We start from the raw sequence: 57671 nt of genomic DNA, 5'->3' as shown, positions 1-57671 counted from the left end.
ATATACTTCCTGGTCAATTATTACCTTTTCAGAGGAACCATCAGGTTTCCAGCCGGGGATGCCGCCATTCTCATCTATCTCAAATCCGCCGTTGACGAGAGGGCCAGTCTGTAATTCCTCTGCAACCGCGCTTTTTATTGGGATCTGTGGCGCAAGCAGCATCAGCATGAAAACAATCAACATGCCTCTGAAAAACTTCCGAGATCTATTCATGAAACTCCTCCTCCTATCACTTATTGACCAAGCAAGATTTGTATAACATGACCGTTTAGGAGACTGCTAGTTAACTGGCTGGCCGATACACACAACAGCTTCTGCCCGGTACGCAACAAAATAGAGGAGTCCCGTTGAAACTCCTCTATTTTTTATATGTCTTAAACGGTCAGAGAGACTTAGCTTATTTCCATTGTTGTTCTTTATATCCTTTTTCTTTGATTCCTTCATTCGTTTCCTTGATGATGGCTTCGCCGCCGCGCTTGAGATACTCATCCACAAGTTTATCCCAATCGGAAATCGGTCTTTGGCCGGCGATCATTTTCGCTTGCTCATTCATCAGGAACTGAATTAAGTCTGTGCCTTTTTCCTGATCCGTCTTGGAAACGACTCCGTGGATCGGGTTGACGTACAGTTTATTGGATTCAAACATATCCTGTAGCGAGTTGACCAGATTCTTCATTGGCTCCAATGTATAATCATCTGCATAACGAACCTTTTGTCCTTCCGGCAAATGCCCGCGGTTATCCAGGAAGTACGTGGAAGGCGCCAAACCGTCCGTAGAAAACTCAGGTACCCTGACAGGAGCCCCATCTTCCATGTTATAGCCGGCTCCCTCTTTGCCCCAGAAGAAATCAAAGTCTTCATTTTCCGGTGTCATCTCTTCTCTTGTATAGAATTTCTTGCCGAAATCAACCAGTTCAAGTGCACGGTAGATTTCTCCTTCATTCCCTTCCAATTTTGCGTTCAGTGCCATAATTCCCGAATTACCTGATCCCATTGTAAATCCGATTGATCCATCAGGCGCTTTGAACGGAGGAATGGCAACCAATTCAGCTTCCGGATCAATATCAAGCAAACCTTGCAAATAAGGCTCGGACATCCCGGCTACACCGCCGATGAATATTCCTGCCTTGCCGGAATAAAATTCAGCGTTAGTGTCCTGCCAGTTAAGAACGGCAAAGTCTTTTGTCATAGCTCCCTTTGAGTACAAGTCTGAGAAGAAGCCAATCAATTCTTTTCTGCCTTCCGAAATAATTCCCGGAATGAAATCCCCATCTTCGTTCTGGTGATACCAGGCACTGAAGTCCCAATAGGTTCCCATATTGAAGTTCGGGTTAATGTTTTCTCCGATGGCGAGTCCATACGTATCTTTCTTGCCGTTTTTATCCGGATCATCATTCGTGAATGCAATCGCCACTTCCTTCAATTCTTCGTAGCTCGTCGGAATTTCCAGACCCAAGTTATCAAGCCAGTCTTTACGAATGATAGGAGTTACAGGGTACTCTTGTGAATATCTTGGAATTCCATAAATCTTTCCGTTCACTTTGAAGGCGTCGTAAATATGCTCCGGAATGTTGCCCAGCGTATCATAATGCTTTAAATAATCATCCAAAGGGAGGAATGCTCCCTCTGCTGCCCATTGATAGAACCTTGCATCGTTCGGTTCAAATCCGATCAAATCGGGCATGGATCCTGAAGCGACAATCGCAGAGGATTTCTCCACATAATCCCCTTGTGGAATAATTTCGGGTTTATAGTCTACATTAAATCTTTCGTTGATCATATCCAGACCAGGGCTTTTGGCCGGAGGCGGATCACCGAAGCGGAAGGTCATTCCGGTAATTTCATATTTTTCAGAGTGATCGAACGGGTCGACTTGCTTTTTATTCTCTTTCCCTTCACTACTCGTTTCTTTCTTTTCAGATGAACAAGCTGCAAGAAGCAGTGATAAAACCAACATCATCATCAGCGTAATCTTAGCCTTTTTCAAGATTATCCCCCCAATATTGGTATTGCGTCTTTTTAAGCGCTTTCACTAAAGTTGATTCTTTCTCAGCCTTTTACTGAGCCGAGCATCACCCCTTTTGCAAAATGTTTTTGCAGAAACGGATACACAACCAAAATCGGCAGTGTCGCCAGCAGGATGGCGGCCATCTGAATTGTGACAGGCGGCGGCAGGGTCTCCAGCATCATTTCGTTTGCCCCCAAGGCTGCGTTAGGCTCGTTTACAATAACGATTTGCCTCAAGATGACTTGGATTGGCCACTTCGCAGGATCGCTTATGTATAGCACTCCTGTAAAATAGCTGTTCCAATGGCTTACAGCGTAAAAAAGTCCGAATGCTGCGAGAGATGGTTTTGACAGCGGCAGGATGATCCTGTTGAAAATCTGGATTTCATTTGCCCCATCAATGATCGCAGCCTCTTTCAATTCATCCGGAATGCTCAGGAAGAACTGTCTCATGATGATCAGGTTGAATGGGCTGATAGCTACTGGAATAATAAGTGACCATATGCTGTTGATCAGTCCGGTTGCTTTCACAATCATGTATGTTGGAATCATCCCGGCAGAGAACAACAGTGTAAAAATGACCATAAGCAGGATGGCCCGCTGTCCAATGACTGACCTTGTCAGTGCATATGCCATCGTCGCTGTAAAGAAAAGATTGACAGCAGTGCCGACAACCGTAATAAAGATCGTTACGCCAAGGGACCGGATAAACCGGTCAGAGCTCAAAATATATTCATACGCATCCGTAACCCATTCCTTTGGCCACAAGAGGAAGTCATTTTCCAGAAAGTCGCTTACCGATGAAAACGAAACCGAAAATACGTAGAAAAATGGGAAGATCATCGTGACGGCGATTATAATCAAGAGCAGTATGTTCATAGAATCGAATACTTTTGAACCGAGCGTATTTCTATACATGGAATTTCCTCCTTCCCCTATTAGTACAGACCCTCTTCACCAAACTTCTTGGCCATGCGGTTTGCCAACACAACGAGGATCAGTCCAACCAATCCTTTAAACAATCCAACGGCTGTCGCAAAACTGTAATTGGCCTGCTGGATCCCTTTGAAATACACGAACGTATCCAACACATTCCCGGCATCCATATTAAATGGATTCAGCATGAGGAAAATCTGTTCAAAGCCAGTCTCCATCACATTCCCCAGACGGAGAATAAGGAGAATGATAATCGTGCTCTTTATTGCCGGAAGGGTGATGTGCCAAATCTGTCTCCAGCGGTTCGCCCCATCCATCGCTGCAGCTTCATACAGCGCCGGATTAACTCCCGCAAGTGCCGCCAGGAAAATGATTGTGCCCCAGCCGGATTCCTTCCAGATGACCTGCAGGATGACAACCGGCTTGAACAATTCCGGATTTGTCAAAAAACCGATCGGATCCATCCCGAACTTAGTGGTCAAGAAGGTATTGAGCAGCCCCTCGCTCCGGAGGAAAATAACCGTAATACCAATGACAACTACCCAAGATAGAAAGTGAGGGAGATAGACAACAGACTGGATCAGGCGTTTAAACGTCTGGTTTTTTACCTCATTCAGCATCAGGGCTAAAATAATCGAAATCGGAAAAGCAAAGGCAATTTGCAAAAAAGAGATTTGCAGCGTATTCCATATGACCCTAATTACCTCTGCATCTTGGAAAATCAGTTTGAAATATTTCAATCCCACCAGGGGCTATCCATCAATCCTCTGAAAGCGCTGTAATCTTTGAACGCAATTACAATACCGAGCATGGGTGTAAGCCGGTAAATGAGGAAATACAAAATCCCAGGCAAAAGCAGGAGAATGAGATACTTATCTTTTACCAGTCTTTTACCGAGCCGGCTCATTCTGTTGCTTTCAGGTGTAACAAGGAAAGGCTGATCGATATTTACATGTGCGTCTACCTTTTTCAATTCCATCACCTGTCTCCTTTCAGAAGAACTACGTTCAATTAACTACATGTATGTAACAGGTATGTGAATTAAGAATAATACATACTGAACGAGTTTTCAATAACATTTTTAATATTTTTCCTATTGTTTATTATTCAAATTCTCGAATAACTTTAGTGATATGAATAATAAACAGAACGAAATCAAACTGCCGCTATAAAAGGGTAATAACCCCGGAAATTTAAATACTGCATAATACGGCAGGCCGAAAGCGATAACCAGAACAATAGCAAAAACAGGATTTGATACGGTCAGCAGAATGGAGTTTTTCACCGCCTGGACAACCCGCTGCTCGTAGTGGACATAAACAGGAAAGGCAATCAGTAATGCACAAACGTACACAACCCCTAGAATGAAGGTAATATAGGTGAAGATCAGGCTTGCCAGGTTGGAAAAACCGCGAAAGAACGTAAGGTCAAAATAAAGCACCAGGCCAATCGCCAGCCAAATATAGCCAAATCCATTTCCTTTCAGCCATTCACTTTTATATGTTTTCCAGAAATACGCTCCGGCCTTTACATCCTCTTCCTTCAACATCCATTTTCGGATGACGGCAAACATCGCGATCGTGGAAGGGAAAAATCCCCCTGCGACCAAACCAAGCACGATACCGCCCAGCCACAATATATTTACATAGGCGAGCCTCATCACCCATTCCAAAACACGTTGCAATTTCCCCTTCCACCCTGTCAGTTCCATACGTCGACGCGCTCCTTTATGACTTCCTGCTAATCAAGCTGCTTTACTGTAATAACATGCTTTCCTGCCTCGAGCGGCAGTTCTGCCTTTTCAATTTCTTTCCGTTCGATCTTTTGCCCGTTCACCATGACAGTTGAATGCTGGCATGGAAATTGTATCTTTGTGTCACTCTCCGCTTCAATATCATACTGCACAATTGGCCCGTCCAATGTAATGGATGCGTGGATCTTTTTCTCTGATTGTATGAATGTGTTGCCTCGAAAGGATATGTGATGCCCATTAAGCAACTGGAGTTTAACCGGCCGACCAAGCTGTTCGTTCACACAGGCCCATGCCTTTTCGCCGCTTGCCGAAAAGCCTCCCTGTTTAGAGATCATCTCAATCGTCTGATTTTTGCTGAAAAGGATATAATCTGTCATCCGGCCATCAAGCCGATTTACCTGTAAACTGACCATTTCATCATCGGGGTGGACATGGTAGACGCAATTTTGTCCCTTCAGCAGCTTTGCAGCATGAGGCACTATTAGCGTAACGACAGTGTCACTTTGCGGGCCTGGATTCGGCTCAACCGTTACATATGTTCCGTATTCTTCCGCACCCGGAAATTGATCCAATTTCATCTCTGCAGCTTCTGGATAGCAGAGGCACAGGGAAACACTGGCCTGTTCACCTCCGAACTCCACTTGTCCGCCTTCAATCGCATCCTTCACGTTCAGCTCTCTGCCTTTTGCAATCACCTTTGAAGTTGTATGGTATAAAAACGACAGTTGGTCCTCTGCCCTGATTTTTTCCACTTCATCGATTAAAATAAAGTACGATTGGTCTATGTGAAGAATATGCCGCAGCCACCGCTTTACCGTGCCGTTGTAAGCCCCTGTTGCGTCCCCCTTGCAATAATCGAAGGACGGCGAAAGATACCACTCGTCGATTCTGCCGTTGCCCAATACTTGCTGCCCTTTTCCGTTTACCAGCATGGCGTTATGGCCAATCGTCCCCAGCGTATATTCATTCCTTGGCCCTTCCACATAATCCTGATATCCAGGGTTTGTGATCAGCCATTCATCATGGATGTGAAGGACAAAGTTATTTTGATCGAAGTGATTATGGTTTTTGGCCGAACCGCTTGACGCAAAGGCAAGCAAATGACTTTTTCTCTCCCACCCGCTGCGCAAGGCTGCCCAGCCTATGGCAGGAAAAACCTTTGAGTACTTACCCTCAAAATAGTCGCCTGGAGCGACAGGATCAGGCATGCCGTCCTGATCCAGCAAGATTGGCTTGCTGTCGATTTCCGCTTTTCTAAAAAACCAGCTTGCTGCCGGGTGCTGATTTCTGTGAGCAATCATTCCCATCAGAAAACGGATATCCAGCTTATAAAAGGAATCGGAAAAATTCACAAATGTTTGCTTCTCTTCATTTCCCATCATATATAAAAATAGCTCAGGCAGAAAGGTGCCAAAGTACGGATGCCGGACAAGCGTTGCATCTCCTGTAGCCCGGTATAGCGCATCTGCCGCCATCCATATATGACGTACAGCCACACTTGTATACAGGAGTCCCTCGATCTCGGGGCTGGACGCTCTGTCCTCCAAGTAGGCAAACAAGTACTCATACGCGTTGGAAAGATAGTTGGCAACCTCTTTTTCACCAAGGATGGACAAAGCCCCGATCATCATTGCCACCCGTTTGGAGGCGATAATGTTATGACTGTCTTGATTGTCAAAGTCTATTTCAAAGGGCTTCAGTCCCTTTTCCAACATAGCGAGCCGAACCGTCTCCCTTTCTACCTCGTTCAGCAAGGAATAGACGGAATCATAACCAATGGCCACAGCCAGCGTAAAATGAGCATTGCTTAGGTTCCCTTCCGCTCCTCTATGGGGAAATTCATACCACCTCGGGAACTCAGCCAATGCCAGTAGATAGGCTTTGACCTTTTCTCCAAACTTCTTCTGATGCGTCAGCGCATAAGCGGTGGAAAGAACCGTTATCCGCTCCTCAATAGCGCGGGAATACATCGTCCAATAAGGGAAATCAACGTACCCCTCAGCCTCCGGCAATGGATCAAGGGCCACCAAAGGAAGATCAACAGTGAGTTCAAATTGAATCATCGGGTAGGATACAGTAAATTGCTGTTCATCCGCGTACCGATCTGCCAATGACATGAGATCTTTTTCTATCCCTTTGCGAAAGGTGTTTAATTCTTGCTTGGAAAATAAAATCCGCGGATGGCTTTCGATCGAGAAAAACTCCTTTGGATATGTCATGTTTATCTCCCTTACTTTAAGAATATCTCTCTCACTCTTTCGTTATTGTTTCATTTAATAGATTCTCAATCCGCTTACAGGCATCTGCAGGCTTTTCCATATTAGCCCATAAGAATTGCAATTCGTTTTCGAGCAGTTCAATATCGGGATGGGTTAAGTGCAAATCCCTCGTAGTGAACGCATACGGCATAACCTCTTTAAATGCATTGTAGTTCTCCGGGTGGATTCCAGGCTGAAGCAAATAATTATCTTCCGCTACAATCCTCAGCATAGGAATGGTGCAGCCGTTCCTTTTTAGTGTAGTCTGAGCCTCTGTACTCACCATGTAATTGATGAGCGCTTTGGCGGATTCCTTTACATCACTTTGCTTATTGATTCCGAGAGATCCTGCCAGCAGTAACGTCGCATTATGCTTGTTCTTAGGAACAGGCATGACATCCCATTTGATTTTATGATCCCTGAATTCGTTCATAAAGAAATATGTCGTCAGAATCATCGCTGCCCCTTCACGCATAAAGAGACTTTCAGCCATGTGATTGCTGCCGTGAGAAAAAATGGGAGAAACCTTTTCTTCATACATTAAATCCACACAAAATGTCAGCGCTTCAATATTTTCTCTGCTGTTCAGGACTGAACGGCTCCGCTCCTCATCAAAAAATCTACCGCCGTTTTGCAGCATAAAGACGGGAAATCGGTTCGATGAAGCTGAAAAACAAAACCCGTATTGCTGGACAAGTTCCTCGTTTTCTTCGTCCTTTGTGCATCGTTTCGCTGTCTCTAGCAGGTCATCCCAGCTTTCCAATTTATACTGATTAGGAATCCGAGCCTCTGAAAACATTCTTTTATTGAAACAAATAATGACGGGAGAAAATAAGAAAGGGGTAGTGATTGTTTCTTCATCTACCGAAAACATGTCAAATAACTTTGGGTAACTGTCTTTATCTGGCTGTAAGTGTTCCGGTACATATGGGTCAATGATATCCAGCCGATTGGCAGCGGCCAATTGCCTGAAATGCAAGTCCGACACCATAAATACATCCGGCCCTTGGCCATTTTCAATCAATTGGGTTAACGCGTACACATAATCTGTAGCAGGGAATAGCTGAAGGTTCACCTTGACATAGGGATTCAATTGTTCGAATCGGGAAATGATCTCCTGTATGATCTCAATTTCATACGAATCAGAATACCAGCCCAACGTAATGGTTTGCTTTGACGTTTCTTCCGGCAGGGAAACCCGGTTGCCTTTTCCAGGTATTTTCTCAATCAACCCTTCCTCTACAAGCTCGGCAAGGGCCTTCCGGATGGAAACCCTGCTCAATTCATACTCCTTGCTTAACGTGTTTTCAGGAAGGATAAATTCCCCAGGCTTTAACCTCCCGGTGATGATTTCACCTTTTAATTCGGATAGAAATCTCTGGTATTTGATTTCAAAATCGCTTCGTCTTTTCAGCACCGCATACCGCTCCTATACATCTTGATGGTTTAATATTAATTGAGAGAGAAAGGTTTTGCAAAAACCATTTTCAAATTTTCCCACAATTGTCTGAAGAAGCCTGCAGTCTTACGTCTAAAAAATCATACGCCAGTTTCCGGATATAAAGCGGAAAGTCATGGCCTTCATTCCCGATTAATGAAGTAAATTGGTGTTCCGCACCCAATAAAGCATATAGACGGTCTATTTGATGGATGGCTGCAGCTGCCGGCTCCCAATGTGGAAAGATCTTGTCTTTTTGTCCCATCCAAAGAAAGAAAGGGGTTGGAGCAGCCAATGCAGCAATTTCATGAAATTCAAATGGTACTTCATCATTTGCCAAGTACTCACTCACCTTCGGGATATGGGAAAACCAGCTTCTCGTTCCCCAGCGCTCTCTTTCCGAATCGTTTGCAAAGACGGCAAATCCGCAGCTGCAAACGACCGCCTTCACACGTGCGTCAATACCGGCTAAAAAGAAGGCATTATAACCTCCAAGTGAATGCCCGATGGCGCCGATATCCGCCACCCCCGGCATACTCGCCAGAAACGAAACACCTTGCCTATGATCGGCCAGCATTTTGGCCACAGCTGACCAATCCCGGTTTTCTTCGTAAAAAGATGCGGTTTGATAAGGCTCCTCACCAGGCTTTACCCGTTCTCCTGCCGTGATGATGTCGGGTGCCAGTACAATATAGCCTCTTTTGACGAGTTCTAGGCCGTATTGGCGGTTTTCCCTGCCGCTTGCAAGCGCTACATCATCCTTCCCTTCCGGAGAAGTCGGATGGAGGGCGAGAACGGCCGGCCTTTTACTGGGGGTGCTTTCAGGCGAAAATAACGATTCCTCCAGATTGGCTAAGGTCAGACGGCTCCCTTCCTCACCCGGGACCAATAAGTAGGCCGTAACCCAATCCCCGAAGGAAGATTCATATTGTAAATGAATGCGAACATGATCGCTCTCTTTTTCTATGGAAAAGAAGCTTGCTCGGACCGGAACGGTCTCAGGGATTCCTCCGATTGCATCGAGCCACCGATCCATGATAGCTTGCCGCTTTTTTTCCCAATCATCAACCGTTTCGATTCCCTTCAATAAAGGGGGAATCCCATCTTCTCTCAATTGCTTTAAAGAATAGGCCATCCTGCAATCACTCCCTATCCACTTTTATACTCATCAGCCGGCTTCCTGAGCCATAGTATAGGTCGCCGTTATGTAAAACCACACCGCTAGTGGCATTTTCTTTAAGATGTGCAATAAGACGCGGCTCCACCACCCGTTCTCTGCTTATGTCTATTTTGAGGACCGCCTTACTTACTAAACAATAGAGGGCTGAACGATCTTCACTTAGCACAAAGGAGTTTCGTACGGGAGACCCAAACTCCGATACATCCTTTTTGTACAACACTTCTTTTTTATATGGATCAAAAACAAAGTAGATCCCTTCTGCCGTCACCCCATAAGCCGTGTTGTGCGGATCAATGAATAGCTGGGAAATCTCCCTGCTGCCTTGTACCGGACTTATGATGAAGGCTACTTCTTTCTTTGCCCAATCAAACAGATACAGTTTCCCTTCCCTTTCGCTGGAACTGGCACCTCCAGGCGTTTCAACGCTCGTTCCTCCCAAAATATCCCCCGAATTTAGTATACCAAGGGCAACGGTGCTTTGATTGGTAACAACCGAGGTGTGGGGAATGACAATATTTGTCCTTCCCTCGACATCATAGATGCCCAGTCCCCCGCCGGCCAGCCCATATCCTGGAACCCCCCCCCAGATGATATGGTCTCCATCCGAATGGGAAACGGCACACCTTGGACGATGAAGATGTTCTTTCTCCTCCAAGATGAGTTTTGGATTTCGGCTGCTTTCCGCAATGTGGATCTCCTGTTCGAGATCAAATTCGTATACTTTCCCGCCGGCATAAGCGAATCCTATCAGCTTACTGCCCTGTGTGGCGTAGGCGGCAATATTCCCCCCTCCACCTCTCTCAATCACTCTTCCGCCGAAGGTTTCGGTTATTTTTGAACAAAGGTTAAATCGAAAAAGATGAAGCGGATGCATAGATGTTCCGTATATATGTTCATTTTGAACTTTCACTAATATGGATAAAGCCGCTCCTTCAGATTCATATCGGAGCGTGAACCTTTTGGGCTTTTCCGACTGTTTTTCAATAACGATGCTGCCTTCCGGAAGATTGAGCTCCAGCACACGATAATTTCCCTGACCATTTCTGTGAACACGTTTAAAACTTTGTCCTGTATATAGGGAGGGAGAAGGCTCGGCTGCTTGTGCACATTTTCCATCCAAGAATAATTTCCATGCAGATGATTCATGGGCATCCTTCAGATCCTCTGCTTCCCATGATCCGTAAACAGAACCATCGACACCGTTGTAGACGTACCCCGCTCCTCTTGTCCTTTCATTTAATGGAACAAGCGATATTTTATCGCGTGATTCAGGATGAAAGGCAATCACATTCTTGCTTTCAGTTCCAACACCGATGTATATCCAATCTTCCTCATCAATGGCGAGGCTTGCCGGATATTTTTCTGTATCACTCATAGATCCATGATCGACAATCGCTTTCGTTTGCGGGCAATAGTGGAAGAGATGGCAGCCTGGATAAGAGGTGAAATAGATGTTTCCTTTGGCATCTTCGGCAAAACTAAAACCGACGATTTCTTCTCCGTTGTCAATCCATTGATAATCAAGGATCACTTCATGAAATGGATCAATGACCATCAGCATATTTCCAGCTCCGGTGTAAAATATCCCTGCCTTGCTGCTGAAAGAAGCAAAGGGATATTCTTTGTGCTGCTCAGGAAAGAACAGCTGGTTCGTCTCCTCCGTGTCAGGATTGATGATAAGTACAAACCCCTTGGCGGCGATGACAATCCGCTCTCCCCCATCCTTGTTTATACAGATCCCTGCAGTTCTGGATTCGGCCGCATTGACAAGGATCCCATGGTCAACTACCTCCCTGTTTACCGTCATGATCATCCCCCTTTGCCCATTACAAATTAGGAATACGAGTTGGCCACTTTTTCTATTGCGGTTATCATATCCTCAATATCTTTCAGATCGTAAAACTCACTCATATTAATCCTGATGGCGGTATCCAAAATCTCTTCTGCTACCGGGCAATTCCCTTTTTCATAGCTTTCCGTCGACAGATCAAAAGGGAAATGGCTGTTCCTGTATGCCTGTTTCTGCTGGAACAATGGCTGTTCGTAGATGACTTTTGGAATATAGCCTGCCTGGTTAGGAATCCCTTCCCCAGCCAGGGCCTCAGAAAATTGTTCACTGGAACAGGTGATGATTTTTCGATCCAGTCTGAACATATAGAACCAATAGGTGCAATAATCTTCTTCTGAAACAGCCATCGGATGCAGCCCTTTGATTTTAGCGACGGCTTTATTCAGCATCTCGCCGTATTGATTTCTCGTTTCACAAATCCAATGGAGTTTTTTCAATTGGGCAATTCCAACCGCTCCCTGAAGTTCCGTCATCCGGTAGTTCGGCGCTACGTAATGAATGTCTCGTGAAATTTTATCATCCAGCCGCTGATAGTTTTTATCGGCGAAGGCATGCGTCCGTTGATAATCGGCTTCATCTCCCGAATTAACGGTAATAATGCCGCCGTCCCCAGTCGAAATATGCTTGAAATCATTCGTGCTGAAGCATCCATAGTCTCCAATCGTGCCGACCAGCCTTCCTTTATACCGGGTTAAGTAGCTCTGGGCGCAATCCTCAATTACTTTCAAGTGATGCCTCTTGGCAATCTCCATAATTGGGTCCATGTCGCACGGATTGCCGGCTAAGTGAACGACCAGGATTGCTTTGGTCCTTGGCGTAATCTTCTTTTCAATGGAAGCCGGGTCCAAGTTATACGTATGGGGGTCCAAATCGGCAAACACCGGGATGGCATTTTGATAAAGGATGCCGACGACCGTTCCCTGATCGGTGATAGGACTCGTAATGACTTCATCCCCCACCGTGACCCCCGCTGCACCGATGGCCACATGCAAGGCGGCCGTACCCGAAGAGGCGGCTACACTATATTTTACTCCATACATCTCATTGAAGTCGGATAAGAACTGTTTCACTTTATTTCCGAAGTGGTAAAAAAGTGTGTTTTGATTAAGAGCTTCAACAAGCTCCCTCACTTCTTCTTCTCCAAAACGGTTCCCCGTTCCAAAAGGAGTCATCTTTGTTTTCGGTCCTCCATGAATAGCAAGCTGATCCATTGCCATTTCACACACTCCTTATAATTCAACCGTATTGGTCTGAACCTTCATTACTCGTCTCTTACCGGCCAATCCAAATTTATAGACATATTCTTCGTCATTCCGGACCTCGCCGGAAGGCATCCAAACGGCCAGATCAGGCATCTCCATGCGGCTGTATATATGGAACCCTCCGTCAACAGACAGGTTTACACTTCTCCGTGCACGTTCCCATTCATTAATTTGCCTGGATGTCCAAAATGTGAAACCTTGTGCTTTGGCCTCCCGGATAAAATACGTGATAGCGTCTTTCACCTCAGGAATATTGAGAATATGATACTGATGAAACAGAAAATGCCCGACTCCATTGACGCGTTTAACTTTTTCCAAAAAAGGATGGATAATCGTTGTATCCGCCAAAGCCGGATGGTTCATGTCCTGTGTCAGAAAGCCGATTTCCAATACGTCATAGAAGCGATTGCGTTCATCCGCCAGGGAGATAGGGAAATAAGGCTGGCATGTGCCAAAAAGAAAGCCGACGTTGCCTTTTTTGCTTGGCCCCCTCGTTTGATCGACTTCTATGCCATTTTGCTCGCACCATTGGAAAAGCTCTCCCCAGCCTTCAAAACGGGTGTAATGATTTTTATTGGACTTGATACCGTTTTCATTTGTTGCCGTTCTCAGCCAATCGAGTTGTTCTGAAAAAGCCTGCTTGGACCAGACACCATCTTCCATTTCAAGCGCGTTATAATGAAACGCAAGTTCATGACCGTCCTCTTTCACCTTTTCATACACCTCTTCACTGAAGCCCGGAGCAATGATGCACCACGTCGTTTGGACATCCTCATCCTTTAGCAGCTCCAGTGTCACTTCCGCAGACTCATGTATATTCATATCACTATCAAATGAAATCATGGCAACATGATTGACATCTGCTGGCCAATGCTCAATCACAGGCAGGAGCAAGCCCTTTTCCAGTGAACTTCGGACTAAATGCCCAACCATGACCTCTCTCCATAAATCGGCGTGCGGAACGGAAAAATAAGGCATACCTGTTTTCGTAAACTCGCGATCTTCCGTCCAGTCGAATTTAAATCCATCATCCGCTTTCAGAATGCCTTCATCAAGATTGGCCGATCCATCTGGTGCGGGTGCACCATCTATTGTTATTGGTGCTGTTCCCTGCTGAAGATTAACGATTGTTTTTGGGATGTTGACGGCCCATCTTTCAATCGATCCCAATCCGACCGGAATGTGAAGGAGCGCTGGCGGAGACTGCTCGTCGTTACCCAGTTTCCCCACCCCGTATACAGTATCGGAGCTTGGCGCTTCCCATGGCTTTGCCTCCAAATAACGCAGAGGTGCACCTTCAGCATAGTCCTGCGCCAGATCTGCATATCCGGTTCCCATCGCCTGCTGCACCTTACATCCAAGATCACTGCTCAGGAATTCCAGGCCTGCATAACTGATAATTGTGCCTCCCGAAGAGGCGTACTGAATCAATGCGGCTTTGATATGGGGGCCTTCATCAGCAATACCGACAATTAAAACATCCACTTTATGAAAATCTGAAATATCATCTATTACTTGAAAAGGAACACGTGCATGCTCCAATACTTCAATTGCATATTTTTCGAAAACATTTTCTTGTTTTGACCAGCGATCCTTTTCCGCCTGTCCATCAAAAAACAGCCCAATCCTGGCTATCTCCATCCCTGTCACCAACCTTTTATATGTGTAGGATATCGTTTATACACTTATGAATACATGTCTTTAACCTGTATGCAAAAATCATAAACGATTTCAAAATAAAGCGCAACCATTATTTTGAATATTGTCAAATTTGTTCGTGTGTTGGGTTGACCAGATGAATTTGAATTTGCTGGGGAGTAGCTTTATTTGGGGTTATACAGCTAGAATTGTTAGGAACAAGGCCAGCTCAAATAGGATTGTCGAACTGCCTAACGGGGTCATATATGCATATTATGAGGAAGGCTGGCTGAGTTTTGAATAAAAGCAAGAAAGTGAGAGGAACCCCCTCTTACTTTCCACTGTGTCATGCTTTTTTCATGACAACCTGCCTTCCCCTCACACTTCTAAATCAGCTTCAGAACGTCCTTTGGCTCCGTTAAGATGTAATCCGCTTCTTCAAAACCTTCTTGCGTTTTGCTTCCCCACAAAGCGAGTGCAAAGGGAACCCCAGCACTTTTGGCGCATTCCAAATCATATATCGAATCACCGATGTAAATAGCGGTTTTTTTATTGACAGCTAAGTTTTCCAAACAGGTTAAGAGGGGTTCTGGATGCGGTTTATGGTTTTCAGTATGTGAGGCTGTTATCGCTTCGGAAAAATAATGATTTAAACCATAACAGTCGAATTCATCTTTCATTTCTTGATCTGTTTTGGAAGTAACGATTCCAAGCTTGATTTGTTTAGATGCCAATTGTTCAAAGACGTCTTCCATTTGTTCAAATACTTTAATGTCTTCCATAAAGGAAAGCATCACATTAGACCATATGGATAGAATTCGCTCACTGTCCCTCACATTCAGTCTTTCCAATGCATCTTTTCCTGGAATGCCCAAAGCAAACGTCAATTCTTCTTTTTCGTATACAAGGTTTGCCTCTCGTTTAAGCGTTTGTTGCAATGACTTTAAAATCGCTTCTTCCGTATCAAGAATGGTTCCATCCACATCGAATATCAGCGTAGTATACATCAACGATTCCTCCTCATGTTCTGCATTTTTTGGAGCATCAGACAGAATCCCGCTCCACAATGCGGTATGGGATTTTCACTTTTTCTCTCGATTTCCCGATCACCAGGCTGCAAGCTTGTTCACCGATTTTCGTCAGCTGGTGATCCACTGTCGACAGTCCCAACCCGAGGCCGACTGGTTGATTTTCCTGGCCAATTATCGCTAAATCAGCTGGAATATTCATTTGCAGCGACTTTGCATATAAATAGATGCCTCCCGCCACTTCATCTCCATTCGCATAAATGGCTGTCGGTTTTTCCGGAAGCTCCAGGAATTGCTTTGCGGCCTCGTATCCATCTTCAAAGCAATGGCAATCGGATATATGGTAGCCAGGAGGCAGATCACCAAAAATCTCCTGATACGCAGCGATCGTTTGTTTCGTACTCCTGCTTTTTAGCCTCGCGGTTGTGAAAGCTGCGGCACGATGCCCTTTGTTTTTTAATAACTGAAAGGCATCGAGAAAAGAGGAATACCGGTCTACATAGGCACAGCCAATTTCTATATGTTCGGTATATTCACAGGAGATGATTGGACCATATTCGCTGTATGGAGTGATGACCTCCCAATCATTCGCTCTTGAGGTAATGATAATACCGTCAAACAGCTTGCTCTTTAATTTTTGCAGGTATTCCAGTTCTTTTTCTTTCTTGTATGTTGATGGAAGAACCGTTACCAAATAATTATTTTCCAATGCCTTATTGAGAATCCCGTTTAATATTTGATCGAATGCCGGGTTGTTGTTGTAGGGAAGAATCACCCCGATTGTTTTCGTTTCTCCCCGAACTAAATCAATCGCATTTTTGTTCGGCGTATAATTCATCTCTTCAATCGCTTTTAAGACCGCTTCTCTTTTGTCTTCAGCAACATACTTATAATGATTGAGAACTCTGGAAACAGTCGAGACAGAAACACCTGCTACTCTCGCTATATCTTTAATATTCGTCATACCAGCACTCCTGCTTAGTTTGTAAATCAATGACAGCTATGCACTTACACACAATTTATGAAATGCCTTCTTAAAGGCAGGAAGGTTTCCTTTGTACGTCCATCTTATCGTAATTCTGTGTTCTCCCACAATGAAGGTGGCGTGCTCAGCTCCGCTCATTTCTCCTTCAAACCACCAAGATTCCTCGAGATTGATCAGTTTATCGCTGACTATATATAATCTTTTATTCGTTAAATACAAATCACCAAAGAAGAAATTCTGTGTTCCATTAAAGCTTTCAATTAATCCAGTGAGAGTGGATAACGCTTTTTCATCTTGTTGAAGCATCAATTTTGCGTTCATATTTTCTCCTCCCCTTTGTTGAAAATCGGCTCATCATCACTGTAAATTGTGAAATGCATTTCAAGTCAAGGGGGAAAATGAAACAATTTTTTTAAAACCAGCAGCATATTGGCCACACTTCTGCACCTGCTATTTCGATATACACTTTTTATCATCTATTGATGGATGCTCCGATTGATTTGATGAAAACTGCATACCCTTTCGTAGAACTAATTGTAAAAATCAATAACCGATCTGGCTAACGATACTACTTTATCTGGAACATCTCTTGGTGAAATCACTTTTATTTTGTTTGCGAATCCCAATATAAACTCAATAGCCTCTTGCTTGTCATTAAATTCTAAAGTTGCTGGGATCCACTGGTTTCCATTTGGATTATCAGTTTTTATCACTTTGACGAACTTACCGGAAAAATGAATTCTTTTCATAATGTCTGGATGTATTTCTACCTGGACCTCATACTTCGGTAAGTTCTGTACAAACTCTACTTTTGATTGTTCCCAATATGCCGCCAAATTGAAATGAGGCGGTCTTCGAAAAGTGTCGTTTTCAAGCTCTGCCTTGAGTATACGTGATACTCGATAATTCCGAAGCTCTCCATTTCTTGCGACCACAAGATACCACTTATTCCCTTTTGCCACCAAGCCCAATGGTTCAACTAGCCTTTCCTTTTGCTCGCCGTCTGCCTGTTCATAGTGGATTGTCAGCTTTTTATTTTCCTGAACTGCTTGTTGTACAATTTTAAGAGCACTCGTTTTTTCTTTGGATGGTCTCCATGTGCCAGAATCTATATGGATTCTCTCCCAGATCGCTTGTGCTTCTTCCCGATAAATAGTTGGGATTGCTGCAAGTAACTTTTGCCTCGTATCAAGCGGCTGGTTTTTCAAACCTAAATCCTCCAGTAATTCTCCAGAGGGGAAAAGAAATAAAGATTTCATGTCGTCTATATGTAATCCACTTAATTTACTCCGAAAATTATCTAGTAGACGCCACCCGCCTTCCTTCCCCCTTTCAGATATTACGGGAATCCCTGCATTCGTTAATGCATCCATATCTCTAAGAATCGTTCTATCCGATACTTCCAGTTCACTTGCTAATTCTTTTGCCGTCATTTTACCTCTGTTCTGCAACAAGATCATTATATTCATCAATCGATCCGCTCTCATACGATCAACCCCCCTGGTGAAAATAGCAATGAAATTTATTAACATGACAAAAGGTGTCATGTTTTAACCTTATAATTTTTTTTAAGCGAAGGAAAGGAGATAAATCAATCATGAGTCAAGATCGAAATGTCGTATTGTTTATTGCGGCGAGTTTAGACGGATACATTGCTGCAAAAGATGAGTCTCTTGAATGGTTATTTGAAGTCGAGGGTGAAGGAGATAATGGATTTTCGGAGTTTTATGATACCGTTGATACTGTTTTAATGGGTAAAAAAACGTACGATTGGATAATGAAACAAGAACATGAGGAGTTCCCGTATAAAAATAAGGAATGCTATGTGTTTACAAGATCATCTTATAAGGATACAGAGAACGTGAAATTTGTTAATCCTGATATGAGCAGTTTTGTTAATCAACTAAAAAACAAAGCCGGTACGAACATTTGGCTAGTCGGTGGAGGTGAATTGTTACACTCATTTATTCAAGAGGATTTGATTGATGAGTATATCATAACCCTTGCACCAACGATAATCGGTAGCGGAATCCCTTTATTTAAAGAAGGAAATCACCAATTAAAGCTTTCCTTGAAAGGGACGAAGAGATTTAATCAATTTATTGAATTGCATTATAAAATACAAAGGTAAAAAGGCGAGCTGTTTTTCGTTCGCATCCAATTCATCCACTGAGGGAATGAGAAAAGAGCGTCCCCTTAATCGTTAAAGGATCAGGAGCCGCTCTTGCCATTTTTTCAGATACCTTTTCTGCTGGTATCCTGCCTTATGTTTCTGCCGGCTGATCAAGAGAGACTGTCACAACGACTCCATCAATATTGTTGCCTGATAAATCATAATGAAGATCGGCCGGCACTTGGATTTCCGTATTTTCGGCAATGGGGTAATAATAGATTTCATATTGGTTTCCGCCTACACGGGCAGAAATAGATTTTTCTTCTCTTATGTAATCAGTGTATTCTTCAAGCGCCAAGTTTTTTTCCTTCATAATAGCACTGTGGGGCAAGCCAACATAGCGGATATGCCACGGCTCATACTGGATTCCCGTGATCTCCGTTTTGTCCTTTGGATAGCGCAAAATAAAGCCATACTTCCACGCATTCTGCTGCAGCCACTTTCCTTCAGGCGCGTCGGCCATCCTCGTTTGAGTGGAACCGACATCAAGCGATAAACCCGTATTATGCTCACTATACCCTGCAGGCAAAGCAAAATCCGACCCCATTTCTTCATAAAGCTCACTTTGTTGATCAAAATCCCGGAATCCGCTCGTAATGGAGAAATTATTAACACCATCTTTTGAAGCGGCCGTCATCATTTCTGAAAATCGATGGGCTATTTCCTCCGATAAATAAACATTCTCACCGAATACCCCATATCCATTGATCAATTTACCATTCGCAGAAAGATTTACGATATCCTTTTTGATGCTTTCTTCCTGAACAGGGTATGTACTATTGATCAAAAGCAGATCTCCTTGATAAGCTTGGTTTTCTGCAATTTCAATCTGCTTGGATGCTCTCTCCCCATGTGCCTTGCCTATATGTTGATTATGGTTTTGTATCTTCACTTTTGGTTCCGAAAAAGGTTTCGTCATTATGAATATGATTCCGATGCAAACAACAATTAAAAATAAGCCCCACTTCTTCACTTTTCCGTTTCCCCCTTCCTCTTCTCTACTAAGAGTGTAGAGGAAACTGTTTAAATAAAGAGTGGGGTAAATATTAAATATTTCTTAAATTAGATCATTATTCTGCTGATTTTCCGGGAAACGAACCTCAAAAACGGTACGGATGATACTGCTGTCAACAGTAATCGTACCTTCATGCTGCTCGACAAGATTTTTGGCAATGAACAAGCCGATTCCTGTTCCTCCTTCTTGATGTGTTCGTGCTTTATCACCCATATAAAACATCTCAAACAAATGAGGAAGTTCATTCTGAGGGATAGGATCGCCATAATTGACAACCTGCACAACCACTTTTCCAGAATCGATAAAGCCGTTAATATCTACAAATTTTCCATCGTATCCATATCGGTTCGCATTCGTAAGGAGATTTTCAAACACCCGTGCCAGCAACTCTCCGTCACCCATTATCGGTAACTGGGAAGCTACATTCGTTCTAGCGATTAAACCATTTTTCTCGAAGACAGGATACAATTCTTCCTTCAATTGATGAAGAAGATCACTTAGATTAATAGGCGTTTTTTTAATCGGCAGGCTGCCATAATTCATTCGTGTGACCTCGAATAACTCATCAATCAGTCTGTCCAAACGTTGTGATTTGCTGAAAGCGATCATTAAGTAATTTCGGACCTGTTCTTCCGATAAATTCTCATCTTTAAGAATGAGATCCAAGTAGCCTAAAACGGAGGTTAGCGGTGTACGGAGATCATGTGCCAAATTCACGACCAACTGATTTTTGCTGCTTTCAGAAAGGGTTTCTCTCTCAATCGCTTGCTGCAGCTTTTCGGATGCAAGATTAATATCCAACGCAATATCTCTAAATTCATCATTGGAACGGAGATCAACCCGATGGGTAAACTCACCGCGAGCAAGAAAATGGATTCCGTTTGAAATTTCTTTGAAATAGGTCGTATAACGTTGAGTGAACAAATAAAAGAACAAAATGGAAAGAGGAATAAATAAAATCAAAAAGAAATTAATGTCACCGATATCGCGGATGAAGCTGCGCAATCGAGCCAAAGAATCCCCATAAAGTGCATTTGTGCGATAATACCATTGAAGACCTTTAAAGATTAGATAGGTGATGGCACCAGACAGCAGCATACTCAAACCGAAAAATAAAATCATCTTGGAACGGAAACTTCGCAGCATCTTACCCATTGAATGTATACCCTATGCCCCATACCGTTTTGATGAATTTATTTTTCCGTGTATCTTCCTTGAGCTTTTTTCGTAATGTCCGAATATGGACCATAACAGTATTTCCGCTTTCAAAGTATGCATCGTCCCACACTTGCTGGAAAATATGCTCCACACTGTATACCTTCTTTGGATGCCTGGCCAGTAAATACAAAATATCAAATTCTTTAGGCGTGAGCTCGATATTTTCCCCATACAGGGTAACGGATCGCTCATCAGGAGAAATCCTCAGTTCTCCACATTCAATGAACGGTTTATGTTCACTGATAGGCTGATTCAACTTGATAAACCGCCGCAATTGAGCATTTACCCTAGCAACCAATTCAATCGGGGTGAATGGTTTCGTAATATAATCATCTGCCCCGATCACAAGGCCATGTACTTTATCAAAATCAGATGTCTTGGCACTTAGAAAAATGATCGGCATATTGTATTGTTCGCGAATTTGACGGGTGACTTCATATCCATCTATAACCGGCATCATGATGTCCAAAATCAGCAAATCAATCGTTTGAGCCCGGATTGCCTGAATGGCTTCTTGTCCATTCGACGCTTTAATAACATGATATCCTTCTTTTTCCAGATGGATGGCAACCAGATCCGCTATCTCTTCTTCATCATCCGCTATTAAAATCGAAAGCTGTTTCATCTATGTCACTTCCTGTAACGTTATCAATCACATATCCAATTCTGTCCTTCAGCACAGTCTAAAAAGGCAGAGTGCTCCCCTTATGATCGTACCATCCATGGCAATGAATTGGTAGAATGTAAAAAAATCTTGCAGAACATACCCAATCCAAAATACGAATATACGTTCTTGAACTCCCCTTTTTGTTTCGGTATGATGAAATGAATAATATGTTTTTGGAGGGATGAACTTGAACAAAGATTCGATTGCTCAGTTGGAAAATACAATCGAGGACATTATCATGCTAAAAAACGATCCTGATTCCGTACTTCTTGAGCCTATTTCCACTGGGAAGTGGTCGATACGGGAAATCGTCGGCCATTTATTGTATTGGGATATATTCAACTTGGAAACGATGGTTCCTTTTATGTCTAACGGAGCTGTTCTGCCCCCATTCCCCGACCATGATGCACATAATAAAGAGGCGGTATGCTACATAGAAACCTTTGATTCAGTGGCATCGCTGATCGATGCTTTTGCGGAATCACGAAAACAATTCATTGAGAGCATAGCAAAAATCGACGATAGCATCAGGTTTACGATTGAAAATGAACCTGATGAATTTTCTACAGAAAGCTTTGTCAGGATTTTTATTGAACATGACTCTCATCATCTCCAGCAAATCCAACTTCAGCTAGATAAAGGTGAATAAATGAATCATAAATATACGCAGTTGATACATGAGCTGGCAAACGAACATGCGAATAAAAGTGAAGCCTTAAAAATGAAAAAGTATATGCGCAACCAATTTGAGTTTCTTGGGCTAAGAGCACCTGTCAGAAAGGAACTGGTGAAATCTTTAATCAAAGTCCATGGCCTCCCTCCTGAGGAAAGCTTTCATGATATTATCTATGAGCTTTGGGACCTTCCAGAAAGGGATTATCAAGGCATTGCCTTGGAATTGCTGGACCGCAAAATAAAAAGGTTCAACGAGGGTGACATTGAACTCCTCGAACATCTCGTCCTTCAGAAACCTTGGTGGGACACCGTAGATTGGATTGCCTCCAAGCACGCAGGTCATTATTTTCAACAATATCCGGAAAACAAAAAATCCATTACGGGCAAATGGATGGAGTCAAAAAACATATGGCTGCAAAGAACCGCTATTCTATTTCAATTAAAATATAAGGGACGGACGGATGAAGAACTGCTCTATGATTACATTACCCAATGTATTGAATCAGATGAGTTTTTCATCCAGAAAGCGATAGGATGGGCGCTTAGAGAGTATGCTAAGACAAATGCGCAATCTGTACTGGATTTTGTTGACAGAACTCCGTTGCCTTCACTTAGCAAAAGGGAAGCGTTAAAAAGGATGTCTTAATCCCTTGAAGCTACCGGAGAACTTGATGTAAGGGTGAATCGATAGGATTAGACACCAAAACTGCCGGGACAATGAATATCGTACATAAACCAGAGCGATCCATCTGCCATCACTTATGCCCCAAAAGTGAGAGTCAGCTTTTGGGGCGTTCTTCATGGCGACAGTTTTTAGTCTAACAACCGTATCAAATATCTTGCAAAAGAAGCATACAATGTAGGAAAGGATTAGGAATAATCCCAAAATTACCTTTTTATTCCTCATTCTTATTGTATAATGGACATTACTATCCATATCGAGGGGGGATCTTTTGAACGGTATGCATGTTTTCCTTATTGCTGGATTGATCTCACTCGTCATCTTTTCTTTTTTATCCTACATGTTGCAAAAAAATGAGGTTGCACAAATAAAGTATTTTACTCCTGCAATAGTCGTTATAGTGGTTTTGGGGGTACTTACGCCATTACAGATCTTTTTCATACGAGATGGTTGGGTTATTATGGGGAATGCTTTTTTTGCAATCGCGATCGCATCAGGTGCAGTTACAGGGACATTTCTTATTAATATATCTCCTTTTTCCCCTTCAAAAAAATAGAGGAGGATCAAATGAGTAAAGCCTATCAGTGGATAAGTTGCCTATTTTTTATCGTCAGTGTTTTACTCTCACTGTCTATTGTCTGTTTTTGCATTTTGCTGACAAGGTCTCCATTACTTGATCCTATTTTTAAAATAACTCTGCTCCTGGTACCCATTTCATTAATCCTCGGTATGTTAGAAGTGTTCAACAAAGAAAGAGGAAGGTTTTCCACTATCTCATTCATACTGACAATCCTTAGTTTGTCTTTTCTTGCATTGCTCTTTTGGTTTGAAGCAATTTTTTGGTAAGGAGAAATAAAGATCAAAGACCTTTTACTGTGGGAAATCCCTTTATCAATATAGAGAGATTTCCCATTTGTGCAGAAACAGCATAAGGCCTTTTCAAATTCCTGTGGAGGTTTGAAGTCTCATGCCAATACAATAAATAAAGGTTCCTTCCAATAAATTTATCATCCTATCAAGGAAAAATATAATAAGGGATCAACCATTTTTTTCTATTAGGGGTATTATGCATAGGTTTATATCGTATACAAAAAACCCTATCGGCAGATCGTGTCCACCGATAGGGCAATGGAGTTAATAAGAACAGTCTCTATCTGACAAGGTTGGATGAATCATATCTGTTACCGCCTCATACAAATTTTCTGGGTTCTCAGCGATGCGGTGACATAAATACAAGTACCATTCTTGCCCGTATGTCAGATATACTTTGGTATTGAAACCTTTGGCTTTTAACTCCTTTATCAAATCTGGACGCACCCCGTAAAGCATTTCGATTTCCACCTGAGAATGGCTATGAAGCTGCCGGTGGTCCATTTCTTGTATAAGGGTTTCATCATGTGTGGCTATGGATACAGGGTGGTTCGCCTTTATTGCTCGTTCCACAAGAGTGAGGTACCGGTTGTTTAATTCACTGGACCTGGGCATGGCAATCTCTTCAGCTTCTTGATAAGCACCTTTGACAATCCGGATTCGCCCAGGATAATTGAGGAGTTCCTGAAGATCCTTGCCTGATCGGTGTAAGTGGGCCTGTAGCGTAATGCCTACGTTTGGGTACTGCTTCGTAACATTTTTATATAGGTCAAGAATGGCATCCGTTTTTGATGACTCTTCCATACTGACCATCACGGTGATTCCGTGCTGCTTTGCTTTCTTCGCTATCTCAAGCAAATGGCGATTGGCGGTTTCCAAATCTACAGCCAATCCGATATGGGAAAGGTCCAGCGAAACAGTTTGATTCATGGATCTCGCTGCCATATCTTCGATGAGCAGCAAAAACTCGTCTTTGGCATTTTTGCATTCCTCTATGCTGGCTGTATTTTCTCCGATGTATTCAAGGGAAATATCATATCCTTTTGCAAGGAGTCCGGTTGCAATCTCAATTCCATCCTGTCTCTTATCCCCCGCAACAAATCGTTTCGCTGCCTTTAACAGTAATGGGTAGAGTTCTTTGGATTGTTGGATATAGGATTTAATTTGCTGATTACGCGAAATCGATTTTAGTGCCTGAGCGACTTGAATTTCAGCTTTCTTCACGGTTTTCATCTCCCCTTTTCTCTTTAAACCCACTTTATCATGGTAAAATAGTTTCAATCAGTACCACTTATTATGAAAATTGAGGGTACCACTTGTTAAAGGAGAAGATGAAACGATGCTTTGGATTCCCATTGACCGATCGAAAGACCTGCCTTTAATCAAACAAGTCTATCAGCAAATCCGGGAGCAAATATTGAATGGCCAGTTAAAATCGAACGAAAAACTCCCATCCACCCGTGCACTCTCCTCTGAATTGAAAGTGTCCAGGAATGTCATTTTAGAAGCTTATGATCAACTTATGGCTGAAGGTTTTCTAGTTTCTCAAAGAGGGGCCGGGACATTTGTGGCTGCAGGGGCTTTTTTGGAACAACATAAAATGGGGCCTTCTTCCCCTTTGGACTGGGATGTAAAAAGTGAAAAAGATAATAGTTTCATCAGCTTTCGCTCGGGTATCCCAGCTTTGGACTTGTTCCCGCGTAAGACCTGGGCCAGGCTAGCTTCTGCCGTTTGGAATGACACGTCTTCCTCAACATTCGGCTACGACCATCCCGAAGGCCGTCCGGAATTACGGCAGATTTTATCACAATATTTGTTTAAAACACGAGGCGTTGAGTGTCATCCTGATCAAATCGTCATCACTTCCGGCGCCACTCAGGCAATGGTCCTTGTTTCTAAACTGCTTCTGCACCCAGGTGATACGGTGATTATGGAAGATCCCATTACCCTGGATATTCAAACGATTTTCAAAGCAACTGGTGCACAGATTACCCCTGTACCCGTTGATGAGTTGGGGATGAAAACGTCTTTGCTGCCATTGGATGAAAAACCGAAGTTCGTCTTTGTTACACCCTCCCACCAGTTTCCGATAGGAGGGATTCTGCCGATCCAACGGCGGATCGAACTAATTCATTACTCAAGGCATGCAGACTGTTATGTCGTTGAAGATGATTATGACAGTGAGTTCCGCTATGAAGGGCCACCAGTAAGTTCATTACAGGGCTTGGAGCCGGAACGGGTGCTTTACATCGGTTCATTCAGCAAAATTCTTTCACCTGCACTCAGAATGGGATATGTAGTCCTTCCTTTTCATCTTATTGAAAAATGCCGGAATCTAAAGTGGTTTACCGATCTTCATACCCCTTCGTTGGATCAGCTTGTCCTTGCAAACTTTATTAAAGAAGGCCATTTGGAACGGCATATAGCGAAAATGAAGAAGATTTATAAAAGCCGCAGAGATTACCTTACCCAGTGCCTAGAATCCACATTTTCAAATAAGGTGAACATCTCCGGTAATTCGACTGGGCTCCATCTGATCATTGAATTCGAGGACCTTCATTTTACAAAAGAGACAATGAACCAAATTGAGCAATCTGGAGTTAGGATTTATCCAGTAGAAAATCATACGATTGAAAAAGGAAAACACCCTAACCAGTTGATTTTAGGATATGGGCATTTAACGAATGAAGAGATCAAAGAGGGCATCCACATGCTGCACGAAGCAATTTACTCCCTTTGATGAAAGGAGGTTACTTAATCTAAAAACAATAACTATTATTAGAGTCGGGCTGAGGATATCGCGGTCCCGCATGATATATCTCGCTCTCACAGAATATATCGCCGTCCAGCGGAATACATCTCATTCCCACAAAATATATCGCTGTCCTGCAGGATATATCTCACTCTCACAGAATATATCGCCGTCTTGCAGAGTATATCTCACTCTCACAAACTATATCGCTGTCCTGCGGGCGACACTATTGGCACTTAATTTCTCGGTCTCCACCAGCTTGCCAAACTTAATTATCAAATAATCCTCTTCTAATCAAATTTGCAGATATAGGGGTTTTTCCCATTTCACGCGACCATATAGACAGCTGGCCGATATGATGTATTTCATGGGCTATGACATGGCGTATTACCTCTCCGTATGTAAATCCTTCTGTCTTTCCACTGGAATTGGGTCCCGCAAGAATCTGATTCTCCATCTCTTTTGTCCACGCCATCACAAACGGTTCAATCTCCTCGTGGCATTGCGTTGAAAAGTCCTTGATCTTTTTCAAACTGGCATACTCCTCAAACGGGGGTATCTCAGGCATTGGTTTCCCTTGCAAACCACAGATCCAGCTGTGTTCAACATCCACGATGTGAAAAAGAGTGTACAAAATACTTCCCACCCCGCCCACTCGTTTCTTTAATAATTCTTCTTCCGGAATCTCTTCACACCATGCAAACCAATCATCTCGAACTTGCCAGTTGTATTGAAACAGCTTCAACATCTCAGCATCTCCTTTCATATATAGAGGTAATATTTACTTTTCACCAAAAGCCCTCAGAATCCTTTATCCATAATGAAATAAATACCCCCAATAAATAAAAAGAGCGCAATCCCTTTCCCAGAAGAGCGCCCGTTTGTTGGAGTTCCCAAGGTTCCCCATTCCGATTATAAAAAGCTTATTTGTATTGGATTAAACCAATTCCGTTTCCAGTAGGGTCTACTAAATACGCGAGGTAAAACTCATCGAATTCCATTTTGTCTCTGACGACCATAGCTCCGTTTTCTATTGCGATAGAAATCGCATCATCAATTAATTCCACTTCGATTTGCATTCGAGTACCATGGGGAAAATCAGCCGGTCCTTTCGCAATCCCGCCAATCTCGCCTCCATCTGCTGAAACAATCCGATAATCCCAATGAGGTTCAGCTACTTCCCAGCCAAAAACACTATAATAAAATTCCGCTGCTTTTTCAGGTTCTTGGCTATTTAACTCGAATCCGACTACCTTTCCCACAATCTTTTTCATTTCAACTTCCTCCTTCTGGCACTAAAGGTTCTTTGGAGAATAATGATATGGTCCCAAATAACAGCTTAAATCCCTAAGTTTACGTAAGCGAAATCAGCAAAGTTCACTGTTGGAAATAACATTCCAATTATTGTGTTTACAGAAGTAAGAAGACCCAGAGGGGGAAAATATTTTCCCCATGAACAGCCTTTCTGCTGAAGCCGTAGTCAACATACTCCCTTTGATAAGGAGGTTAGTGGCTTATTTAGAGTTACGCCCTTCAATTTCTACATTCCCATATACTCTTTCAAAGATATACGTAAAGACTCCAACCTATTTTATGAAGATCAAGCCACCGCTTACTTCGCTGTCATTTCATAGGATGTATAGTGAATGACGAAGAATAATGCTGTTTCCTAATGAAAACAAGACATCCACGCTACTTAATCAAGAACGTCTCGCCATTTTTATCAAATGCGTGCTTAAAATCAAATGCAAAAGGAGTGGGACCATGTTGAATATAATGATCGTATCTCTTGAACGCCTCCTCCCATGAGACATCCTTTACCTTTTCTGTCCACCAAATAATATATGGAAAGTGTTTTTCAGGATTAACCTCCATCCATTTGCTCCTATTTTGCAGCGCTTGGCTATGTTTGCCTGAATAGCTAAAACGATATAAAGACTGAAGGCTTTTCCAAACGGTGAGTGTAAGGACTGGGTAGCCGTTTCCTTCTTTAGAATAAGGCACTTCTTCGGATGAAAAATCCTCTATAAGATCTCCTGATAAATGGGCCTGCCGCATTACTTTATATCCGGTTTCATAAAATTCACGAGAGGCAGGATGGTCATAGGGAAAGTTTAGTCTACCAACAGTATAGATAGAAACAAATGGCATAAACAGCCCTCCATATATCGTCTTACATTAGATATATTCAGGAAAAGGGTGCGAATTTCCTCTCCACTAGAGAACATTAGGTCAGCTTACAATAAGACGCAAAAAGGCCAGCCCTCACATACGAACGTGAGGGCTGGTGTTTATCCTGTATACTCAAACATCGAGAAGACTCACTTCAAAGCGTTAAGTGCAATTTTTGCAGCTTCTGCGATTAGCGTGTTGTCATAATCGGCATCCTGTGCATCACGGCTGGATAAAACGGCGATGACAATTGGTGCTCGATTCGGCGGCCAAACTACCGCAATGTCATTTCGTGTTCCATAGCTTCCTGCCCCGCTCTTATCATCGACTGTCCATCCTTTTGGTGCACCTGCACGTATCAAGGCATCCCCGGTGGCATTCCCTCGCATCCAATCAGTTAGGATTTCACGTTTTTCAGCAGGGAGCAAGTCGCTGACTGCGAAAGCCTTAAGGCTCGTAGCCAGCGCTTTTGGTGTGCTTGTGTCACGTCGATCTCCTGGAACAGCAGAGTTCAATTCCGTCTCATAGCGATCCGCCTGAGTACGATTATCTCCAATTTTCTTTAGAGCTTTTTCAAATCCTTTAGGGCCACCCAGTTTTTCTAATAAAATGTTTCCTGCAGTGTTGTCGCTGTATCGAACAGCAGCCTCACTAATTTCCCTAAGAGTCATACCGGTATCTACGTGAAGCTCCGTTACGGGTGAATACGAAACGAGATCCTCACTGCTGTAAGTGACAAGTTCGTCGAGCTGGTCAATAGAGTAACGATGCAGCAAAGCCCCTGCAGCTACAGCTTTGTAAGTAGACGCATAAGCGAACCGTTCTTGTGGCCGATAGGAGATCTTCCGATTTGTCCCTGTATCGATAGCATAGACTCCGAGCCGGGCATCATATTTATTCTCAAGTTTTGCAAACTGCCGGTGTATTTGGGGTGCTGGTGTTTTTCCGTTTGCCTTTTCGGGCTTGTCCGGCTGATGATGGCTGCTCATTGACCAACCGGCGAGCGGGACAATGGCAACCACTAGCAGAAGCACGGCAATTAACACATTATGTTTACTGAATAGATCATGTATTTTTCTCAAGATCTTAACCTCTTTCCCATATTAGAATAAGCGGATTTACTCATGTTTTAGTGAGCCCCGACCTGCTGGAAGCCAGCAGGTTTCAAAACCTCATGCTGTCTCCGAAACTGAGAGAATTTCCTCCTTTCCTCAAATCCGCACCAATTACTACACTCGTAGTACTAGGCCGCAAATAAAATACTACATATGTAGTATTTAGTTGTCAATAACATTTTATGGATAGCCGTCCTTTCATGAAGATTGGGGTCACCCGCTAGGATGAACTGATTACACCAAATACCACAAATGTAGTATTAATTCCAAAAAAGGCCCAAAAGGACAGGATCCTTTATGGGGATATTCATTGATAGATCTTTTTATCCTGCAAAATCTGCTTAGCAATTTCCGCTGCTTTGCTTCCCTGGGCATGCCCATTCTTATTTTGAATGTTGATTGCAAAATAAAAACGATCATCTCCCTTTTCGACAAAGCCAACAAACCAGCCATTTATACTTTTTCCATTAATCATGCCGGTTCCCGTTTTGCCATACAAACGCTCATTCTTTTGGCCATCGATTAAAATGGCCTTTTTTATCGTTTCGATATTTTCCGTTTTAACATCCCATTGATTTTCTACTAATTGGTGTAGTAATTGGACTTGTTCAATTGGTGATATTTTCAAGGAAGATTCCATCCAGTAACGATCCAAATTCCCGGAAAGATCCTCATTCCCGTATTTAATCTTGTGAAAGTAATATTGCAGCTGCTTCTTCCCTATCTCTTGATCGGTATTTTGGAAATACCAATTGACGGAATGGCTTAAGGCAGAGGCTAAATCCTGATCTTGATTCCATTCTGAAAAGGGAGAAATGGTCCCGTTCCAAACCTGTTCATTGTTATTCGCGGAAATCACATTCGATTCCAATGCAAATAAAGCCGAATAGATTTTATAGGTGCTATCAGGAGAAATTCTCTGTTTACTCATCTCTCGATTATAAATTTGATATTGGCTTTTAGAGGGATCATATAAAACAAAGCTCCCTTTATAGCCCTTGAAATAGGAGCTTAGATCTTCATAGACCGCATGATCGTCGCTAAACCGATACACATTATCCGGGCTGGCGATAACGGTAGTAATTGGAGCAAGCAATAGCACCATCACTCCTAAAACAGTGCAAATGACCTTGCTTTTCCATATCAGCAATAAAGAATCACGAGAGAAACTTGCAATGCACTGGATCCTTTGTGTAATTTGTTTTTTTGTGCCGCCCAAACCTGGAGCAAAATGGTCAACGGTACGATCAGATTTTTTATCTGCAAACCGAATGATCGTGTGCCCATATTCGATATATCCGCTCTCATTCAAGTGATGTAAAACGGATGCATCACAGGCTAATTCCCGATCGGATCGAATCCTCTTTAAGGCATACAAAACAAACGGGTTAAACCAATAAAGAATGCGAAACACCCACATAACGTAATTCACGAACAGATCCTTGCTTTTATGATGGTGAAGCTCGTGCAAAAACACATACTTGTATTCATGCAGTGAGAATGCTTCTCCCATTTTGCTTGGTAAAAAAATATAAGGTCGAAGAATCCCCACAGTGATTGGCGAGGTAATAAGAGAGGTCTCCCGCAGCCTTATATTTCTTTTCACCCCAACCAACTCTTTGCACGTTTTTAATAATTCATGCAGCTGTTGGTTATGAACAGCCGCAGCTGACTTTTTCATCCGATGGATTTGATAGTTTGAATAAACAGCAGCCGCTAAAAATAGAACGGCTCCAATGACCCAAACTGTAAACAATGTATGGTAGATGAAGTCGGGGGTCGACCTGTTTACTGATAACGTAAAATCATGTAACAAATTGCTGTTTGGTACCTGAGCGGCAGCAACTCCATTCACTCTTTCGCTATTCAAGGTCGCATTTCGATGAAAAATAAGCATGCTTTTCAAATAGCGCAATCCTTCTACAGAATTCCAAGGTATGAAGGCAGCAATGACCGGAATGCAAAGAACATACCAAATATGATAATGGGCTTTAACCGTCATTTGATTGTTTAATAGTTTTTTGATCAGAAGAATGATGACGATAAGGAGGGATACCACGCTTGTACTAGCTACAATCCGCAGCAACATCGTATCCATTATTTTTCACCTTTCTTGTCTCTCATCGATAATATTCTCTTTAATTCCGATATATCTTCATTCGACAACTTATCATTTTCAATAAAATTAACTACCATTGAATTTAACGTGCCGCCGAAAAACTGCTGCAGAAAGGATTTACTTTTCTGCTCAACATATTCATGCTTTTCAACAAGTGAAGAATAAATAAACACGCGGCCCTCTTTTCTTGCCTGCAAAGCCTTTTTCTTCACGAGGCGTGCCAGCATGGTGTGAATGGTATTCGGTTTCCAATCACTCTTATCCGATAATTTCTCCACTACCTCAGGAGTCGAAATCGGCTCAAAATCCCATATCACCTTCATCACTTCAAACTCAGCCTCTGATATTTGCGGAATCTCTTTCATGATTGCCCTCCCATTTTTACAACTGTAGTATTTATTATAGCAAGACGGTCCAAAAACATAAAGAAGCTGCTGACTTTAGTCTATGGTAATTAATCCCCTTTGCATGAGGTGGATCTTTCTGGATCCAGTCACTGCAAATACTCCCCCTAAATTTTTCAGAAGGAGTATTTTTTAACGATGCTATCCGCTTTCCACGCGTTTACTCATCCATATTCATTTAGTAGAATAACGCTCTGCAAGCTTCTCTTTATGTGAGTTGAAGATCTCCTCTAAGGAAATATCATAGTTATTGGCTATAACAATCAAGTTGCCTAATACATCTCCCAGTTCTTCCGTTAATTCCTTCTTGTTTTCTTCCCATGTTCCCGATACTTCGTCAGGCCGATCCCTTCCAATTTCTAAAGCCCTGATCGCTCTTGCTACTTCGCCTGTTTCCTCAGCAAGAAAACCGATTCGAATAAAAATATCTAAATCTGACCAGCCTCTCATTTTGTAATAGTCCCTTACCCATTGTTGAAACTCTGTGACGTTCATTGGATGGTTCCACCTTCCTTTTTCTACTTCAACTAAGTTTACCAAACCATCAATTATTATGTATAATCAGTATCGGTCATTTACATAGGAGGGGATTTCTTGAAAAGAATAGCTGTATTTTGCGGATCAAGTAATGGCGCATCTGAAATTTATATTCAAGGTGCAAAAGCTTTGGGTAAAGAACTTGCCAAACGTGATATTTCGCTCGTATATGGGGGCGCAAGTGTCGGAGTCATGGGTGCTGTTGCGGATGCCGTGTTAGAAGCTGGCGGACATGTCATTGGCGTTATGCCCACCTTCCTTGAAGAAAGGGAAATTTCTCATAAAAACCTGTCAGAGCTTATTGTCGTTGAATCTATGCATGAAAGAAAGGCCAAGATGGCTGAACTTGTAGATGGGTTCATTGCATTGCCCGGCGGTCCAGGAACTTTGGAGGAATTCTTTGAAGTCTTTACATGGGCTCAGTTAGGATTGCATCAGAAGCCGTGCGGAATATTGAATATAAACGATTATTACACACCGCTTATTTCCTTATTTAATCACATGACAGAAGAGCAATTTCTGCAGGAAAAATACCGTTCTATGGCTCTTGTCGATACTGAACCACAAGGTTTATTGGACCAATTCAATACGTATCAACCCCCTTCAGTAAAAACCTATATTACAAAAGCGCAAAGCTGATAAAGGAACAGGATTAGTGACAATCTAATCCTGTTTTTTGTATTCCCTCTCCTTATGAGCAATTTCCTAACAGCGTTAAATCCTTAACCAAATAAGAACATGGGCATATATATATCATTAACGATGTGGCGGGAGGGGAGAAAATGGCCACAAGTATTAACATATATAGTCTCAAAATTAACAGCATCTCGAATAATGGTTCTTTGAATATAGGTGACACTCTGCACAACTCGCATTCGGCAAATTCAAAGTCAACAGGGGTCAACTCCTCTTATGGAGATACGTCTCCGACCACAGCAGGAATGGAAACTGTGTATATTGATCCAGATCTGAATGATCAAGGAGATATCGGAAACCCGGCAAACGTAAACTCCAAACAAATATAGGCGATGCGGGAAACAAAGAGGGAAAGGAGCTTATCCATGCCTTATTTTATTAATATCTTCAATATGAAAACGAATGGGGTCACCCAAAATGGAAATATAGATATTGGCGGAAGCATTCAAAACAGCCATACTGCGAACTCAAAATTCATCGGAGCCAATCTGTCACTGGGAGACCTGTCCCCTTCCACGTCGCTTATGGGCAACAGCAGCTTTGATACTGATGTAAGCGACCAAGACCAAATCATGAACCCTTCTCTTCCTATCGCCAACCAATTTTAATAGACATTAGGGGAGACTCGATATGCTGCCATTCCCATTTTCTAAAGGCGGGCTGCCAAAATGGCTAAGTCAACATTACTTTAATAATGATATACAGAAATTTGTTCATGAGGCGATGAATCAGTCCATTTCCGCCTCTCTCAAAAATGCAAAAATGATGGATCCACTGTATTCCGATACTGAGGATGAAGAACAAATACCTGTAGAGGAAGAAAAACAAACCGAGCAAAAGGAGACCTTTAAGGACTCCTTACAAGCCGTGACTTTTGAAAGCCTTGACCATGTCTATGTAAAAATACTTCTCACTGATAGCAGCCTGTTATCCCAGATAAAAATCTACCATAATTCAAATCAACTCATTCTAGAAGGGGTTCCTGCACGGAAAGATCGGCATGTTATTCCCCTTCCTTCAACAGTGACCATGAAGGACACCGTTTCACAGTACAGTGAACCCTTTTTGCAGATAAAAATGAAAAAGAGAAACGATCCGCAGTTCACAGAAATAGCCGTCCCATCCTTTGAATAAGAGTAAAAATCAAGCGAGGGAAACAAGTATATGGATATTGAAAAGCTAAAAAAGTGGCTGGAAGTGACCCAAGAGTACCAAAACGGGAAGTTCTGGGAAATGGTTTTTGATGAGCATTCCCCCGAGGAAGTGGATCCTGATGTAAAAGAGGAGATCACGAGGGAAGATCCTTCTCTGATGATCTATCCTCAAACAGACATTTATGTAACAGAACAAGAAGTCATTCTTTTAATGGAAATACCAGGTGCCAAGAAAGAGGATATTTTTTTATCCGTTTCAGGAAATAAGCTTACCGTCAGAGGAGTCCTGCACTCCCCTGTTGTAAATGGAGTAGCCTTTCAAAATGAGCGGTTATATGGAGAATTCAGGAGAGAGATTGACCTTCCGGAGCCCGCCAAAAGCAAACAGGTAATGGCTCGTTTTCACCATGGACTGTTAATCGTTTCTTATCCGAGAACGTTTGCGAGGGAAGAAAATATTATTATTCAATGATTACCGATTCTGACCATAAGGTGTGATAAACGGATGTCTTTTAATAGCAGGGATCCCGTTGCCATTTACCAAAGGCTTGATACGTTGGAAAACCAATTTAAAAAAATGAGCATGCTGGATGAGTATATAAAACAAGTCTTGGAATTGGAAAAGCGGCTTGGCCAGTTAAATAACATGCATAACGCCAAAGACTTGGAAAAACGGATGATGCCCATTTATAATGAGGCCTTAAAAACAGCTTTTTCCCCTGTTCAGGAAGCGTTTCAGAAATTATATAAGCGGATGATTTCTTTAGAAAAAAAGATGGAGGAGATTGAAAAATGGGCCGATGAAACAACGGCCGAAATAAACAGCAGAAATGAAGATGCCCGTGTGAAAGATGGCGTTCAGACTGTTCTCTTTCAGGAGATTACTGTCGATAAATTATTTGTTGATAAATATGAACAGGCGAACAATATCGGAACACTTGGAGTCAAGGAACTAAGCGGACAAATGAACATCGGCGCGACGTTTGAAAACAGCTCGAATCCGAGCGAAGAGATATCCGGAGATGCGACGGAAAAGATATCGGGAGAAGCAATGGAAAAGCTGCAGGAGAAAATGAAGAAGTTCCAGAAGATGAAGGAAAAGTATGGGATCGACAATAGTAATGACAATAATGGGGGAGCAGATAGAGGGGTATCTAAGGATTAAGGAGCTTGAAAATGGTATGTCTGCAAACGAAATAAATTAAAAATATCCTTCACCCGTTAAATGGAGTGAAGGTTGTTTTTATTATCGCAAGAATTCTGCGGCCGGCGAAGGGAGCATTGAGCCTTTCTATTTGACCTTCGCGCAGGAACCGGACGGCGAAGGGAACATTGAACCTTTCTATGTGACCTTCGCGCAGGTATCGGCCGATGAAGGTCACATTGGGCCTTTCTATGCGACCTTCGCGCAGGTATCGGCTGATGAAGGTCACATTGGGCCTTTCTATGTGACCTTCGCACAGGAACCGGACGGCGAAGGTCACATTGAACCTTTCTATGTGACCTTCGCGCAGGTATCGGCCGATGAAGGTCACATTGGGCCTTTCTATGTGACCTTCGCGCGGGCACCGGCCCGTGAAGGTCACATTGGGCCTTTCTATGCGACCTTCGCGCAGGTATCGGCTGATGAAGGTCACATTGGGCCTTTCTATGTGACCTTCGCGCAGCACACAGACGGTGAAGGGAACATTGAACCTTTCTATGTGACCTTCGCACAGGCACCCAGCCCATTAAGGGCACATAAAACCCTCCTATGTCACCATTTCCCACACACCCGGCCATCAAGAGGTTTCCATCACGTCCTCCTTTTATCTGTACTGCAGTGCTTCCTGCAAATCGCCAATCTCTTTTTGAAGCTGTGAAAAACCTGGAATGTCGGGAATACGCCGTTTCTTCGGCTGCTCCATTCTCTTCGCTGATTTTGCCATCATTTCAAAAACAAGAAGCAATTGAGCTAAATCCTCATCATTAAGGATCGGCCGCTTTTGCTTTTTTGAAGCAGATTCCAATAAATAGCCTAATTGCTCAATCGAAAAAATAACCGGCCATACTTGCGCCAATGTTTTTTCATCGCGTGGAATTTCCCCTAAGGCGGATTGGTAAACAAGGCTCATATTCTTTACATTTGTGCGCATTTTTTTCAATTCACTACTGCCTTCTATATCGTCACTATCCTTGGGGCCGGAAAATAGCAGCATCAGCAATTGCGCCTCGCTTCGGATCGTTTTTGTCAGCAAATGCGGGATGCGGCTGGATGCTGACCTTCTGCCGAAAACGAAAATACCGATGAGACCGATGATAGACCCGATAAGAATATCTGTAATTCTTGCAGTCGCATAAAAGCGCAAGTCAAAGATTTGAGAGGTGTTTTCGGCCATGAATATGGCATTGGGTGTAATGAAGCAGACAGCAATGGCATAATTCCTCGGGATAAATAGCTCCGTCAAAAACGTAAGGATCAAAATGACCAATACGACCAACATTCCACTTGGATGAGTGGAAAGAATGAGAGCGGCGATTAAGACACCGACAATGGTTCCGAGTGACCGCTGAACGGCACGGTGAAACGTAGTAAGAATAGTGGAACCTAACATTACAGCCCCGCATGACAACACAATCCAAAAGGACCGATCAAATTCAAAAGAAAAAGCGATAACGGAGGCAATGAACAGGATAAAGCCATAGCGAATCGCTGAAATGAAGACAATCGAATTTTTATGAAAGCTGCCGGTCAACGTCTCCTTCACCGAAGGCTTTGAAATATGAATTTCTTCCCTTGCCCGATCGTCAACTCTATTTGCAATATGCGTGACTTCTTTTAATCTTTTTTCCAGACGATGTGCTGTTTTATTTTCAATTACTAGCTCAACCTGTTCATTCTTTGGTTTGCCGATCTTATCTGCCAATGTCCGGATGTGTTGTGCAATGGCGGATAGAGGCTCGGAATCATGTGTGCCATAGGATTCGGTGATGTCCTCATACATCAAATGGGCTTGTTCATATAAATAGTAGAGCCTTTTATACTCCAACGAGCTTTTCCAGTGTATATGAGCTCTAGACAGCGTATCGCCCGCATCTTTAAGCGTTTGAAGGGTCACTTGTCTTCTTTTATTGAAATCCGCAATACCTGTCGCCTCGAGCATAGACGCCAATTCCAAATATACACGCTTGATCGCGTTTCTTTCTGAACGATGGGGATTTAAAAACCAGCCGGCCATTGCAAGTATCCATGCGAAAGCTCCGCCTAATAATGTCAGGCCTGCTCGTACCGGTGCAAGTGAAGGATCAATCGGCATAGCAGAAGTCATGCTAAAGACCAATAAGAAGAAGAGAGCTGCCGGCCCCGGTATTTTCAAGGCTCCGAATAGAAAGGTAACGAGAAAACCAATGAAACCAGCCATTAGCGAGAAGAGAAGCGGAAAAGGCGCAAGCAAAGTTCCAAGGCCGATAGAGAGGGATAGACCGATCATGACGAAAAAGAGTTTCTTCGCACGCTCCGCATACGGTTCATTAAACATATAGAGGTAGGTAAAGCCGCCAATCCCAGCTGCTAGGCCGGAGCGCAGGTCGCCAAGCATAAAGCCGACCCCTGCCGGAAATGCCGAACTGATCCCGGCAAAAATCGCTTTATTCCATGGCAAAGGCGTTTTTTTAATTTCAAATGCTTGACTCAATAGCTTTATAAAGGAGGAATCCTTAAAGGAATGAATCGTTTTTTCATGTTTGTTTTTATTGCTCATTGTACCAAAACACCCTTCTAATAATGGATGGCATGTTGTTATTGCACACATGCGCTTCCATGCCCAACGAAAAAGCAACTGGACCCTGTTTGGTTGTATTCTTCGCAAACTCGATCGAATTCAAACCTCGCAACAAGGGTCCAGTATGTAAGTAATGATTATAGGCAACAAGGCAACAGCTTCTTCAAACAGCTGCTATCTCTCGACCGCCTTCTCAGTTCTGTTGGATGACGGTCTGAACGTCCACTATTTTCTCATCGATCCACTATTACCATAACGCTGCCCGCCAGGACAAAACAACTAAACGACATGTTACACTTCTTCTGTGTGTGTAATTTTCAAGCCCCGCTGCAACGTATTGCCGATTGTGCAGGCTCTTTCCGCCGATTTGATCAGCTTCTGTTTGTACTGATCGGAGAAGTGGTCTGGAAGTTCCACTTTGACCACACATTCCTCAAAGCGCGAAGGGCTGCCTTCAGCCTTGATTGCACGGACGTCTACCGAAAACGGATCATCCTCTTTCAGTACGATTCCATCACGTTCGAGCATTTTATTAATAACAATGGTGATGCAAAGTCCTAAAGATGCTTCCAGCAATTCTTTTGGATTGAGCCCGGCAGAATTCGCTGTAAAACTCGCTTCCACCTGGTAACCCGCTTCATTATACACACCGTAACTTCCATTTTTTCTTTGAATATTTGCCATTGCGCATTCTCCTATTCAGTTTTTGAATATAAATGACATGAAACAAAATGACCCTTTTCTACTTCCATCCGTTCAGGGACCACTTTTTTACATACATCCATTACGAAGGGGCATCTTGTATGGAACATACAGCCGCTTGGCGGGTTTAAAGGCGATGGGATATCACCTGTCAGAACGATGCGTTCCCGTTTTTGATTGACTTTCGGCTGCGGAACAGCTGAAAACAATCCTTTCGTATACGGATGCAGCGGTGATGCAAATAACTGATCGGTGCTCGCTTCTTCCACTATCTGTCCCAAATACATCACCCCGATCCGGTCAGAAATATGCCGGACAACACTGATATCATGGGTAATGAATAAATAAGACAGATTCATTTCCTCTTGCAGTTCCTCTAAAAGATTCAACACCTGTGATTGAATCGAAACATCAAGGGCAGAGACCGGTTCGTCGCAGATGATTACTTTTGGATTCACGACGAGTGCCCTGGCGATGCCGATACGCTGTCTTTGACCGCCGGAAAATTCATGTGGATACCGGTAATAATGCTCGGCCCCCAGCCCCACTCGATTTAAAATATCAAATACGCGTTCCCTGCGCTCCACTTTATTGCCAATCGAATGAATATCAAGGGGCTCTTCTAAAATCTGTCCAATCCGCTTTCTCGGGTTAAGAGAAGAATACGGATCCTGGAATACCATTTGCAAATCCTTCCGAGCCTTGCGCATGTCCTGCTTTGAATGGCCGGCAAGATCCTGGCCTTGATACAAAATTCTCCCGTCAGTAGGTTCCAGCAAGCGTAAAATCGTTCGGCCTGTCGTACTTTTTCCTGAACCGGATTCCCCTACAAGTCCATATGTTTTTCCTTCGTAAAGATTCAAAGATACATCATTTACGGCTTTTACTTCCCCTTTCAGACCGCCTAAACGTCCAAATTGGCCGGTAACCGGGAAGTATTTTTTTATATGTTCTACTTGGAGGAGCGGCTGCTGTTCATCCATTGATCGAGACATCCTTTTCCTCCTCCTCTTCCATGATTTCTTTGTAATGCCAGCATCTGACCTTCTGTGTTTCACTATGAGTGATTAATTCTGGTGCTTTTTCAATGCACAGCTCAGTTGCAAATGGACAGCGGCTGGCAAACCTGCAACCTTTCGGCACATTATCCAGTGATGGAACCGTCCCTTTGATCACATGGAGCTTTTGCGAACGATCCCCGTCCAATTGCGGAATCGACTTCATCAAACTTTTTGTATATGGATGAAGCGGTTTTGTAAAAAGGTTTTTTGTATCGGTTTCTTCTACCACCTGACCAAGATACATCACGATTACGCGCGTGCATAATTCAGCTACAACACCAAGGTCATGGGTGATGAAAATGACCCCCATGTTTGTTTGGTTTTTCAGATCACGGATCAACTCTAAAACCTGCGCCTGTATCGTCACGTCTAATGCTGTTGTCGGTTCATCTGCTATTAACAATTTTGGCTGGCATGCGAGCGCCATCGCAATCATGGCACGCTGCTGCATCCCGCCGGATAATTGGTGGGGGTAATCGTTCACCCGTTTCTCCGGAGCAGGAATTCCCGTTAGACGCAGCAAATCTACCACTTTCTCTTTCGCTTCCTTTTTTGACGTCTTCTGATGCAGCAAAATCGCTTCTTGGATTTGGTCGCCAATCGTATATAACGGATTGAGCGAACTGAGGGGATCCTGGAATATCATCGAGATTTCGTTACCGCGAATTTTTTGCATTTGCTTCTTTGATAACTTCAGCAGATTTTCTCCATTAAATAGGACTTCCCCGTCATAAGAAGCTGTATATTTTTCATCAAACAATCGCATAACCGATTGGGACATGACACTTTTCCCACAACCAGATTCGCCGACTACACCAAGGATTTCCCCTTCGTGTACTTGGAAGCTGACCCCATCGACAGCTGTTACCTGCCCCCGGCTTGTGCGAAAATGAGTTTTTAAATCTTTTACTTCAAGAAGAGGTTGCTTCTTCATATTTGTCCCTCCCTTTTTCGATACGACCTATCGTTTTTTAGATGAATGCGGATCTAGAAAGTCACGCAGCCCATCGCCAAGCAGGTTTAAGCCAAGTACGGACACTACGATAATAAGCCCAGGGTACACAACCATCCACCATGCTTTGAAAATAACCAATTTACCGGCCTGCAGTATATTTCCCCAGCTTGGGTCCGGGGCCGGAATGCCCGCACCAAGGAAGCTCAGTGCTGCTTCTGAAATAATCGCTTCCGCAAATACAAAGGTGGCCTGAACGATTAATGGCGACAGCGTATTCGGTGCAATATGCCCCCAAATAATCCGGAAATTACTGGCTCCCTGTGCCTTCATCGCTTCAATATACGTCTGCTCGCGGACAACAAGTGCCGAAGACCGGACAATCCGGGCAATATTTGGCGTAAAGACAATACTTAATGCAATGATCACATTTGAAGCCGATGGCCCCAATGCGGCCATTAAAGCGATCGCGAGCAAAATTCCAGGAATCGACATGAGCCCATCACATATTCTCATTAAAATATGATCCAGCACCTTATAGTAACTTGCATAAAGGCCGATCATCATCCCTATTAATGAGGAAATCACCGTAACAGCAAGGCCAATTCCCATTGAAACACGTGCCCCGTAAACAATCCTTGTGAATAAATCCCGGCCGAACTCATCCGTTCCTAGTAAGTGTGTAGAACTCGGCGCTAGCAATCGTTCCGACACAACCATCTTATTCGGGTCATAGGACATTAAAAATGGCCCAATAAACGCGATGAAAATCAACAAGATGAAAATGACGCTGCCAAAAACCAATAGTTTATTCGACAGGAATCGTTTGAACGTTAATAATCGTTGCTCTCTTTTAAGGTTTGTTTTGATCTTTTCATACTCATTTAAGTTTTGGATTGCAGCCATTGCCAATCTCCTCTCTATTTCCGCTCTAATCTCACACGAGGATCGATAATTCCGTACATTAAGTCAACCAGCAGATTGATCATGACATAAATAATAGAAACAAATAGAACCACACCTTGGATAACCGCAAAATCTCTTCGTTCAATAGAATTGATAATCAACTGTCCGAGACCCGGAATGTTAAATATCGTTTCAACCACGACTGCACCGGTCACCAATGTCGCAAATGACTGGCCAACAACGGTTAATATTGGCAGGGACGCATTCCGAAAAGCATGCTTCAGGATGACTTTAAATTCTTTCACGCCTTTGGATCGCGCTGTTTTAATATAGTTCATATTTAAAACTTCCAGCATGGAGGAACGCGTCATTCTCGCAACAAGAGCTGCCTGGATCGCTCCTAGGGAAATCGCCGGCAAAATCAAATATTTAAAGTGCTCCAGTACTCCTGAACTGAGCGGTTTGTAACCGGCGACTGGCAGCCAGTTCAGCTTTACACTAAAAAAGAGCATGAGCAGCAAACTAAGCAAGAAACTCGGGATTGCCATTCCGACTAATGAGGCGGCCATTAGTGTTTGGTCGGTTAGTGAACCCCTGCGATAAGCGGCATAAATCCCGATTGGAATCGCAAGGATCAGAGCAACGATTTCAGCCAGGATCGCAAGTGAAAGTGTTGGTGATAGATGACTGAGTATCGCTTCCGTCACCGGTTCATTCATGAAGTACGACCTTCCTAAGTCACCTTGAAAGATGCCCGCCATCCAATTGATGTATTGCTCATGGATCGGAAGGTTAAATCCCATTTGTTCATTTAATTCTTCAATCTGTTCTGCTGTCGCTTCCATTCCTAAAATAGAAGAAGCCGGATCCCCTGGTGTTAAGTGGACAATTAAAAATATCGCGAGTGACACGACAAATAATACCGGCACTAAAGACAAAATTCTTTTGACAATATAGCCGACCAAGAAGCCCCCTCCTTTTTTACATAAAGTCATAGTCAACTAGGACAAGCGTATCCCCTGCTTATATAAAACAGGAAACCTCCATTGTTGAAATAACAATGGAGGATCATGCATCCCAGTTCATACCTTCGCTTTGCTTTTCGATTTCCCTATTATTTTTCTACTTTTGTGTTCCAAATGATAGGGTAGTCAAGGATCGTAAAGTCTTCCAGTTTATCAGATGTAGCCAATAGGCTGCTGTACTGGCCAATGACCGTAGATGGCAGATATTCATATAAATAGCCTTGCAATTCATCCCAATGCTTGCTTGCTTCCTCATCCGTTTTGGCTTCGCGGATTTTTCCGACTAGCTCTGTAACCTTCGGATCTTCCATTCCTGCCCAATCTTTTGTTAAAGCAAGTAATTGCGGTGGTGTTAGAGGATATCCATTGCTTGTAATGAATATATCCCATTGGCTATTATCATTTTTCTTTTCTAGGAAAGTTGGAAAATCGAAGTTTTCTACTTTCACTTTCATTCCTAATTCTTTTAACTGGTCTTGAACAACAAGTGTCGCTGAATACATTTCGTTATAGTCACTTGTTGTAAGCAGCGTAATTTCTTCTCCATTATAACCTGCTTCTTTTAGCAGCTTTTTGGCCTTTTCTACATCGCCTGCGTTGTACTTATCTTTTCCATTATTAGTTGCCCATTGTTTTTGGTCAGGGTTCATGTATCCAGCGCCCAAAGAATATAACTCTTTGTTGGCAAAAGCACCTAACATGACATCATCCATTTTCAATCCCGTTTGAATTGCTTCGCGCAGCTTCACATCTGCCAGAGGTCCTTCAACCGTGTTGTAGAAAAGGGTTAACGTTCCGCCCTTGACTGTATGAAGCTTCACATTATTGGCTGATTCGAGTTGCTCATAGTTTTCAATTGGTATACTATTCGCGAGATCATATTCCCCGGTTTGAATGCCGGCAATTCTTGTGGAAGGATCCGAAACAAAATGATAGTACACGTCTTTAATGAACGCCTCTTTCTTTCCGGCCACGCCGCTTGGCTTTTCATCAAGGGCTTGGTAATCATCATTTTTAACTAGATGAATGTATTGGTCTTGCTTCCACTCGTTAAATTTATATGGACCTGTTCCGACATATTCTTTCACTCCTTCAGCAGGAGCGGATTCGATAATCTCTTTTGGCATGATGGCCGGGAACTGTGATTGGGCCGCCATCATGATCAACACATCAGAATAATTTTTTGGCAATGTTAATACAACCGTATTCTCATCCTGAACTTCAAACTTCGCGTCTTTTAATAGCACTTTTGCTTTTGGCGACTTTTCCAGCCAGCGATTCATCGACGCCTCAACGTCTTCCGCCGTCATGACTTCCCCATTATGGAAGGTAACCCCTTCTCTTAAATGGAATGTATACGTCTTTCCGTCATCACTCGTATCAATCGATTTGGCCAGCATTGGCACTGGCTCATAATCTTCATTTAATGTCACGAGCGTCTCAAATATATTTCGTGAAATATCCAAGGCTACTTGTGATACAGTTGTCGCCGAATCCAAAGTTGGCGGCTGTGCCGTCATCGCGATATCAACTTTTTCTTCATATTCTTTTTTAGCAGACTTCCCTGCATCGTTTCCGTCTGAATTGCCTGATTTGCTGCTGCAGCCGGCAATAACAAGGACTGCCATCATGACAAAAATCAGCAAACTCAAATGTTTCTTCATTCTTGCTCCCCCTCTGGTGAACTATGTATATTTTATCTTATTGCTACATTCATAAAAGCTAGTTAATTTAATCCCTACTTTCTCAATTGGTTTTATGGGACAAGAAAAATCATATGTGATTTTTCTATTCTTGTCAATGAATACAATTACTTTTCTCCTATATTGAATACTCGGGCTTTCGACAAAATGTGATAGAAAACTAACCCCGGTTAGAAATGGCTTGGTGTTAATATTGATATATGAAATCTCAGTAAGGAAAATGTAGGGGGAATTTTTTTGAAAACGGGTATTCTCTTGTACGACCATTTCAGCGAATATGAACTATCCGTTGCTTTATCCGTTTTAAGGCAAGGCACTCAAGAAATCGTGACAATTGGTCTAAGTGACGATCAGGTAGCAGGAGAGGCGGGATTAACATGTGTCCCGGATTCAATAATTGATAACATCGATGTGAATGAATTAAATTGCCTTGTGCTTCCCGGCTGTGATGTTATGGCCACTTAAAAGATGAAGCACGCCTCTTCTCCTTTATTCGCCAGGTTGAGAAACAAAATTCGGTTGTAGCCGCCATTTCGAGTGCCCCTTTTTTACTGGCAAAGGCAGGAGCACTTGACAATCACCGGTTTACAGTCGGTTTTACCCGGGAGCAGCGTGATTTCATCGGGATATTCAATGAAACAAATTACAAAGATTCACCGTGGGTCATAGACGGAAAGATCCTGACTGCAAAAGGACCATTCTTCAGAGACTTTGGGATACAGCTCGGCAAAATGCTCGGATTGGAGTTTGATTCGGGTTGGTACCAGTAACATGGGCCGCTCCTTATCTTAAGCATGCACATAGCCATTTCTAGTCGATTGTTGCATATACAAAAGAGGGGCTGTCACAGAAAATCAGGTTCTTCACTGACTTTCTGGACATCCCCTAAATGTATTTTTTCCATTTAGTGCGACGAAATCGGGGCCCGGTTCGATTTGCTTCTGGCTACGATTGTTCGCTGTAATACGATAAACAATAACAGCAGGGCTCCGATGGCAATCTTTGTCCACCAAGAACTTAACGTTCCTTCGAACACGATCACTGTTTGAATGATACCTAGAATCAACACCCCGACAACGCTCCCTGCTACATACCCTACTCCTATTGTCAGCAAAGTGCCGCCGATTACAACAGCTGCAATCGTATCAAGCTCCAATCCATTTGCATGAAGCCCATACCCAGATAACATGTAAAATGTGAAAATCAAACCAGCGAGGGATGAGCAGAACCCGCTGATTGTATAGATCATAATCTTCGTCTTCCCGACCGGCAATCCCATTAATAAAGCAGATTGTTCACTTCCTCCCAACGCATAAACATTGCGGCCGAACTTTGTGTAGTGGGCGATAAAAATCGCTGCCATGACCACTGCGAGCGCGATGATGGCACTGCTGGAAATAAAATTCCCTCCCCCTAAAGGGATGCGGGTGCTGGCCATGAAATTAAAAAATGGATGATTGATCGTAATGGATTCCACACTAATGAGATAGCAAAGTCCTCGCGCAAGGAACATGCCTGCAAGTGTGACGATAAATGGCTGCAGCTGAAAGTAATGAATGAGACAACCCATACATAAGCCGAGTACTGTGCCGATAGTTAAACTAATCGGGATCACAAGAAACGGAGAAAGTTCCGCATTCATTGTTAAACTGGCTGCCACCATACTTGTTAACGCAATGACTGAACCGACAGAAAGATCAATGCCTCCGGATAAAATAACAAATGTCATTCCTACGGCTACAACAATTAAGAATGCATTATCGATAAATAAGTTTAAAAAAACCTGCATGGTGAAAAAACCTGTATATCGAAATGAGCCAAAGAGAAACATCAAAACGAATAAGCCGATCGTGGCTGTCAGCGGAAGATGTTTAGAATCTGCGTGCAGTTTTTTTATCATAAGGATACACCCTCGCTTTTCCTGACGGTCCTTTTCGCTGCAAATCCGCCAAACACCTTGCTTCTAAACTCAGGTGATTGTAAGAGACAAACGATTAATACAACGACCGCTTTCACGATCAGGTTGATTTCCGGTGCAATGCCGATCGAATAAATCGTCGTTGTTAAGCTTTGAATGATCAAAGCGCCAATTACTGTCCCCATTAAGTAAAATCTGCCGCCGTTCAGTGAAGTGCCTCCTATCACTACGGCTAAAATGGCATCCAGTTCATACCAGAGGCCGGCATTGTTTCCATCCGCACTGGCCACATTGGAACTTAAGATCAATCCGCCGATCCCTGCGCATAAACCGGAAAAAGTATATACCATCAGGACAATATTTTTTGAATTGATTCCCGAAAGGCGGCTTGCTTCCGGATTGATTCCGACTGACTCAATAAACAATCCCATTGCTGTTTTTCTCGTTAAAAAGGCTGCAATTGCCAACACCACTGCCACAATAAAAATCGATAGTGGCAATTTAAAGAGATGCCCGCCGCCGATAAACGTATAAGGATTATAATAAACCGTCATAATTTGCCCATCTGTGATCAATTGCGCGACACCTCGTCCGGCAACCATTAAGATTAAGGTTGCCACAATCGGCTGAATGCCAATTCTGGAAACGAGCAGACCATTCCAAAGACCCGCTAAAACAGAAACCCCAACAATAGAAGCAATTGCGATCCAGAGCGGGCCTAAACCATCGCCGCTCGCTCCGCTGACCGTCATCGCGCCAACCGCGCCGGCCATCGCAATGACTGAACCGACCCCCAGGTCAATTCCTTTTGTCGCGATCACAAGCGTCATGCCGATCGAAACAAGTAATAACGGAGCCCCCCGGTTCAATATATCGATGAGACTGCCTGTTAAATAGCCATTTTTCACTTCCACGGAAAAGAAGCTTTTATCAAAGAAAAGATTGATCAATAAAATCATCATCAGGACGACAATCGGCCAAAACAATTTCGATTTCATTGTGTCATCCCTCCAGCCATGGACTTCATTATGTCCGTTTGTGTAATCTGCCCATAGTTCTCAAGCTCTTCCACCTTTTGCCGGTCCCGCAACACCAAAATTTTTTGGCATGTCCGAAGCACCTCTTCAATTTCTGAAGAAACGAATAAAATAGATTTCCCCTCTTTGCTCAATGTAATCATCAGTTTTTGTATTTCTGCCTTTGCCCCGACATCGATTCCTCTTGTCGGCTCATCCAAAATCAGGAAATCAGGGTTGGTAATCAACCACCTTGCCAGCAATACCTTCTGTTGATTGCCGCCGCTTAAATTTTTTATATACTGCTCAGGGTTAGGCGGATTAATATTCAATAATTTGATATATTCATCGGCAATTTCAACCTGGCGCTTCTTCGGAATATACCGAAACCAGCCCTTTGTACCTTGCAGGGCTAAAATCATATTTTCCCGGATGGTTAAGTCACCTATGATTCCCTCTGTTTTTCGGTTTTCTGAACAAAAGGCGATACCATTTTCAATCGCTTGTTCAGGATTGGCAAGGTTTGTCTTTTTGCCCTTAATCATGATTTCACCTGAATCTGCCTTATCTGCACCAAACAATAATCTGGCTAATTCTGTTCTTCCAGACCCGAGGAGCCCAGCGAGACCGACGATTTCACCTTCATGTATATCGAAATCAAAAGGCGCTATTTTCCCCTTTTTCGATAGATTGCTGCCTTGCAGGAATAGGCTTTTGCTATTGATCTCAGCGCTGCTTTCTCCCACATTGTTTTCCAGCTCATTCAGTTCTTTGCCTATCATCTTTGATACTAAATCAAGCCTGTTTATTTCCTTTGTCTTGTACTCACCAATCCACATCCCATTTCGCAAAACCGTTAACCGGTCCGTTATTTCATAAATTTGTTCAAGAAAATGACTGACAAAAACAATTGCCAGGCCCTCTTTCTTCAAATTGCGGATAACCTGAAATAATTGCTTCACCTCATTTTGGTCAAGACTTGATGTCGGCTCATCCAATATGAGCACTTTTGCAGATACTTGAAGAGAACGGGCAATCGATATCATTTGTTGGATGGCGACAGAGTAAGTTGAAAGCTGTTTCGTGACATCAATCTCCATGTTTAACCGTGTTTTCAGCAACTCCTTTGCCTGGCGGGTCATTTCCTTCCAATGGAGCCGACCCCTTTTTTTAATTTCCCGGCCGATGAATATGATCTCAACGACCGATAGATTCGGGCATAAATTTACTTCTTGATAAACGGTGCTGATCCCTAAATTTTGTGCTTCCAAAGGACTCGCAACTTGGATCGGTTTTCCTTCCAACGTAACAGAGCCTCTATCAAATGCGTAGACACCGGTTAAAACCTTAATTAACGTTGACTTCCCTGCCCCATTTTCTCCCATTAAAGCGTGTACCTCACCCGGATATAGCTTTAACTGGACATCTGACAAGGCTTTCACTCCCGGGAACTCCTTTGTTATTCCTTCCATCAGTACGATAGGATCTTTTCCCTCCATGCCGTTGCCTCCTGACCGCTATGTTAAAGCCACTAGTAATAGTAGAATACTACTACCCCTAGCGGCTTCTTTGTTTGCTAATTTACTCTCTGTTTAATACTCGCGGGTTGGGAGAAGTTCTTTCGCTTGATCCATCGTGTACATGCTTTCTTCTACAGAAACACGCTTTGGAATTTCTTCTCCGGCAAAATACGCTTCAATTAAATCAACCATTTGCGGACCAAATAGCGGATTACACTCAATTGTGACGTTCATCTTCCCTGCAGCCATTGCCTCAAATGCCCCTTTAACAGCATCTACGCCAATAATTGTAATATCCTCGCCAGGCTTTAACCCGTACTCCTCAATGGCTTGAATTGCTCCGATCGCCATATCATCGTTATGGGCGTACAACACATCAATATTATCGCCATCAGATTTCAAGAACGCTTCCATCACTTCTTTCCCTTTTGCACGTGTGAAGTCTCCCGTTTGCGACTTAATAACTTTAAATTTATCATGACCCTTAATCACTTCTTCAAATCCTTTTTTACGGTCGTTCGCTGGTGCAGAACCAACTGTTCCTTGAAGTTCAACAATATTGATATCTCCAGCTTCTTCAGCCATTTCCTCAACCAGCCAATTTCCAGCTTTTTTTCCTTCATCAACAAAGTCTGAGCCTAGAAACGTGACCCAGAGCGAGTCATCATCAATATCAACCGATCTGTCAGAAAGGAAGACGGGAATGCCCGCGTCCTTCGCTTCCTTCAGGACTGTTTCAAATCCTGTTTCCACAACTGGAGAGAAGACGATTGCGTCAACCTTTTGTGCGATAAACGATCGGATGGCCTTAATCTGATTTTCCTGTTTTTGCTGGGCATCCGAGAACTTCAGCTCATGGCCGGCATCTTTGATGGCATTCTGCATCGATTTTGTATTCGCGGTTCTCCACTCACTTTCAGCACCGACCTGTGAAAATCCGATGACCAGCTTACCGCCAGACTTGGAATCTCCTGAACCATTCTCAGAACCTTTGTCCCCTGAACTGCCTTTAGAATCCGATCCTCCCCCGGTCCCCGATGAACTGCAAGCTGATAAAAAGAGCATAAAAGCCACCATCAGAAGTAAAAATATATTTCCTTTTAACAGTTTCCTCATTCTTTTACCCCCTTTTTTCCATTCAAAAGTTAATTTGAATTTGTATAGCCTAATTATAAAGCGTTTACATAAGGAGGTGAATAGATTGATTTTTGAAAAAGTTGCACAATTATTCGGTCGCCACGAACAATATTGTAAGATTTTTTGAAAGGGTGTAATTACTTCAGTCCCACATATAACATGATCTATAGTAATATAGATTCAAGAAGTGGGAGTTATAGAATGACAGGACATCCAAAATTAGCTAACCTTTCATTGCGGAAAAAATTGATCCTCGTATTTATGACCATTCTTTTATTGCTCGCAGCAATAAACTGCGTACAAATTTACCTCTTCCTTGGATATGTCCGGCAATATAATGCCATGATGGAAACCATTACGTTAACGAATTCAATCAATGGGATCCTTAAGCAAAAACTCGATGAGGAAATCAGGGATATTGCTTATGGAAAGGTCCTTTTTGAAAATGGCACTCAATATGATCTGCTCAATAATATGGTTAAAAACCTGGATGCCCTTGAAAAGGATGATAAGAAAAGACAGTTTACGAAGGAAATTTCTGAGGTTCGTCAAACGGTAACAACAACGAATGAGTACATTGACAAATTGGGCGAGCAAATTCAAGGAAATGTCGCGGCCGATTCGCGAAATATCACCTATGAGTACATTACCATTCTTACAGACCTCATTGATGAAAAAGTCCAAGCCCTTCTGCAAAAAACTCTTGTGGCAAAAAGCCAATCAAAAAATCTGATTAGTGAAAATTTAAAGAGGGACATCACCATATACATTTGCTCCTTTATCGCACTAATCGTGATTTCTTTATTATTCGCCATATTTATATCCGGCAGTTTTGTTAAACCGATTCGTAAATTAGGGCAACAGACAAATGAAATTGCGAAAGGAAACTTAACAATCGGAGCGATTGAAAATCCTGCCCAAAATGAAATAGGTGAACTCTGCCGTTCCTATAATCGAATGTTTCAAAACCTGAAGGACATTATTATAAATGTAAGAAACACAAATGATTTAGTTGTTTTAACATCAAAGGATATCCATCAAAGTATACTGGAGAACCAGCAAGCTGGAGAGGAAGTGGCAGTGGCGACTCAAACCATTTCCATCAATCTGCAAAATCAAGATCTCGTCATCCAACAATCCGTTTCAACATTTGAACACCTGCTTTTAAAGTTTAATGAAGCATTGGAAAAGTTGAATAAGATCAGCCATCACTCCAATGAGACCACTCTTATTATTGCAGAACTCAACAGAGAGCTCTCCAACTTCACATCCCACCACGAGAAAATAAACCGAACCAGCCAAAAAGTGGACGGCGCAGCAGATGATATTCAAAAATTATCGAAAGAAATGCATGGTTATATAAGCTTAAGTAAGCTGGCTGCCCGTGAACTCCGTATCTTGGCTCTTACACTCATAACTGAAATTCCCAAGGAGCTCGCAAATGAAAAAGTGGAGAGCGCCCTCTCCCGCATAAAAGAAGTTTCCGATGAGATGGAAAAGAGTTCACATGACTCCGACAGCCGCAGAAACGGGATCCTGCGGCTAACTGCCTCAATCAGAAAACAAAATGCCGGGATCCTTAAAGAAAGTCAACTTAGCAGAAGAAGAGCGGATGAAGTAATAACCAATAACTTACTGCCGCTTCAATCCATTCACCACAGACAGCAATACAAAATGGACAGCATTAATCAGGACATGCACGAGGCTTTTGACCAAATGCTGACTGTTCAGCAAATCGTCTCAAACATTGAGCAGAATTCCCAAATTATTAGTTCAGAAGTGGCCAGAATCGCAGCAATGGGGGAGGAACAACTGACAACCTTTGAGGAAGTATCCGATGCCTCCTATAAACTCGTAAATCGGATTCAAGAAATGAAAAATAGCATCCGGCAATTTACATTATAGCTATACTGCCATTCAATATTAAATCATTGACAGGTCGGATAAAAATGACACGCAAAAGTCAGGTCCTATCAAGTATACAGGCAAAACTATTTATGATGTTTCTCTTATTAATCGTTGCACCCCTCATTCTAATTGGTGTCATCGCTTTTCAAAAAGCATCTGATATGCTGGCTCAAAAGTCTTTTTCGCTGGAACAAATCCAAATCGCAAGGTTGCGCGTGGAGTTTGATGATGTTATCCAAGATATTAAGAGATTTGCTGAAGTTGGCAAAAAAGATAGCACAGTCCAATTTCTCATCGACAATCAAAATACAGCGGAGGAAGCTGAGAAGATTCTCGAAATGATCACCCTTTTCCGGGAGAGCTATCCATATAGTGACAGTATCATGAGCATTAAAATCATCGACTTTGACGGTAAAGCCGTGAGTGAGAATCGAGGAGTGCATCAAATAGTTAAAGGGTTGCTCGCTGAACCGCCTTTTGTCCAGATCGTTGATCAACCAACCAAAACAGTGATAGAACCGGTCTATAAAAATAGCAATCCGGCACTTTCACTGACAAGTGCTATCACTTTGAATGATTCCAAAGAAGTCATCGGGTTCATCAATATTGTAGTGAAAGCTGCAATTTTTAAGGATATTCTCCGAAAAGATTCATTGAGAACAACAGGGACTATACAAATCGAATCTGAAACCGGCAGTATATTGTTTTCGACTCCACAAATGATGAAGACACTGGCAATCCAGGATAAATATCCAATCGGGGCTGACCGTTCCGGTTATTTTACAGAGGATGCAACCTTTTATGCTTTTGATACATCACCAGTGACGGGCTGGACTTTTATTCGCCATAAACCAGTATCAGAAGTGACAAAGGAGATAGCGGAAATCAGAAGACTGACCGTCCTGGCTATTTCCTCCCTTTTACTATTGGCCATTGGGTTATACGTCTTTATTTCCTCAAGGCTTGTTCGTCCGCTGCGGGTTTTAAACGAAAAGATGGAGCAGGTTTCACAAGGAAACCTTGATGCAAAATTCGGCAACAGAGGGGTCAATGAGATTGCGGATGTTGGCGACAACTTTAACCGGATGGTTTTAAAAATGCGGACTATGCTTACCCAAAGTGTCAATGAACAAAAGCAGCTAAAAATTGCTGAACTTCGTACAATGCAGGCACAAATTAATCCGCATTTCTTGTATAACACATTGGAAACTATTATTTGGCTGGCTGAAGCGAGGAAGAGCCAGCAAATCATAAAAATCACGAAGGCATTGTCCCATTTTTTTAGAATTTCGTTAAGCAAAGGAAAAGATGTTATTCCATTAAAAGATGAGCTCGAGCATATTCAAAATTACCTAATGATCCAGAAGATAAGGTATCAGGATATTTTAGATGTGTCCTTTCACTTGAATGAAGATATTTTAAAATTTGAAATCATAAAGTTAACCCTTCAGCCACTTGTTGAAAATGCCATTTACCACGGCATAAAAAATAAGCACGGCAAGGGATTTGTTCGGATTAAAGGGGATTTTTCCCCTGAAGGGTATATTTCGATTGATGTAATCGATAACGGGATCGGAATGACAGAAGACAAGTTGGAAACAATTAAAAACGCATTATCCCAAGGGATGCCCCTGCCTGATCAGAACCAAGGCGGATTTGGAATGTTGAATGTTCATCAGCGAATCCGGCTGCACTACGGGGAGCCCTTCGGTTTAACCATCAATAGCTGGTATGGCTCCGGCACACGTGTTAGCTTGATTATCCCGGCAGAAAGGAGAATCAAATGAAAAAGGTATTTTTGGTTGATGATGAAAATGCCATCCGTCAAGGAATCGGGACATGCATCGATTGGAATCAAGAAGGTTTTATCTACTGCGGGGATGCCCCTGATGGGGAAATGGCCCTGCCGTTAATTGAAAAACATCAGCCGGATATTGTCATCACCGATATCAGGATGCCTTTTATGGACGGACTGGAACTAAGCAGGGTTCTTCGGGATAAGATGCCTTCCATGAAAATAATCATCCTGAGCGGTCATGATGAGTTTGAATATGCCCGGGAAGCGATGCGCATCGGGATTACCGAATACTGCCTCAAACCCGTCAGCTCGGACGATTTACTTGAGCTGCTCATAAAGGTTTCCGCCAAAATCGATGAGGAGGAAAGGAACCATAAAAGAATAAATGATCTGGCCAATCAAAATACGTTAAGAAATAAATTCCTGTATGAACTCTGCGAAGGTTCCTTTACTTCCTCAGAGGCAATAAAGGAGGCTTCGCGTTTACAGCTTAACTTGATCTCAAGTTTTTACTATATCGTGATCATTGAGTGTACCTCGGAAATAGATTCCATCAATTGGATTGCATCTGATTATCATTGTTTACAATTCAGCAGGAAAATGAAAGAATCGGTTTTTATTATGATGGGAGAATCGGAACAAACACTCCAGCACGAAGCTGAGAACATTAGGCACCGCTTGATCACACAGGAAGAGGACGACCCGGGGAACTTACTCATTTTTGGTATTGGCCGTGTTGAAAGCCGGATTCGCGGGATTGCAGTATCCTTTGCAGAGGCGGATGAAGAAAAAAACTACTCAAGCGTGATTCATAAATACCGAACAAACATTTCTGATGCAGATATAGAATCAAAAAGGGAATCGCAGCACTTCAATCGCAGAGAGCTAATCGATTTTTTAAAGTTCGGGACGATTGATCAACTATCCAACTTTGCCCTTACGTATTCCGAACATCTAAACAATAACGAAATCCGCTCCCCTTTTACAATGTATTATTTTTTAATGGACTTTACGGTTACCGTTTCCCATTATTTAAAAGAAGTCGAATTGGACCATCTTGAAGTCACGCGTGAAATTCGCAAGATTGAAATGCGTGCAAGCTGGATTCGGAACTATCGTGAGGTGTTAACCTATTTGGAAGACGTTTTACAAGTAGTGATTGCGACGAGAGAACGTTATACAAGCAAATACTCTGACGGCGTCCAAATGGCAATCAATCATCTTAACGAACAATATGCTGATCCGGATCTATCCCTGCAAACGGTAGCCAGATCAGTTAATACGAGCCCATCCTATCTGAGTCACATATTTAGCCAGGAAACAGGCGAAACCTTTACCGAATATTTAACAAACCTCCGTATCAGCCGAGCTAAAGAGCTGCTCATCAACACAAACGACCGAACATATGAAATTGCCCATCAGGTAGGTTATAGTGACTCCCACTACTTCTGCAGAACCTTCAAAAAAATAACAGGCCTGACGACAAAACAATTTAAAAATCAAAAACAGTCCCTTTTCCTCTCATGAGCAGAAAGCTTCCCGACTATCTTTTCGTGAAGAAGCTTTCTGTGTTCACTACATAAGGGCGCTGCGTAAACGGTGCACATCGCGGACTGGCGGCAGCCCGAACATTCTCGCATACTCCCGACTAAAGTGCGATGGGCTCTCGTATCCTACCTGAAACGCAGCTTCCGCCGCATCGATCGATCCGGAAAAGAGCAGGCGGCGCGCCTCTTGCAATCGAAGTTGCTTTTGAAACTGGATCGGACTCATCCCCGTGACTTCTTTAAAATAATGATACAAAGACGAGGGGCTCATTCGAGCCTCCTCCGCCAATTCGTCTACACGCAGAGGGTTAGCGAAGTCGCGATTCAGCTTCTCGACGACCATTGCAATCCGTTGTGCATGGCTTCCGATGACGGCAAATTGCATCAAAGACGTGGCGCTTTCGTTTTGAAGGATCCGATAAATGATCTCCCGAATGACAGAGGGCGCAAGCAACGGGATATCCTCCGGCGCTTCGACCAGTTTTACAAGCCGCAGCACTGCATCCATGAGCGTATCGTTCATCCTGCTTACCTTCAACCCTCGACCGGTCTCTCCTTTTGCTTGTATCGTCTCCCCGGATACCTGAATAACATCAAGAATCTGATCCATATCGAATAGAATCTGCAGACTTAAATACGGTGTTTCTGGCGAAGCTTCCATCACTTGTCCTGTAATCGGCAAATGTACCGAGGCGGTTAAATAACTGTCCGGATTATAATGGTATACCTCTTGCCCCAGCATAACCGACTTTGAACCCTGGGCAACGATGCAAAGGGAAGGTTCATAGACCGAATAAACAGGCTCTGATAACCGGGAAACACGAATAAAACGTAAACCGGGAACTTGCGTGTCATGCGTCCCGTCTGTCGGTGTGAACTTTTCTATGATCTGCAGCAGTTCTCTTCTCTGTTTTTGGAACCATTCACTCATCCTCCAGTTCCCCTTTCTCCGCAAGAATAATTTTACTTTATCTCTTTCTGGAGGATTAGGCAATCATCTCGTACGATTCTGCTACCGCCTGATACTCGGTTGATAAGATAATGTGTATATAAAATTGCGTTGCACAAATACAAAGTTTGTAACGTTCAAACCAATGATCAAGTATTGTGCATTCGCAAATGGAAGGGGACTATTCAAAAATGAATACTCAACATGTAAACAATCATCCTTATGTTGGAATGTGGGTGACAAAAGACGGTTATATCCGGCATGAGTTGTTGCCGGACGGCCGGTACGACGAAGCGCGCGGAAATCGGAAGAGCGCTTATCAGGGGCAATATAGGATAACAGGCGATCATATCGATTATATCGATGATACAGGATTTACGGCAGACGGCGATTTCCGGGATTCGGTTCTCTACCACGCCGGTATGGTTCTCTATCGTGAAAAATAAAAGAAAATCCATTCAAAAGGAGGAGTGTGGAATGTCCAAAATCAGTGGAAAAGTAGTTGTGATCACAGGGGCAAGCAGCGGGATTGGTGAAGCAACGGCGAAGCTTCTCGCTAGCCGGGGAGCCCATGTCATCATTGGAGCTAGACGTGCAGAAAGATTGGAAGCACTGGCCTCCTTCATTGAGGCTGAAGGAGGTTCCGTCGCTTATCAACAGCTAGACGTAACCGATATCGGTCAGATGCAGGCGATTGTTGACTTGGCGCAAAGCCGGTTCGGTCGTGTGGACGCTGTCGTGAACAATGCGGGTGTGATGCCTCTTTCTTCCATTGAAGCCTTGAAGGTCGACGAATGGAACCGCATGATCGACGTCAATATCCGCGGAGTACTTCACGGCATTGCTGCGGGTCTCCCCGTTATGAAAAAACAACAATCCGGTCACTTCATTAACTTGGCTTCCATCGGAGCCTACGCTGTCTCACCGACAGCAGCAGTATATTGCGCGACCAAATATGCCGTTCGTGCCATCACGGAAGGTTTACGGCAGGAGGTTGGCAGCACCATCCGGGTAACGCTCGTTTCTCCGGGAGTGACGGAGTCCGAACTCGCTGAGAGCATCTCGGACGACGAAGCCAGAGAACTGATGAAAACATACCGGCGTGACGCTCTTCCGGCATCCGCAGTCGCTCGTGCCATAGCCTATGCGTTAGAGCAGCCGGAAGATGTTGATGTGAACGAGCTG

General features: G+C 43.0%; 56 protein-coding genes and 1 pseudogene (2 of these 57 cut by a window edge). 19 read left to right on the top strand and 38 right to left on the bottom strand.

Annotated elements, in window-relative coordinates; translation table 11 throughout:
* The 15 genes and pseudogenes from AC0TWI_RS07795 to AC0TWI_RS07725 form a co-directional block, all read right to left on the bottom strand.
* Nucleotides 1–213, bottom strand: the start of a protein-coding gene (locus tag AC0TWI_RS07795) for a hypothetical protein (RefSeq protein ID WP_488125770.1). 2616 nt of this gene lie to the left of the window's left edge; the window shows 213 of its 2829 coding nt (coding positions 1–213); it begins with the start codon at nt 211–213; its stop codon lies beyond the left edge, outside the window.
* A 184-nt stretch (nt 214–397) separates the two neighbouring features.
* Nucleotides 398–1987, bottom strand: a complete 1590-nt coding sequence (locus tag AC0TWI_RS07790; RefSeq protein ID WP_488125769.1) for an extracellular solute-binding protein — start codon at nt 1985–1987, stop codon at nt 398–400.
* A gap of 62 nt (nt 1988–2049) precedes the next feature.
* Nucleotides 2050–2925 (bottom strand): carbohydrate ABC transporter permease, encoded by an 876-nt coding sequence (locus AC0TWI_RS07785; RefSeq protein ID WP_488125768.1) that lies wholly within the window; start codon nt 2923–2925, stop codon nt 2050–2052.
* A 20-nt stretch (nt 2926–2945) separates the two neighbouring features.
* A pseudogene (locus AC0TWI_RS07780) lies at nt 2946–3850 on the bottom strand (ABC transporter permease).
* 186 nt (nt 3851–4036) lie between these two features.
* Nucleotides 4037–4654 carry a YesL family protein gene (locus AC0TWI_RS07775; protein WP_488125767.1) on the bottom strand — a complete coding sequence of 206 codons (618 nt, stop codon included), beginning with the start codon at nt 4652–4654 and terminating at the stop codon, nt 4037–4039.
* Between the two features lie 29 nt (nt 4655–4683).
* Nucleotides 4684–6915, bottom strand: a complete 2232-nt coding sequence (locus AC0TWI_RS07770) for a heparinase II/III domain-containing protein (protein ID WP_488125766.1) — start codon at nt 6913–6915, stop codon at nt 4684–4686.
* Between the two features lie 31 nt (nt 6916–6946).
* Nucleotides 6947–8371, bottom strand: coding sequence for an extracellular solute-binding protein (locus AC0TWI_RS07765; RefSeq protein ID WP_488125765.1), 1425 nt, complete (start codon nt 8369–8371; stop codon nt 6947–6949).
* Nucleotides 8372–8441: 70 nt separating this feature from the next.
* Complete coding sequence (locus tag AC0TWI_RS07760) at nt 8442–9527, bottom strand: alpha/beta hydrolase family protein (protein WP_488125764.1); 1086 nt, start codon at nt 9525–9527, stop codon at nt 8442–8444.
* Between the two features lie 7 nt (nt 9528–9534).
* Nucleotides 9535–11379, bottom strand: a complete 1845-nt coding sequence (locus AC0TWI_RS07755; protein WP_488125763.1) for an NHL repeat-containing protein — start codon at nt 11377–11379, stop codon at nt 9535–9537.
* Between the two features lie 26 nt (nt 11380–11405).
* Entirely contained in the window at nt 11406–12632 is a 1227-nt protein-coding gene (locus tag AC0TWI_RS07750) for a DegT/DnrJ/EryC1/StrS family aminotransferase (RefSeq protein WP_488125801.1), read from the bottom strand.
* 18 nt (nt 12633–12650) lie between these two features.
* Nucleotides 12651–14324, bottom strand: coding sequence for a polysaccharide deacetylase family protein (locus AC0TWI_RS07745; RefSeq protein ID WP_488125762.1), 1674 nt, complete (start codon nt 14322–14324; stop codon nt 12651–12653).
* Nucleotides 14325–14707: 383 nt separating this feature from the next.
* The gene (locus tag AC0TWI_RS07740; RefSeq protein WP_488125761.1) at nt 14708–15328 is read right to left on the bottom strand and encodes an HAD family hydrolase; all 621 of its coding nucleotides are present in this window, start codon (nt 15326–15328) and stop codon (nt 14708–14710) included.
* A 37-nt stretch (nt 15329–15365) separates the two neighbouring features.
* Nucleotides 15366–16313 carry a LacI family DNA-binding transcriptional regulator gene (locus AC0TWI_RS07735; RefSeq protein WP_488125760.1) on the bottom strand — a complete coding sequence of 316 codons (948 nt, stop codon included), beginning with the start codon at nt 16311–16313 and terminating at the stop codon, nt 15366–15368.
* Nucleotides 16314–16349: 36 nt separating this feature from the next.
* The gene (locus AC0TWI_RS07730; RefSeq protein ID WP_488125759.1) at nt 16350–16655 is read right to left on the bottom strand and encodes a hypothetical protein; all 306 of its coding nucleotides are present in this window, start codon (nt 16653–16655) and stop codon (nt 16350–16352) included.
* Between the two features lie 209 nt (nt 16656–16864).
* Complete coding sequence (locus tag AC0TWI_RS07725; protein ID WP_488125758.1) at nt 16865–17821, bottom strand: helix-turn-helix transcriptional regulator; 957 nt, start codon at nt 17819–17821, stop codon at nt 16865–16867.
* Nucleotides 17822–17931: 110 nt separating this feature from the next.
* Here AC0TWI_RS07725 and AC0TWI_RS07720 point away from each other — a divergent pair, with 110 nt between their 5' ends.
* Nucleotides 17932–18465, top strand: a complete 534-nt coding sequence (locus tag AC0TWI_RS07720; protein ID WP_488125757.1) for a dihydrofolate reductase family protein — start codon at nt 17932–17934, stop codon at nt 18463–18465.
* A gap of 133 nt (nt 18466–18598) precedes the next feature.
* On the opposite strand, the gene vanY is transcribed toward AC0TWI_RS07720, so the two are convergent.
* The 3 genes from vanY to AC0TWI_RS07705 form a co-directional block, all read right to left on the bottom strand.
* Complete coding sequence (gene vanY, locus AC0TWI_RS07715) at nt 18599–19480, bottom strand: VanY-A/VanY-F/VanY-M family D-Ala-D-Ala carboxypeptidase (RefSeq protein ID WP_488125756.1); 882 nt, start codon at nt 19478–19480, stop codon at nt 18599–18601.
* A gap of 84 nt (nt 19481–19564) precedes the next feature.
* Complete coding sequence (locus tag AC0TWI_RS07710) at nt 19565–20677, bottom strand: sensor histidine kinase (RefSeq protein WP_488125755.1); 1113 nt, start codon at nt 20675–20677, stop codon at nt 19565–19567.
* Nucleotides 20670–21365 carry a response regulator transcription factor gene (locus AC0TWI_RS07705; RefSeq protein WP_488125754.1) on the bottom strand — a complete coding sequence of 232 codons (696 nt, stop codon included), beginning with the start codon at nt 21363–21365 and terminating at the stop codon, nt 20670–20672. The genes AC0TWI_RS07710 and AC0TWI_RS07705 overlap by 8 nt, the downstream gene beginning before the upstream one ends.
* Nucleotides 21366–21594: 229 nt before the next feature.
* On the opposite strand from AC0TWI_RS07705, the gene AC0TWI_RS07700 reads away from it, so the two are divergent.
* The 3 genes from AC0TWI_RS07700 (at nt 21595) to AC0TWI_RS07690 (ending at nt 23320) form a co-directional block, all read left to right on the top strand.
* A complete protein-coding gene (locus AC0TWI_RS07700; protein ID WP_488125753.1) occupies nt 21595–22056 on the top strand; it encodes a DinB family protein in 462 nt (153 codons plus the stop codon).
* Complete coding sequence (locus tag AC0TWI_RS07695; protein ID WP_488125752.1) at nt 22057–22728, top strand: DNA alkylation repair protein; 672 nt, start codon at nt 22057–22059, stop codon at nt 22726–22728.
* 307 nt (nt 22729–23035) lie between these two features.
* A complete protein-coding gene (locus AC0TWI_RS07690) occupies nt 23036–23320 on the top strand; it encodes a YesK family protein (protein WP_488125751.1) in 285 nt (94 codons plus the stop codon).
* Between the two features lie 578 nt (nt 23321–23898).
* On the opposite strand, the gene AC0TWI_RS07685 is transcribed toward AC0TWI_RS07690, so the two are convergent.
* The gene (locus tag AC0TWI_RS07685; protein WP_488125750.1) at nt 23899–24867 is read right to left on the bottom strand and encodes a proline dehydrogenase family protein; all 969 of its coding nucleotides are present in this window, start codon (nt 24865–24867) and stop codon (nt 23899–23901) included.
* Between the two features lie 106 nt (nt 24868–24973).
* Here AC0TWI_RS07685 and pdxR point away from each other — a divergent pair, with 106 nt between their 5' ends.
* Nucleotides 24974–26374, top strand: coding sequence for a MocR-like pyridoxine biosynthesis transcription factor PdxR (gene pdxR / locus AC0TWI_RS07680; protein WP_488125749.1), 1401 nt, complete (start codon nt 24974–24976; stop codon nt 26372–26374).
* Between the two features lie 280 nt (nt 26375–26654).
* On the opposite strand, the gene AC0TWI_RS07675 is transcribed toward pdxR, so the two are convergent.
* The 7 genes from AC0TWI_RS07675 to AC0TWI_RS07645 all read right to left on the bottom strand — a co-directional run bounded on the left by AC0TWI_RS07675 (nt 26655) and on the right by AC0TWI_RS07645 (nt 32691).
* The gene (locus AC0TWI_RS07675) at nt 26655–27134 is read right to left on the bottom strand and encodes a DinB family protein (protein ID WP_488125748.1); all 480 of its coding nucleotides are present in this window, start codon (nt 27132–27134) and stop codon (nt 26655–26657) included.
* A 175-nt stretch (nt 27135–27309) separates the two neighbouring features.
* On the bottom strand, nt 27310–27648 hold the full coding sequence (locus AC0TWI_RS07670; RefSeq protein ID WP_488125800.1) for a VOC family protein: 339 nt from the start codon (nt 27646–27648) through the stop codon (nt 27310–27312).
* A gap of 430 nt (nt 27649–28078) precedes the next feature.
* Entirely contained in the window at nt 28079–28537 is a 459-nt protein-coding gene (locus AC0TWI_RS07665) for a DUF3291 domain-containing protein (RefSeq protein ID WP_488125747.1), read from the bottom strand.
* A 170-nt stretch (nt 28538–28707) separates the two neighbouring features.
* Nucleotides 28708–29604, bottom strand: a complete 897-nt coding sequence (bla, locus tag AC0TWI_RS07660) for a class A beta-lactamase (protein WP_488125799.1) — start codon at nt 29602–29604, stop codon at nt 28708–28710.
* A gap of 376 nt (nt 29605–29980) precedes the next feature.
* On the bottom strand, nt 29981–31762 hold the full coding sequence (locus AC0TWI_RS07655) for a BlaR1 family beta-lactam sensor/signal transducer (protein WP_488125798.1): 1782 nt from the start codon (nt 31760–31762) through the stop codon (nt 29981–29983).
* Nucleotides 31763–31770: 8 nt separating this feature from the next.
* Complete coding sequence (locus tag AC0TWI_RS07650; protein WP_488125746.1) at nt 31771–32157, bottom strand: BlaI/MecI/CopY family transcriptional regulator; 387 nt, start codon at nt 32155–32157, stop codon at nt 31771–31773.
* A gap of 213 nt (nt 32158–32370) precedes the next feature.
* Nucleotides 32371–32691, bottom strand: a complete 321-nt coding sequence (locus tag AC0TWI_RS07645) for a MazG nucleotide pyrophosphohydrolase domain-containing protein (protein ID WP_488125745.1) — start codon at nt 32689–32691, stop codon at nt 32371–32373.
* Between the two features lie 99 nt (nt 32692–32790).
* Between AC0TWI_RS07645 and AC0TWI_RS07640 the strand changes: the two genes are divergently transcribed.
* The 7 genes from AC0TWI_RS07640 (at nt 32791) to AC0TWI_RS07610 (ending at nt 36445) form a co-directional block, all read left to right on the top strand.
* Entirely contained in the window at nt 32791–33372 is a 582-nt protein-coding gene (locus AC0TWI_RS07640) for an LOG family protein (protein WP_488125744.1), read from the top strand.
* 143 nt (nt 33373–33515) lie between these two features.
* Complete coding sequence (locus tag AC0TWI_RS07635) at nt 33516–33758, top strand: spore germination protein (protein WP_488125743.1); 243 nt, start codon at nt 33516–33518, stop codon at nt 33756–33758.
* Nucleotides 33759–33794: 36 nt separating this feature from the next.
* Nucleotides 33795–34037, top strand: a complete 243-nt coding sequence (locus AC0TWI_RS07630) for a spore germination protein (protein ID WP_488125742.1) — start codon at nt 33795–33797, stop codon at nt 34035–34037.
* 22 nt (nt 34038–34059) lie between these two features.
* Nucleotides 34060–34563, top strand: coding sequence for a hypothetical protein (locus tag AC0TWI_RS07625; RefSeq protein ID WP_488125741.1), 504 nt, complete (start codon nt 34060–34062; stop codon nt 34561–34563).
* Nucleotides 34564–34593: 30 nt separating this feature from the next.
* Entirely contained in the window at nt 34594–35055 is a 462-nt protein-coding gene (locus tag AC0TWI_RS07620) for an Hsp20/alpha crystallin family protein (protein WP_488125740.1), read from the top strand.
* Between the two features lie 33 nt (nt 35056–35088).
* Nucleotides 35089–35748, top strand: coding sequence for a hypothetical protein (locus AC0TWI_RS07615; protein WP_488125739.1), 660 nt, complete (start codon nt 35089–35091; stop codon nt 35746–35748).
* Nucleotides 35749–35878: 130 nt separating this feature from the next.
* A complete protein-coding gene (locus AC0TWI_RS07610; protein ID WP_488125738.1) occupies nt 35879–36445 on the top strand; it encodes a hypothetical protein in 567 nt (188 codons plus the stop codon).
* Here the strand turns inward: AC0TWI_RS07610 and AC0TWI_RS07605 are convergent.
* The 7 genes from AC0TWI_RS07605 to AC0TWI_RS07575 form a co-directional block, all read right to left on the bottom strand.
* Complete coding sequence (locus AC0TWI_RS07605) at nt 36392–38323, bottom strand: FUSC family protein (protein WP_488125737.1); 1932 nt, start codon at nt 38321–38323, stop codon at nt 36392–36394. The genes AC0TWI_RS07610 and AC0TWI_RS07605 overlap by 54 nt on opposite strands.
* 312 nt (nt 38324–38635) lie before the next feature.
* Entirely contained in the window at nt 38636–39028 is a 393-nt protein-coding gene (locus AC0TWI_RS07600) for an OsmC family protein (RefSeq protein ID WP_488125736.1), read from the bottom strand.
* A gap of 11 nt (nt 39029–39039) precedes the next feature.
* Nucleotides 39040–40041, bottom strand: coding sequence for an ABC transporter ATP-binding protein (locus AC0TWI_RS07595; RefSeq protein WP_488125735.1), 1002 nt, complete (start codon nt 40039–40041; stop codon nt 39040–39042).
* Nucleotides 40022–41041 carry an ABC transporter ATP-binding protein gene (locus AC0TWI_RS07590; protein WP_488125734.1) on the bottom strand — a complete coding sequence of 340 codons (1020 nt, stop codon included), beginning with the start codon at nt 41039–41041 and terminating at the stop codon, nt 40022–40024. Before AC0TWI_RS07590 ends, AC0TWI_RS07595 begins: the two co-directional genes overlap by 20 nt.
* Before the next feature lie 27 nt (nt 41042–41068).
* Nucleotides 41069–41965 carry an ABC transporter permease gene (locus tag AC0TWI_RS07585; RefSeq protein WP_488125733.1) on the bottom strand — a complete coding sequence of 299 codons (897 nt, stop codon included), beginning with the start codon at nt 41963–41965 and terminating at the stop codon, nt 41069–41071.
* Between the two features lie 14 nt (nt 41966–41979).
* Nucleotides 41980–42930, bottom strand: a complete 951-nt coding sequence (locus AC0TWI_RS07580) for an ABC transporter permease (RefSeq protein WP_488125732.1) — start codon at nt 42928–42930, stop codon at nt 41980–41982.
* A 149-nt stretch (nt 42931–43079) separates the two neighbouring features.
* A complete protein-coding gene (locus AC0TWI_RS07575; RefSeq protein WP_488125731.1) occupies nt 43080–44654 on the bottom strand; it encodes an ABC transporter substrate-binding protein in 1575 nt (524 codons plus the stop codon).
* 276 nt (nt 44655–44930) lie between these two features.
* On the opposite strand from AC0TWI_RS07575, the gene AC0TWI_RS07570 reads away from it, so the two are divergent.
* Complete coding sequence (locus AC0TWI_RS07570; RefSeq protein WP_488125730.1) at nt 44931–45158, top strand: DJ-1/PfpI family protein; 228 nt, start codon at nt 44931–44933, stop codon at nt 45156–45158.
* A gap of 26 nt (nt 45159–45184) precedes the next feature.
* A complete protein-coding gene (locus tag AC0TWI_RS07565) occupies nt 45185–45463 on the top strand; it encodes a DJ-1/PfpI family protein (protein WP_488125797.1) in 279 nt (92 codons plus the stop codon).
* 134 nt (nt 45464–45597) lie between these two features.
* On the opposite strand, the gene yjfF is transcribed toward AC0TWI_RS07565, so the two are convergent.
* The 4 genes from yjfF to AC0TWI_RS07545 all read right to left on the bottom strand — a co-directional run bounded on the left by yjfF (nt 45598) and on the right by AC0TWI_RS07545 (nt 50263).
* On the bottom strand, nt 45598–46593 hold the full coding sequence (yjfF, locus tag AC0TWI_RS07560) for a galactofuranose ABC transporter, permease protein YjfF (RefSeq protein ID WP_488125729.1): 996 nt from the start codon (nt 46591–46593) through the stop codon (nt 45598–45600).
* Nucleotides 46590–47609: an ABC transporter permease gene (locus AC0TWI_RS07555; RefSeq protein ID WP_488125728.1), complete on the bottom strand. Its 1020-nt coding sequence runs from the start codon at nt 47607–47609 to the stop codon at nt 46590–46592. The genes yjfF and AC0TWI_RS07555 overlap by 4 nt, the downstream gene beginning before the upstream one ends.
* Nucleotides 47606–49126: a sugar ABC transporter ATP-binding protein gene (locus tag AC0TWI_RS07550; RefSeq protein WP_488125727.1), complete on the bottom strand. Its 1521-nt coding sequence runs from the start codon at nt 49124–49126 to the stop codon at nt 47606–47608. The genes AC0TWI_RS07555 and AC0TWI_RS07550 overlap by 4 nt, the downstream gene beginning before the upstream one ends.
* 93 nt (nt 49127–49219) lie before the next feature.
* Nucleotides 49220–50263 (bottom strand): ABC transporter substrate-binding protein, encoded by a 1044-nt coding sequence (locus AC0TWI_RS07545; protein ID WP_488125726.1) that lies wholly within the window; start codon nt 50261–50263, stop codon nt 49220–49222.
* Nucleotides 50264–50485: 222 nt separating this feature from the next.
* Here AC0TWI_RS07545 and AC0TWI_RS07540 point away from each other — a divergent pair, with 222 nt between their 5' ends.
* The 3 genes from AC0TWI_RS07540 to AC0TWI_RS07530 are packed head-to-tail and all read left to right on the top strand — an operon-like array spanning nt 50486 to nt 55517.
* Complete coding sequence (locus tag AC0TWI_RS07540) at nt 50486–52189, top strand: HAMP domain-containing protein (protein ID WP_488125725.1); 1704 nt, start codon at nt 50486–50488, stop codon at nt 52187–52189.
* A gap of 44 nt (nt 52190–52233) precedes the next feature.
* Nucleotides 52234–53979, top strand: coding sequence for a cache domain-containing sensor histidine kinase (locus tag AC0TWI_RS07535; RefSeq protein ID WP_488125724.1), 1746 nt, complete (start codon nt 52234–52236; stop codon nt 53977–53979).
* Nucleotides 53976–55517 (top strand): response regulator, encoded by a 1542-nt coding sequence (locus tag AC0TWI_RS07530; protein WP_488125723.1) that lies wholly within the window; start codon nt 53976–53978, stop codon nt 55515–55517. The genes AC0TWI_RS07535 and AC0TWI_RS07530 overlap by 4 nt, the downstream gene beginning before the upstream one ends.
* Before the next feature lie 48 nt (nt 55518–55565).
* Here the strand turns inward: AC0TWI_RS07530 and AC0TWI_RS07525 are convergent, their stop codons facing one another.
* Entirely contained in the window at nt 55566–56468 is a 903-nt protein-coding gene (locus AC0TWI_RS07525) for an AraC family transcriptional regulator (protein ID WP_488125722.1), read from the bottom strand.
* A 209-nt stretch (nt 56469–56677) separates the two neighbouring features.
* Between AC0TWI_RS07525 and AC0TWI_RS07520 the strand changes: the two genes are divergently transcribed.
* Nucleotides 56678–56932, top strand: a complete 255-nt coding sequence (locus AC0TWI_RS07520; RefSeq protein ID WP_488125721.1) for an Atu4866 domain-containing protein — start codon at nt 56678–56680, stop codon at nt 56930–56932.
* A gap of 31 nt (nt 56933–56963) precedes the next feature.
* Nucleotides 56964–57671 carry the 5' portion of an SDR family oxidoreductase gene (locus AC0TWI_RS07515; protein ID WP_488125720.1) on the top strand. Its footprint extends 30 nt past the window's final position, so only the first 708 of its 738 coding nucleotides appear in the window; its start codon is at nt 56964–56966; its stop codon lies off the right edge, out of view.

Source organism: Lederbergia sp. B243.17, assembly GCF_057657925.1.
Note: the sequence above shows the minus strand (reverse complement) of the source record. Positions and strands in the feature narration are given on the sequence as shown.

What these genes read in the sequence shown, in the direction of transcription:
- AC0TWI_RS07525 (WP_488125722.1), bottom strand. Translation starts at nt 56,468, where the DNA reads ATGAGTGAATGGTTCCAAAAACAGAGAAGAGAACTGCTGCAGATCATA.
- AC0TWI_RS07635 (WP_488125743.1), top strand. Translation starts at nt 33,516, where the DNA reads ATGGCCACAAGTATTAACATATATAGTCTCAAAATTAACAGCATCTCG.
- AC0TWI_RS07685 (WP_488125750.1), bottom strand. Translation starts at nt 24,867, where the DNA reads ATGAAAACCGTGAAGAAAGCTGAAATTCAAGTCGCTCAGGCACTAAAA.
- AC0TWI_RS07650 (WP_488125746.1), bottom strand. Translation starts at nt 32,157, where the DNA reads ATGAAAGAGATTCCGCAAATATCAGAGGCTGAGTTTGAAGTGATGAAG.
- AC0TWI_RS07655 (WP_488125798.1), bottom strand. Translation starts at nt 31,762, where the DNA reads ATGTTGCTGCGGATTGTAGCTAGTACAAGCGTGGTATCCCTCCTTATC.
- AC0TWI_RS07770 (WP_488125766.1), bottom strand. Translation starts at nt 6,915, where the DNA reads ATGACATATCCAAAGGAGTTTTTCTCGATCGAAAGCCATCCGCGGATT.
- AC0TWI_RS07730 (WP_488125759.1), bottom strand. Translation starts at nt 16,655, where the DNA reads ATGAACGCAAAATTGATGCTTCAACAAGATGAAAAAGCGTTATCCACT.
- AC0TWI_RS07600 (WP_488125736.1), bottom strand. Translation starts at nt 39,028, where the DNA reads ATGGCAAATATTCAAAGAAAAAATGGAAGTTACGGTGTGTATAATGAA.
- AC0TWI_RS07575 (WP_488125731.1), bottom strand. Translation starts at nt 44,654, where the DNA reads ATGAAGAAACATTTGAGTTTGCTGATTTTTGTCATGATGGCAGTCCTT.
- yjfF (WP_488125729.1), bottom strand. Translation starts at nt 46,593, where the DNA reads ATGATAAAAAAACTGCACGCAGATTCTAAACATCTTCCGCTGACAGCC.
- AC0TWI_RS07605 (WP_488125737.1), bottom strand. Translation starts at nt 38,323, where the DNA reads ATGAGCAATAAAAACAAACATGAAAAAACGATTCATTCCTTTAAGGAT.
- AC0TWI_RS07615 (WP_488125739.1), top strand. Translation starts at nt 35,089, where the DNA reads ATGTCTTTTAATAGCAGGGATCCCGTTGCCATTTACCAAAGGCTTGAT.
- AC0TWI_RS07735 (WP_488125760.1), bottom strand. Translation starts at nt 16,313, where the DNA reads ATGACGAATATTAAAGATATAGCGAGAGTAGCAGGTGTTTCTGTCTCG.
- AC0TWI_RS07545 (WP_488125726.1), bottom strand. Translation starts at nt 50,263, where the DNA reads ATGAGGAAACTGTTAAAAGGAAATATATTTTTACTTCTGATGGTGGCT.
- AC0TWI_RS07620 (WP_488125740.1), top strand. Translation starts at nt 34,594, where the DNA reads ATGGATATTGAAAAGCTAAAAAAGTGGCTGGAAGTGACCCAAGAGTAC.
- AC0TWI_RS07555 (WP_488125728.1), bottom strand. Translation starts at nt 47,609, where the DNA reads ATGAAATCGAAATTGTTTTGGCCGATTGTCGTCCTGATGATGATTTTA.
- AC0TWI_RS07540 (WP_488125725.1), top strand. Translation starts at nt 50,486, where the DNA reads ATGACAGGACATCCAAAATTAGCTAACCTTTCATTGCGGAAAAAATTG.
- AC0TWI_RS07595 (WP_488125735.1), bottom strand. Translation starts at nt 40,041, where the DNA reads ATGTCTCGATCAATGGATGAACAGCAGCCGCTCCTCCAAGTAGAACAT.
- AC0TWI_RS07585 (WP_488125733.1), bottom strand. Translation starts at nt 41,965, where the DNA reads ATGGCTGCAATCCAAAACTTAAATGAGTATGAAAAGATCAAAACAAAC.
- AC0TWI_RS07710 (WP_488125755.1), bottom strand. Translation starts at nt 20,677, where the DNA reads ATGGGTAAGATGCTGCGAAGTTTCCGTTCCAAGATGATTTTATTTTTC.
- AC0TWI_RS07590 (WP_488125734.1), bottom strand. Translation starts at nt 41,041, where the DNA reads ATGAAGAAGCAACCTCTTCTTGAAGTAAAAGATTTAAAAACTCATTTT.
- AC0TWI_RS07785 (WP_488125768.1), bottom strand. Translation starts at nt 2,925, where the DNA reads ATGTATAGAAATACGCTCGGTTCAAAAGTATTCGATTCTATGAACATA.
- AC0TWI_RS07550 (WP_488125727.1), bottom strand. Translation starts at nt 49,126, where the DNA reads ATGGAGGGAAAAGATCCTATCGTACTGATGGAAGGAATAACAAAGGAG.
- pdxR (WP_488125749.1), top strand. Translation starts at nt 24,974, where the DNA reads ATGCTTTGGATTCCCATTGACCGATCGAAAGACCTGCCTTTAATCAAA.
- AC0TWI_RS07755 (WP_488125763.1), bottom strand. Translation starts at nt 11,379, where the DNA reads ATGACGGTAAACAGGGAGGTAGTTGACCATGGGATCCTTGTCAATGCG.
- AC0TWI_RS07745 (WP_488125762.1), bottom strand. Translation starts at nt 14,324, where the DNA reads ATGGAGATAGCCAGGATTGGGCTGTTTTTTGATGGACAGGCGGAAAAG.
- AC0TWI_RS07630 (WP_488125742.1), top strand. Translation starts at nt 33,795, where the DNA reads ATGCCTTATTTTATTAATATCTTCAATATGAAAACGAATGGGGTCACC.
- AC0TWI_RS07760 (WP_488125764.1), bottom strand. Translation starts at nt 9,527, where the DNA reads ATGGCCTATTCTTTAAAGCAATTGAGAGAAGATGGGATTCCCCCTTTA.
- AC0TWI_RS07695 (WP_488125752.1), top strand. Translation starts at nt 22,057, where the DNA reads ATGAATCATAAATATACGCAGTTGATACATGAGCTGGCAAACGAACAT.
- AC0TWI_RS07705 (WP_488125754.1), bottom strand. Translation starts at nt 21,365, where the DNA reads ATGAAACAGCTTTCGATTTTAATAGCGGATGATGAAGAAGAGATAGCG.
- AC0TWI_RS07725 (WP_488125758.1), bottom strand. Translation starts at nt 17,821, where the DNA reads ATGAGAGCGGATCGATTGATGAATATAATGATCTTGTTGCAGAACAGA.
- AC0TWI_RS07530 (WP_488125723.1), top strand. Translation starts at nt 53,976, where the DNA reads ATGAAAAAGGTATTTTTGGTTGATGATGAAAATGCCATCCGTCAAGGA.
- AC0TWI_RS07740 (WP_488125761.1), bottom strand. Translation starts at nt 15,328, where the DNA reads ATGTATACTACGCTGATATTCGATGTGGATGGAACCATTCTTGATACG.
- AC0TWI_RS07535 (WP_488125724.1), top strand. Translation starts at nt 52,234, where the DNA reads ATGACACGCAAAAGTCAGGTCCTATCAAGTATACAGGCAAAACTATTT.
- AC0TWI_RS07665 (WP_488125747.1), bottom strand. Translation starts at nt 28,537, where the DNA reads ATGCCATTTGTTTCTATCTATACTGTTGGTAGACTAAACTTTCCCTAT.
- AC0TWI_RS07720 (WP_488125757.1), top strand. Translation starts at nt 17,932, where the DNA reads ATGAGTCAAGATCGAAATGTCGTATTGTTTATTGCGGCGAGTTTAGAC.
- AC0TWI_RS07750 (WP_488125801.1), bottom strand. Translation starts at nt 12,632, where the DNA reads ATGGATCAGCTTGCTATTCATGGAGGACCGAAAACAAAGATGACTCCT.
- AC0TWI_RS07645 (WP_488125745.1), bottom strand. Translation starts at nt 32,691, where the DNA reads ATGAACGTCACAGAGTTTCAACAATGGGTAAGGGACTATTACAAAATG.
- AC0TWI_RS07625 (WP_488125741.1), top strand. Translation starts at nt 34,060, where the DNA reads ATGCTGCCATTCCCATTTTCTAAAGGCGGGCTGCCAAAATGGCTAAGT.
- AC0TWI_RS07775 (WP_488125767.1), bottom strand. Translation starts at nt 4,654, where the DNA reads ATGGAACTGACAGGGTGGAAGGGGAAATTGCAACGTGTTTTGGAATGG.
- AC0TWI_RS07520 (WP_488125721.1), top strand. Translation starts at nt 56,678, where the DNA reads ATGAATACTCAACATGTAAACAATCATCCTTATGTTGGAATGTGGGTG.
- AC0TWI_RS07675 (WP_488125748.1), bottom strand. Translation starts at nt 27,134, where the DNA reads ATGTTGAAGCTGTTTCAATACAACTGGCAAGTTCGAGATGATTGGTTT.